At 38.6% G+C, this 57,671-nt stretch carries 53 protein-coding genes and 1 pseudogene (1 of these 54 running past the window's edge); 29 read left to right on the top strand and 25 right to left on the bottom strand.

Annotated features, from left to right (window positions below):
- Together HMPREF9096_RS06805 and HMPREF9096_RS06810 are read right to left on the bottom strand one after the other, a co-directional pair.
- Nucleotides 1-1,663, bottom strand: the 5' portion of a protein-coding gene (locus tag HMPREF9096_RS06805) for an autotransporter outer membrane beta-barrel domain-containing protein (protein WP_009499981.1). 1,196 nt of this gene lie to the left of the window's left edge; only the first 1,663 of its 2,859 coding nucleotides appear in the window; it begins with the start codon at nucleotides 1,661-1,663; its stop codon lies off the left edge, out of view.
- 549 nt (nucleotides 1,664-2,212) lie between these two features.
- Nucleotides 2,213-2,893, bottom strand: coding sequence for a vancomycin high temperature exclusion protein (locus HMPREF9096_RS06810; RefSeq protein WP_032803276.1), 681 nt, complete (start codon nucleotides 2,891-2,893; stop codon nucleotides 2,213-2,215).
- A 157-nt stretch (nucleotides 2,894-3,050) separates the two neighbouring features.
- On the opposite strand from HMPREF9096_RS06810, the gene HMPREF9096_RS06815 reads away from it, so the two are divergent.
- Nucleotides 3,051-4,127, top strand: coding sequence for a homoserine O-acetyltransferase (locus tag HMPREF9096_RS06815; protein ID WP_009499979.1), 1,077 nt, complete (start codon nucleotides 3,051-3,053; stop codon nucleotides 4,125-4,127).
- A gap of 65 nt (nucleotides 4,128-4,192) precedes the next feature.
- Here the strand turns inward: HMPREF9096_RS06815 and gyrA are convergent, their stop codons facing one another.
- The 3 genes from gyrA to HMPREF9096_RS06830 all read right to left on the bottom strand — a co-directional run bounded on the left by gyrA (nucleotide 4,193) and on the right by HMPREF9096_RS06830 (nucleotide 9,539).
- Nucleotides 4,193-6,835 carry a DNA topoisomerase (ATP-hydrolyzing) subunit A gene (gene gyrA, locus HMPREF9096_RS06820; RefSeq protein WP_009499978.1) on the bottom strand — a complete coding sequence of 881 codons (2,643 nt, stop codon included), beginning with the start codon at nucleotides 6,833-6,835 and terminating at the stop codon, nucleotides 4,193-4,195.
- Between the two features lie 327 nt (nucleotides 6,836-7,162).
- Nucleotides 7,163-8,926 (bottom strand): 30S ribosomal protein S12 methylthiotransferase accessory factor YcaO, encoded by a 1,764-nt coding sequence (ycaO, locus tag HMPREF9096_RS06825; RefSeq protein WP_009499975.1) that lies wholly within the window; start codon nucleotides 8,924-8,926, stop codon nucleotides 7,163-7,165.
- Between the two features lie 136 nt (nucleotides 8,927-9,062).
- A complete protein-coding gene (locus tag HMPREF9096_RS06830; protein ID WP_009499973.1) occupies nucleotides 9,063-9,539 on the bottom strand; it encodes a hypothetical protein in 477 nt (158 codons plus the stop codon).
- A 229-nt stretch (nucleotides 9,540-9,768) separates the two neighbouring features.
- Between HMPREF9096_RS06830 and HMPREF9096_RS06835 the strand changes: the two genes are divergently transcribed.
- Nucleotides 9,769-10,575, top strand: coding sequence for a methyltransferase domain-containing protein (locus HMPREF9096_RS06835; RefSeq protein WP_009499972.1), 807 nt, complete (start codon nucleotides 9,769-9,771; stop codon nucleotides 10,573-10,575).
- Here the strand turns inward: HMPREF9096_RS06835 and HMPREF9096_RS06840 are convergent.
- Nucleotides 10,572-11,270, bottom strand: coding sequence for a methyltransferase domain-containing protein (locus tag HMPREF9096_RS06840; protein WP_009499971.1), 699 nt, complete (start codon nucleotides 11,268-11,270; stop codon nucleotides 10,572-10,574). The genes HMPREF9096_RS06835 and HMPREF9096_RS06840 overlap by 4 nt on opposite strands.
- Before the next feature lie 33 nt (nucleotides 11,271-11,303).
- Here HMPREF9096_RS06840 and gloB point away from each other — a divergent pair, with 33 nt between their 5' ends.
- Nucleotides 11,304-12,020 carry a hydroxyacylglutathione hydrolase gene (gene gloB / locus HMPREF9096_RS06845; protein ID WP_032803275.1) on the top strand — a complete coding sequence of 239 codons (717 nt, stop codon included), beginning with the start codon at nucleotides 11,304-11,306 and terminating at the stop codon, nucleotides 12,018-12,020.
- Nucleotides 12,021-12,069: 49 nt separating this feature from the next.
- On the opposite strand, the gene tehB is transcribed toward gloB, so the two are convergent.
- Entirely contained in the window at nucleotides 12,070-12,930 is an 861-nt protein-coding gene (tehB, locus tag HMPREF9096_RS06850) for an SAM-dependent methyltransferase TehB (protein ID WP_009499969.1), read from the bottom strand.
- Between the two features lie 111 nt (nucleotides 12,931-13,041).
- On the bottom strand, nucleotides 13,042-15,090 hold the full coding sequence (gene metG / locus HMPREF9096_RS06855) for a methionine--tRNA ligase (protein ID WP_009499967.1): 2,049 nt from the start codon (nucleotides 15,088-15,090) through the stop codon (nucleotides 13,042-13,044).
- Nucleotides 15,091-15,338: 248 nt separating this feature from the next.
- Between metG and HMPREF9096_RS06860 the strand changes: the two genes are divergently transcribed.
- The 3 genes from HMPREF9096_RS06860 (at nucleotide 15,339) to apbC (ending at nucleotide 17,636) form a co-directional block, all read left to right on the top strand.
- Entirely contained in the window at nucleotides 15,339-15,989 is a 651-nt protein-coding gene (locus HMPREF9096_RS06860) for a tetratricopeptide repeat protein (RefSeq protein WP_009499966.1), read from the top strand.
- A gap of 12 nt (nucleotides 15,990-16,001) precedes the next feature.
- Nucleotides 16,002-16,367: a sel1 repeat family protein gene (locus HMPREF9096_RS06865; RefSeq protein ID WP_009499965.1), complete on the top strand. Its 366-nt coding sequence runs from the start codon at nucleotides 16,002-16,004 to the stop codon at nucleotides 16,365-16,367.
- Nucleotides 16,368-16,523: 156 nt separating this feature from the next.
- Nucleotides 16,524-17,636, top strand: coding sequence for an iron-sulfur cluster carrier protein ApbC (gene apbC, locus HMPREF9096_RS06870; protein WP_032803274.1), 1,113 nt, complete (start codon nucleotides 16,524-16,526; stop codon nucleotides 17,634-17,636).
- Between the two features lie 52 nt (nucleotides 17,637-17,688).
- Here apbC and HMPREF9096_RS06875 read toward each other — a convergent pair whose 3' ends face one another.
- Nucleotides 17,689-18,351: an NAD(P)H-dependent oxidoreductase gene (locus tag HMPREF9096_RS06875; RefSeq protein ID WP_009499962.1), complete on the bottom strand. Its 663-nt coding sequence runs from the start codon at nucleotides 18,349-18,351 to the stop codon at nucleotides 17,689-17,691.
- A gap of 113 nt (nucleotides 18,352-18,464) precedes the next feature.
- Between HMPREF9096_RS06875 and HMPREF9096_RS06880 the strand changes: the two genes are divergently transcribed.
- The 12 genes from HMPREF9096_RS06880 to hycI all read left to right on the top strand — a co-directional run bounded on the left by HMPREF9096_RS06880 (nucleotide 18,465) and on the right by hycI (nucleotide 31,189).
- The gene (locus tag HMPREF9096_RS06880; protein ID WP_009499961.1) at nucleotides 18,465-19,139 is read left to right on the top strand and encodes an N-acylneuraminate cytidylyltransferase; all 675 of its coding nucleotides are present in this window, start codon (nucleotides 18,465-18,467) and stop codon (nucleotides 19,137-19,139) included.
- Nucleotides 19,140-19,574: 435 nt separating this feature from the next.
- Nucleotides 19,575-20,174 carry a 4Fe-4S dicluster domain-containing protein gene (locus HMPREF9096_RS06885; RefSeq protein ID WP_032803273.1) on the top strand — a complete coding sequence of 200 codons (600 nt, stop codon included), beginning with the start codon at nucleotides 19,575-19,577 and terminating at the stop codon, nucleotides 20,172-20,174.
- A gap of 42 nt (nucleotides 20,175-20,216) precedes the next feature.
- Nucleotides 20,217-22,238 carry a hydrogenase 4 subunit B gene (hyfB, locus tag HMPREF9096_RS06890; RefSeq protein ID WP_009499958.1) on the top strand — a complete coding sequence of 674 codons (2,022 nt, stop codon included), beginning with the start codon at nucleotides 20,217-20,219 and terminating at the stop codon, nucleotides 22,236-22,238.
- Between the two features lie 9 nt (nucleotides 22,239-22,247).
- On the top strand, nucleotides 22,248-23,210 hold the full coding sequence (locus tag HMPREF9096_RS06895; protein ID WP_005631964.1) for a respiratory chain complex I subunit 1 family protein: 963 nt from the start codon (nucleotides 22,248-22,250) through the stop codon (nucleotides 23,208-23,210).
- A 9-nt stretch (nucleotides 23,211-23,219) separates the two neighbouring features.
- The gene (locus HMPREF9096_RS06900) at nucleotides 23,220-24,665 is read left to right on the top strand and encodes a hydrogenase 4 subunit D (RefSeq protein WP_009499957.1); all 1,446 of its coding nucleotides are present in this window, start codon (nucleotides 23,220-23,222) and stop codon (nucleotides 24,663-24,665) included.
- 10 nt (nucleotides 24,666-24,675) lie between these two features.
- Nucleotides 24,676-25,314 (top strand): hydrogenase 4 membrane subunit, encoded by a 639-nt coding sequence (gene hyfE, locus HMPREF9096_RS06905; RefSeq protein ID WP_005626080.1) that lies wholly within the window; start codon nucleotides 24,676-24,678, stop codon nucleotides 25,312-25,314.
- A gap of 4 nt (nucleotides 25,315-25,318) precedes the next feature.
- Nucleotides 25,319-26,857, top strand: a complete 1,539-nt coding sequence (locus tag HMPREF9096_RS06910) for a hydrogenase 4 subunit F (protein WP_009499955.1) — start codon at nucleotides 25,319-25,321, stop codon at nucleotides 26,855-26,857.
- Between the two features lie 19 nt (nucleotides 26,858-26,876).
- Nucleotides 26,877-28,607, top strand: coding sequence for an NADH-quinone oxidoreductase subunit C (locus HMPREF9096_RS06915; protein ID WP_009499954.1), 1,731 nt, complete (start codon nucleotides 26,877-26,879; stop codon nucleotides 28,605-28,607).
- A gap of 10 nt (nucleotides 28,608-28,617) precedes the next feature.
- The gene (locus HMPREF9096_RS06920; RefSeq protein ID WP_005626087.1) at nucleotides 28,618-29,193 is read left to right on the top strand and encodes a formate hydrogenlyase complex iron-sulfur subunit; all 576 of its coding nucleotides are present in this window, start codon (nucleotides 28,618-28,620) and stop codon (nucleotides 29,191-29,193) included.
- On the top strand, nucleotides 29,190-29,966 hold the full coding sequence (locus HMPREF9096_RS06925; RefSeq protein ID WP_005626090.1) for an NADH-quinone oxidoreductase subunit B family protein: 777 nt from the start codon (nucleotides 29,190-29,192) through the stop codon (nucleotides 29,964-29,966). Before HMPREF9096_RS06920 ends, HMPREF9096_RS06925 begins: the two co-directional genes overlap by 4 nt.
- Before the next feature lie 364 nt (nucleotides 29,967-30,330).
- On the top strand, nucleotides 30,331-30,738 hold the full coding sequence (locus tag HMPREF9096_RS06930; protein WP_009499952.1) for a formate hydrogenlyase maturation HycH family protein: 408 nt from the start codon (nucleotides 30,331-30,333) through the stop codon (nucleotides 30,736-30,738).
- A complete protein-coding gene (hycI, locus tag HMPREF9096_RS06935; protein WP_009499951.1) occupies nucleotides 30,731-31,189 on the top strand; it encodes a hydrogenase maturation peptidase HycI in 459 nt (152 codons plus the stop codon). Before HMPREF9096_RS06930 ends, hycI begins: the two co-directional genes overlap by 8 nt.
- A gap of 80 nt (nucleotides 31,190-31,269) precedes the next feature.
- Here the strand turns inward: hycI and hypF are convergent, their stop codons facing one another.
- Both hypF and HMPREF9096_RS06945 read right to left on the bottom strand, forming a co-directional pair.
- The gene (hypF, locus tag HMPREF9096_RS06940) at nucleotides 31,270-33,546 is read right to left on the bottom strand and encodes a carbamoyltransferase HypF (RefSeq protein WP_009499949.1); all 2,277 of its coding nucleotides are present in this window, start codon (nucleotides 33,544-33,546) and stop codon (nucleotides 31,270-31,272) included.
- A 99-nt stretch (nucleotides 33,547-33,645) separates the two neighbouring features.
- On the bottom strand, nucleotides 33,646-34,389 hold the full coding sequence (locus HMPREF9096_RS06945; RefSeq protein ID WP_009499948.1) for a YdcF family protein: 744 nt from the start codon (nucleotides 34,387-34,389) through the stop codon (nucleotides 33,646-33,648).
- A gap of 133 nt (nucleotides 34,390-34,522) precedes the next feature.
- On the opposite strand from HMPREF9096_RS06945, the gene lsgA reads away from it, so the two are divergent.
- Genes lsgA through HMPREF9096_RS06975 form a run of 7 tightly spaced genes read left to right on the top strand, consistent with a single transcriptional unit; the run spans nucleotide 34,523 to nucleotide 41,296 of the window.
- Nucleotides 34,523-35,728 (top strand): lipooligosaccharide flippase LsgA, encoded by a 1,206-nt coding sequence (lsgA, locus tag HMPREF9096_RS0108660; RefSeq protein ID WP_032803271.1) that lies wholly within the window; start codon nucleotides 34,523-34,525, stop codon nucleotides 35,726-35,728.
- Nucleotides 35,725-36,639 carry a lipooligosaccharide biosynthesis sialyltransferase LsgB gene (gene lsgB / locus HMPREF9096_RS06950; RefSeq protein WP_009499942.1) on the top strand — a complete coding sequence of 305 codons (915 nt, stop codon included), beginning with the start codon at nucleotides 35,725-35,727 and terminating at the stop codon, nucleotides 36,637-36,639. Before lsgA ends, lsgB begins: the two co-directional genes overlap by 4 nt.
- A 1-nt stretch (nucleotide 36,640) precedes the next feature.
- A complete protein-coding gene (lsgC, locus tag HMPREF9096_RS06955) occupies nucleotides 36,641-37,702 on the top strand; it encodes a lipooligosaccharide biosynthesis family 4 glycosyltransferase LsgC (RefSeq protein WP_009499941.1) in 1,062 nt (353 codons plus the stop codon).
- Between the two features lie 11 nt (nucleotides 37,703-37,713).
- On the top strand, nucleotides 37,714-38,487 hold the full coding sequence (gene lsgD / locus HMPREF9096_RS06960; RefSeq protein WP_032803269.1) for a lipooligosaccharide biosynthesis galactosyltransferase LsgD: 774 nt from the start codon (nucleotides 37,714-37,716) through the stop codon (nucleotides 38,485-38,487).
- An 11-nt stretch (nucleotides 38,488-38,498) separates the two neighbouring features.
- Nucleotides 38,499-39,380 (top strand): lipooligosaccharide biosynthesis N-acetyl-glucosamine transferase LsgE, encoded by an 882-nt coding sequence (gene lsgE, locus HMPREF9096_RS06965; RefSeq protein WP_009499938.1) that lies wholly within the window; start codon nucleotides 38,499-38,501, stop codon nucleotides 39,378-39,380.
- A gap of 9 nt (nucleotides 39,381-39,389) precedes the next feature.
- On the top strand, nucleotides 39,390-40,193 hold the full coding sequence (gene lsgF, locus HMPREF9096_RS06970; protein WP_009499937.1) for a lipooligosaccharide biosynthesis galactosyltransferase LsgF: 804 nt from the start codon (nucleotides 39,390-39,392) through the stop codon (nucleotides 40,191-40,193).
- Between the two features lie 8 nt (nucleotides 40,194-40,201).
- Nucleotides 40,202-41,296 carry a lytic transglycosylase domain-containing protein gene (locus HMPREF9096_RS06975; protein WP_009499936.1) on the top strand — a complete coding sequence of 365 codons (1,095 nt, stop codon included), beginning with the start codon at nucleotides 40,202-40,204 and terminating at the stop codon, nucleotides 41,294-41,296.
- A gap of 37 nt (nucleotides 41,297-41,333) precedes the next feature.
- Here HMPREF9096_RS06975 and HMPREF9096_RS06980 read toward each other — a convergent pair whose 3' ends face one another.
- The 8 genes from HMPREF9096_RS06980 to HMPREF9096_RS07015 form a co-directional block, all read right to left on the bottom strand.
- Nucleotides 41,334-41,648 carry a c-type cytochrome gene (locus HMPREF9096_RS06980; protein ID WP_009499934.1) on the bottom strand — a complete coding sequence of 105 codons (315 nt, stop codon included), beginning with the start codon at nucleotides 41,646-41,648 and terminating at the stop codon, nucleotides 41,334-41,336.
- A gap of 3 nt (nucleotides 41,649-41,651) precedes the next feature.
- A complete protein-coding gene (locus HMPREF9096_RS06985; protein WP_009499933.1) occupies nucleotides 41,652-42,134 on the bottom strand; it encodes a TlpA disulfide reductase family protein in 483 nt (160 codons plus the stop codon).
- Nucleotides 42,121-42,795, bottom strand: coding sequence for an ABC transporter ATP-binding protein (locus HMPREF9096_RS06990; RefSeq protein WP_009499932.1), 675 nt, complete (start codon nucleotides 42,793-42,795; stop codon nucleotides 42,121-42,123). Before HMPREF9096_RS06990 ends, HMPREF9096_RS06985 begins: the two co-directional genes overlap by 14 nt.
- Nucleotides 42,796-42,836: 41 nt before the next feature.
- Entirely contained in the window at nucleotides 42,837-43,991 is a 1,155-nt protein-coding gene (locus HMPREF9096_RS06995; RefSeq protein WP_009499931.1) for an FtsX-like permease family protein, read from the bottom strand.
- Entirely contained in the window at nucleotides 43,978-45,318 is a 1,341-nt protein-coding gene (locus HMPREF9096_RS07000; protein WP_009499929.1) for an ABC transporter permease, read from the bottom strand. Before HMPREF9096_RS07000 ends, HMPREF9096_RS06995 begins: the two co-directional genes overlap by 14 nt.
- A 2-nt stretch (nucleotides 45,319-45,320) precedes the next feature.
- A complete protein-coding gene (locus HMPREF9096_RS07005) occupies nucleotides 45,321-46,736 on the bottom strand; it encodes a Fe-S-containing protein (protein ID WP_009499928.1) in 1,416 nt (471 codons plus the stop codon).
- Between the two features lie 93 nt (nucleotides 46,737-46,829).
- The gene (locus HMPREF9096_RS07010) at nucleotides 46,830-47,351 is read right to left on the bottom strand and encodes an iron transporter (protein ID WP_009499926.1); all 522 of its coding nucleotides are present in this window, start codon (nucleotides 47,349-47,351) and stop codon (nucleotides 46,830-46,832) included.
- Between the two features lie 27 nt (nucleotides 47,352-47,378).
- On the bottom strand, nucleotides 47,379-49,286 hold the full coding sequence (locus HMPREF9096_RS07015; protein ID WP_253269206.1) for an FTR1 family protein: 1,908 nt from the start codon (nucleotides 49,284-49,286) through the stop codon (nucleotides 47,379-47,381).
- A 182-nt stretch (nucleotides 49,287-49,468) separates the two neighbouring features.
- On the opposite strand from HMPREF9096_RS07015, the gene HMPREF9096_RS07020 reads away from it, so the two are divergent.
- The 4 genes from HMPREF9096_RS07020 to qseC all read left to right on the top strand — a co-directional run bounded on the left by HMPREF9096_RS07020 (nucleotide 49,469) and on the right by qseC (nucleotide 52,936).
- Nucleotides 49,469-50,356: a Dyp-type peroxidase gene (locus HMPREF9096_RS07020; protein WP_009499924.1), complete on the top strand. Its 888-nt coding sequence runs from the start codon at nucleotides 49,469-49,471 to the stop codon at nucleotides 50,354-50,356.
- A 131-nt stretch (nucleotides 50,357-50,487) separates the two neighbouring features.
- Nucleotides 50,488-50,853, top strand: coding sequence for a YgiW/YdeI family stress tolerance OB fold protein (locus HMPREF9096_RS07025; protein ID WP_005636761.1), 366 nt, complete (start codon nucleotides 50,488-50,490; stop codon nucleotides 50,851-50,853).
- A 64-nt stretch (nucleotides 50,854-50,917) separates the two neighbouring features.
- A complete protein-coding gene (locus HMPREF9096_RS07030; RefSeq protein ID WP_032803267.1) occupies nucleotides 50,918-51,580 on the top strand; it encodes a response regulator in 663 nt (220 codons plus the stop codon).
- Nucleotides 51,581-52,936: a quorum sensing histidine kinase QseC gene (gene qseC / locus HMPREF9096_RS07035; RefSeq protein WP_009499919.1), complete on the top strand. Its 1,356-nt coding sequence runs from the start codon at nucleotides 51,581-51,583 to the stop codon at nucleotides 52,934-52,936. It begins immediately after the preceding gene.
- Between the two features lie 49 nt (nucleotides 52,937-52,985).
- On the opposite strand, the gene HMPREF9096_RS07040 is transcribed toward qseC, so the two are convergent.
- The 6 genes and pseudogenes from HMPREF9096_RS07040 to HMPREF9096_RS07065 form a co-directional block, all read right to left on the bottom strand.
- On the bottom strand, nucleotides 52,986-54,359 hold the full coding sequence (locus HMPREF9096_RS07040) for a sodium-dependent transporter (protein ID WP_009499918.1): 1,374 nt from the start codon (nucleotides 54,357-54,359) through the stop codon (nucleotides 52,986-52,988).
- Between the two features lie 59 nt (nucleotides 54,360-54,418).
- Nucleotides 54,419-55,054 carry an endonuclease III gene (nth, locus tag HMPREF9096_RS07045; protein ID WP_005626177.1) on the bottom strand — a complete coding sequence of 212 codons (636 nt, stop codon included), beginning with the start codon at nucleotides 55,052-55,054 and terminating at the stop codon, nucleotides 54,419-54,421.
- A gap of 1 nt (nucleotide 55,055) precedes the next feature.
- Nucleotides 55,056-55,754 (bottom strand): electron transport complex subunit E, encoded by a 699-nt coding sequence (locus tag HMPREF9096_RS07050; RefSeq protein WP_009499915.1) that lies wholly within the window; start codon nucleotides 55,752-55,754, stop codon nucleotides 55,056-55,058.
- 1 nt (nucleotide 55,755) lies between these two features.
- On the bottom strand, nucleotides 55,756-56,379 hold the full coding sequence (rsxG, locus tag HMPREF9096_RS07055; protein WP_009499914.1) for an electron transport complex subunit RsxG: 624 nt from the start codon (nucleotides 56,377-56,379) through the stop codon (nucleotides 55,756-55,758).
- Complete coding sequence (gene rsxD, locus HMPREF9096_RS07060; RefSeq protein ID WP_009499913.1) at nucleotides 56,379-57,455, bottom strand: electron transport complex subunit RsxD; 1,077 nt, start codon at nucleotides 57,453-57,455, stop codon at nucleotides 56,379-56,381. The genes rsxG and rsxD overlap by 1 nt, the downstream gene beginning before the upstream one ends.
- Nucleotides 57,448-57,671 (bottom strand): annotated as a pseudogene (locus tag HMPREF9096_RS07065) (electron transport complex subunit RsxC); the annotation flags it as partial. The pseudogene HMPREF9096_RS07065 and the gene rsxD, both read right to left, overlap by 8 nt.

The following is a 57,671-nucleotide window of genomic DNA, read 5'->3' as shown; positions in this document are numbered from 1 at the left end:
CTGTTCCATTGTCTTTGCCTAAAACTTTAATAACAGGGACACTACGTTTGTAGCGATCGGTAAGTTCGCCAATTGTGCCATCAATAACATCTTCAGTACCATCTGTTTTAACGGCTTTGACAGTCGTGTTACCAGAGGCATCACCTGTAATCGTTAATAAATCTGATTCTGAATTTGTTCCAAGATAATCGCCGGTAGTATTCCATTTAGTGTTCACTTTTAACACACCATCTTTACCTTCATAATTCCCTTCAATGGTAAGTTTGTCGGCATAGGATTGATTAGCGAGGGTGATGATACCGTGATCATTGGTGAATGTCCCATCTTTATCAGCGCCATTTGATGATACTTTAACAATGTATTTTTCCGCTGGATGGCTTCCTGCATCTAATACACCACCATTACTAAGCGTGACTGATTTTGCAGTAGAACGTTGTTCAGTTTCATCTTCTTTTTTATTTAAGAACCAAACTGCTTTGTTGTCCACATTCATGGTTAAGGTTGAGCCAATATCTTGATGAACAAGACCTGTTAATTTTGCACCATCGCTAAAAGTGGCGGTAAGTTCTGAATGGGCTTCGGCGGTTTTATTGGCTTCGTCAATTTTTTCTGATTTAGCATACACAGCCCATCCCTTTGACGCAGCAGTGGCGATGGATTTGTCGCCTGAAAGTTTGAATGTTGCATTTTTTACATTAAATGCACCCCAAGTAAAATAGCGTAGTAAAGCGTCTTGTTTACCTAATAGCTTTGCTCCCCACATCAAGTCACCTTCTTTTTTAAAACGGGCATTGGCAAGAATAAGGCTATCGGTTTTCGAGGTGGTGGAAAGTTTGGTATTAACTAAGCTAACCTGATTATTTTTATTATCTTTACCTCTCGCAAGCATTTCGTAAAAAGTAAAAAATTTTTTTACTTCTCCAAGATTCTCATAATCAATAGTATCGAAAACTAAAGCATTTGTACTGGTTCGAATTTCAGAAGCTTCATTCTTATTTTTTTCACCTGTAATAGTGAATTTTGAGCCTTCATCAAATAAACGTACCGCACCTGAACCGCGATAAGTTTTTCCTTTCGCAAGAGTCGTTCCATTAATTGAAGTAGTATCTACGGTTAATTTTCCATTGGCTTCTACCGTCGCATTTTTACCAGCATCTCCGTTGCCAGGTTTCCCGATTTTAATACCTGCAGAGTTAATACCATTTGCTGTGACACTGATATTTGTATCCCCGTCTAAAATAGCCTTAGCATCATTACCTGATACGTAAAGCCCCACCATATAATCTGCAACTTTATTTGCACTCACATCAGAAACTTTAATATCTACTTTTCCTGTAGAATGAAATTCTGGTGTTGAACCTGTTGAACGATATACTCTAATACCAGAATATTGATAGCCAGTTTCAAATTTTCCACCAGGAATAGGAACTCCAGTATAATTCCCTCTTACAGTATCTGCTGTATTATTTACTGTAATATTTGCGTTTTCTACATTAACACGAGCATTACCAGTATTACTCCCCCCATTCCAGTTATACCCTACAGCCAGCCCATAAGCCGCGTCAGAATCAGCTGATTGGCTTGTATTTTTCTCACGATTGGATTTTGTGACATTGATATTAAGGTTTTTGATCTCGGCAGTTGAATTACCACGAACAATCATTCCTTTAGGGCGATTGTTTGTTGCCTTGTCACTAGGGGTGACATTGATATTTAACGTTTCAGCTGTTAGTTTGGAACCTTCTACATATAAGGGAACTATCTCGTCTCCTGTAATTGTTTCATTTATGGTTTCTTCGCCTTTTAATGTTAAATGTGCACCGTTTTCTACAGAAAGCTGTTTATTATCTGGAAGAGAATCTGTTTCACCAGTAAGCGTGGTGTCTGTTGTAATATTTTCTGTTAAAGCTGCGTAGGCTGGAGTTGTACTAAGTGAATAATAGGTAGTAGAAAGGGCAGAAGAGATTAGAATACTAAGAAGTTTTTTTTTACAATTTTGCTTGCTTGCTTGCTTGCTTGCTTGCTTGCTTTTGGGATTCTTGTTTCATAAGTTAACCTAACAAAGTTGTGAGTTCAACGACAATTAAAGTAAATCCTTTATCATAAAACAGGATTTTCCTTATCGGCTAAATTTTAATCGGTTTGTGTTTATTTAACAAGTTTAGATTAGTGTGATTTTAAAAAATAGAAGAAATATGATTTAGATTAATATTTATAATGTGGTGCTGTTTGGCAATGGCTGAGGCTCTCCCAAAAAATAAGGCTCAACTCCTAATATCAAATCCAAAACTGCTTTTATACGCGCAAAAACTTCTCTTATTCGAGTAGATAGATGTAATTCGGGTTGTTTTGCTACAAAACAAATCGCATCAATATCATGTGCTTTGGCTATTAAAAGTGCGCGTTCGCAATGAAATTTTTGGCTGACAATCGTAAATGCTTGTACTTGGAAAATTTTATCTGCTCGGATAACGGAATCTAGCGTACGGAAACCAGCAAAATCACGGAACATAGAGGCTTCAGATACGCCCATTTTTCGTAAATCACGAAACATTGCTCTTGGTTCGTTATATTGGATAGTGCGATTATCGCCACTTAATAAAAGGTAATTGACTTTTTGATGATCGATCAACTCTTTTGCGGCGGCTAAACGATACTCGTAATAAGCATTAGGTTTTCCACCAATAATATATTTCGATGTGCCCAGCACAAGAGCATATGCGCGAGGGGGGAGTTCATCAATATTCGTGAATATCTTATCACGCACATAAAAACTTACGCCTTTATCGACAAGCAAGCAAAGCATAATCAATGCAAAGATTGTATAGAGCGATATACGAAAAAGTGCGGTTAATTTTGATGGTAATTTTTTTATTATCATGTCTGTAAACATAATGAAAAATTCCCCGCACTTCAAGGAGAATTTGATGGATTTTATGAATTGCATTGATGTGTGATAATTTAGCCGTTTAGACGGCTAAAATTTCTTGACAACCTAATCGACTTACTGATAGTTTAAGTGCCATTCTCATTATTACAATAGGTTTCCAATGTCTGTGCAAAATGTAGTGCTTTTTGACACACAGCCTTTAACCATGACGCTTGGTGGCAAGCTTTCCCATATCAATGTTGCGTATCAAACTTATGGTACGCTAAATGCCGAAAAAAATAATGCGGTATTAATTTGTCACGCTTTGACTGGCGATGCTGAGCCTTATTTTGATGACGGTCGCGATGGCTGGTGGCAGAATTTTATGGGAGCAGGTTTAGCATTGGATACGGATCGTTATTTTTTTATTAGCTCGAACGTATTAGGTGGTTGCAAGGGAACAACTGGGCCTTCATCAATTAATCCGCAAACGGGTAAACCTTATGGTAGCCAATTTCCTAATATTGTCGTGCAAGATATTGTCAAAGTACAAAAAGCCTTGCTTGATCATCTTGGCATTAGCCATTTAAAAGCCATTATTGGTGGATCTTTTGGCGGTATGCAAGCGAATCAATGGGCGATTGATTATCCTGATTTTATGGATAATATCGTAAATCTTTGCTCATCCATTTATTTTAGTGCTGAAGCTATAGGCTTTAACCATGTTATGCGTCAAGCGGTAATTAATGACCCTAATTTTAATGGTGGCGATTACTATGATGGTACACCGCCAGATCAAGGGCTATCTATTGCTCGTATGCTAGGTATGTTGACTTACCGTACTGATTTACAGCTTGCAAAAGCCTTTGGACGAGCAACAAAATCAGATGGCAGTTTTTGGGGCGATTACTTTCAAGTTGAATCCTACCTTTCTTATCAAGGTAAAAAATTTTTAGAACGTTTTGATGCCAATAGTTATTTGCATTTGTTACGTGCGTTGGATATGTATGATCCAAGCATTGGGTATGAAAATGTTAAAGAGGCATTGTCACGCATTAAAGCGCGTTATACGCTGGTTTCTGTGACAACGGACCAGCTTTTTAAGCCAGTTGACCTTTATAAAAGTAAACAGCTTTTAGAACAAAGTGGAGTCGATATACATTTTTACGAATTCCCATCAGATTACGGACACGATGCGTTTTTAGTGGATTATGATCAATTTGAAAAACGAATTCGAGATGGTTTGGCGGGTAATTAGATATAAAAAAGTGCGGTGAAATTTCACCGCACTTTTTCTTTTATAATAGGTTCTTTTATAATAGGCTATTCTTCAGAACCGAGTTCTTCCAAAGAATCTTCTTCATCTGCATCACAAACACGTTCTAAACTTACTACATGTTCATCATCTGCGGTACGAATTAAACGAACACCTTGAGTGTTACGGCCTACGATGCTCACTTCGCTTACGCGTGTGCGAACAAGGGTTCCAGCATCGGTAATCAACATAATTTGGTCGGTTTCTTCTACTTGAGTTGCGGCAACTACTTTACCATTGCGTTCACTCACTTTAATTGAAATCACACCTTTTGTATTACGTGATTTAGTTGGGTATTCACTTAATTGTGTGCGTTTTCCGTAGCCGTTTTGCGTTGCAGTTAAAATTGCACCTTCACCTTTTGGCACAACGAGAGAAACCACTTTATCGATATTTAAATCTAATGATGCTTCGGCGTTGTCATCAGAAATTTCTTCAATTTCTACCGCACTTTCATCGTCAGAAATATCGTTTGTTAAAGCGAGTTTGATACCGCGAACCCCAGTTGCTAAACGCCCCATTGCACGAACAGCATTTTCTGCAAAACGTACCACGCGACCTTGTGATGAGAACAACATAATTTCGTTGCTGCCATCAGTAATATCAACACCGATTAATTCATCTTCGTCACGTAAATTCAATGCGATGATACCGTTTGAACGTGGACGACTAAATTCGGTTAAGGCGATTTTCTTCACAATACCGCCAGCAGTTGCCATAACTACGAATTTATCTTCTTCGTAAGCAGAAACTGGCAAGATTGCAGTAATACGTTCGTTTTCTTGTAACGGAAGAATATTCACAATTGGACGACCGCGTGCACCACGGCTTGCTTGTGGAAGTTGATATACTTTCAACCAATATAAACGGCCACGGCTAGAGAAACAGAGGATCGTATCGTGAGTATTTGCCACCAGTAATTTTTCGATGAAATCTTCTTCTTTCATCTTCGTTGCAGATTTACCTTTACCGCCACGGCGTTGTGCTTCATAGTCGGTCAGTGGTTGGTACTTCACATAACCTTCGTGAGAAAGTGTCACAACCACATCTTCTTGTGCGATTAAATCTTCTAAATCAATATCGCCAGAAGCTGCGGTAATTTCAGTTAAACGATCATCACCGAATTGTGCTTTCACTTCTTCCAATTCTTCACGAATCACTTCCATTAAACGTTCTGCGCTACTTAAAATATGAAGAAGATCCGCAATTTTAACTAATAATTCCTCATATTCTTTTACAACTTCTTCAAACGCAATGCCAGTTAAACGATGTAAGCGAAGTTCTAAAATTGCGTTTACTTGCGCTGGCGATAAGTAATATTGTTCACCTTGAATACCTAAATTTTCTTCTAAATCATCAGGACGAGCAGAAACATCAAGAAGATTAATAATATCGCTATGTAACGTCCAAGAGCGTGAACTGATTGCTGCTGCAGCCTCTTCACGGTTTTTAGAGTTACGAATGATCGCAATCATTTCATCGATATTAGAACGAGCAACCGCTAAACCTTCCAAAATGTGCGTGCGTTCACGCGCTTTCCGAAGTTCAAAGATAGAACGACGTGTAACGACTTCACGGCGGTGTAAAACGAACGATTCAATGATTTCTTTAAGATTAAATAAACGTGGCTGACCGTGATCCAATGCCACCATATTGATACCAAAGGTCACTTGCATTTGGGTTAGCGAGTAAAGATGGTTTAATACCACTTCCCCTACTGCATCACGTTTAATATCAATTTCAATACGGATCCCTTCTTTGTTTGAAAGGTCAGTAATATTGCTGATACCTTCGATTTTTTTCTCGCGAATTAATTCGGCGATTTTCTCGACTAATTTTGCTTTATTTACTTGGTATGGCAATTCAGACACGATAATTTGCTCGCGTCCTTTTTCGTTGGTTTCTACTGTTGCACGAGCACGAACATACACTTTACCACGACCAGTGCGATAGGCCTCTTCAATTCCTTTACGACCATTAATTAATGCCGCGGTTGGGAAGTCTGGGCCCGGAATATGTTGCATTAATTCATCAATGGTAATTTCATTGTTGTCGATATAAGCCAAACAACCATTTAATACTTCATTTAAGTTGTGAGGAGGAATGTTAGTTGCCATCCCCACTGCAATACCTGAAGAACCATTTGCTAAAAGTGCAGGAATACGAGTCGGCAATACATCTGGAATCATTAATTCGCCATCATAGTTTGGCGAGAAATTGACGGTTTCTTTATCCAAATCCGTGAGCAATGCTTGCGTGATTTTTTGCATACGTACTTCGGTATAACGCATCGCAGCGGGCGCATCACCATCAATTGAACCAAAGTTACCTTGCCCATCAACCAACATATAGCGAAGTGAGAATGGTTGTGCCATACGAACGATTGTATCGTACACAGCTGAGTCACCATGCGGGTGATATTTACCGATTACATCACCTACAACACGCGCTGATTTTACGTATTTTTTATTGGCGGTATTGCCTTCGCGATCCATTGAGAATAGTACTCGGCGGTGAACAGGTTTTAAACCATCTCGAACGTCAGGTAATGCACGCCCAACGATAACCGACATCGCGTAGTCAAGGTAGGAAGATTTGAGTTCTTCTTCGATATTGACAGGGGTGATAGATGATTGGATTGAATCCGTCATTGGTATTCCTTTTTTGATCAAAAATTGTGGCGGATTATAGCATAAAATTGTGGATATGTGGTTTTTGATATCAGGATTTCACCTGATGGCGACCTACTTTTTCTTTGCTTTTCCAAAGAAAAAGTAGGCAAAAAGAAAGGCAACCCTGCTTTTCCTTATTTCCTTTGTTCCATTGAATTTGCTTAACGGAAATTTTCTGAACTCGCTGCGCTCAAACAGACGAAAATTTCCTACAAATTCAATTACACAAAGGCGGAAAAGAAGGGAGGGATTTCTTTTACACGAGTAAAAGAAAGTTGGTCGTCGTCAGGCGAAATCCTAACCTAATTATTTCCAATTATCACGCTTCGCTTTCTGCAACTTCCCATAAGCCCCTAGCAATGCCTGATGTTCCTTAAAGTTTTCCAAATGTTCATCACTTGCTGGAAGATTGTAGAATGGATTACCCCCTTCAGAGACAGCTGCCCAAGCTTGTTTAACTGCATCTTTGCCATACATTTTTTCAAACACTGCACGATATTGTGCTGGGTCGCGATTTTGATCCAAATGTAATTCAATGATGGAAATTAATGCACGGTAATAATTCACACGTTCTACAGTAAATACAGAACTGTTCATATTCAGCGTCCAGTTTGCCCAATCTAATGCCTGTTCTAATTCGCCTAATGCAAGATGGAGCATTGATTTTAATTCGCCCACGCGTAAGGTTGTCCAGCCGGTATTTTTAGGTGCAACGATACCAATAAATTCACGCACGCGAGTTGCATCGTCAATATCTTGGCCATCTAATTCTTCTAATAACTCTTGATAGGTTTCCGCATCGTGATGCCAGTTTGGTAAATCGAGTAAAATTTCGCGCCAATCCATTCCCATATTGTTGTTGGCGTAAATTAAATCGTCTGCAGGATAAATATCAGACATGCCTGGCACAATAATGCGGCACGCATAGACATCCAAATGGTTGTAATCCATCACGTAAACTTCTTTTTCATCCGCACGGAAAATTGTCATTAAATTATTGTATTCTTCTTGCGTTGTACCACTGAAATCCCAATCAGCAAAGTCATAATCAGGCGTTTCTTTGAATAAATCCCAAGAAATTAAACCGCTCGAATCAATAAAGTGGGTTTCTAAATTAGCATGTTCAGCCACATCATCGTTATTAAAAGATGGCGGAGAGAACACATCTAAATCTTTCAAACTGCGACCTTGTAAAAGTTCAGTCACCGTACGTTCTAAGGCCACTTGGAAATTTGGATGTGCACCAAAAGAGGCAAAGCAAGTGCCGTTATTCGGATTTAATAATACGACGCAAATAACAGGGTATTTTCCGCCAAGTGAAGCATCAAACGCATAAATTGGGAAGCCTTCTTCCTCTAATTTTGCAATGGAAGCCTGAATAGATGGATAGCGATCCATCACCGATTTTGGAATTTCTGGCAGACTGATCGCTTCGGCGATAATTTTATTTTTCACATAACGCTCAAATACTTCTGACAAGCCTTGCACACGTGCTTCAAATTTTGTATTGCCCGCAGACATACCATTTGAGACATAAAGGTTGGCAATAATACTTTGTGGAATGTAAACGGTTTGTTCGTCCGATTGACGAACATAAGGCATCGCCACGATCCCGCGATCATAATTGCCAGATTGTAAATCTACCAATAATTCAGGAGTAAGCTCGGCGTTAGGATCAAAATAATCCAATAAATAATCATCTAAAATACTATTAGGCAGTAAGGCATCATCTTCAATCGGGAACCATTGTTCATTGGGATAATGCACAAAATCGCCGTTTGCGATTTCTTGCCCTAAATAGAAATCAGCAAAGAAATAATTAGTAGAAAGACGCTCAAAATATTCGCCAAGGGCAGAAGCTAACGCCGCTTTTTTGCTTGCCCCTTTACCATTGGAAAAACACTGTGGGCAGTCTTTATCGCGAATATGCACAGACCACACATTTGGCACTGGATTTAGCCAAGATGCCTCTTCAATATTAAAACCAAGTGCGGTCAATTTTTGTTGAAATTTTGCAATACTATCTTCCAATGCGGCATCTTTGCCAGGGATAAACGTTTGTTCTGTCATTTTTGTTCCTAAATAAGAAAAAAGTGCGGTGAATAATAGGGGAGTTTTAATAGCGGGGCAAGATTTTTTCGGCAAAAATAAACCCCGAAAAAATTCGGGGTTTTCTACCGCACTTTTAACGTATATTTGATTGGCGTTAAAGTAGAGTTGGATTGAACCGCACTTTCAAAGCAATCGTAATGGTGGCGAAAATTTTCTCATCGTTAAGAGGAAAGTTTTCGCGTAAAGTGCGGTGGGAATCGGTAATGTTTATTTGAGCTTGTGATAATTCATTTAATAAAAGTGGGAGAGAAAGATTGAGTTGTTCAGCGATTTGTTGAATAGAAAAATGTTCGAAAGTCATTATCAAACGATCTAAATTGCAATAAGAGGGCATGAGATTATGCGTAATAAGATCGGTAAATTGAGTGTTGATTTTTACCCATTTCTTCTTGCGGCTATATAAATGCAGCAACAAACCAAATACGGCAAATCCAGCAAAGAAAAGATGGATGTCTAAGGCTTGAGTAAAAGGAAAGCCCAACCACATTGAAATACCACTTGCAACAACGAAAAGCAAACTTAAGGCTAATCCCCACACTAAGAAAAATTTATAAATCACTTCAAATTTCATTGAATTATCCTTTTCTACAAAAAACTATAAGAAAATATAGAACATCTAATATTATAGAATTCTTTTATCTTATTTTGCTACGTTATATTTGAATTAATATATCGATGCTGTAGAATTCGTTGTAATGTCTCGTTTTTAAAAAGTTAAAATGAAAAAACGCTTACCATTTTAACCGCACTTCGCCCGAACTTTTACATCAACATTTGAATAACTACATTGAAAAATCACTATGACTATTTACGACATCAATTTTGCTGAACTTTATCAACAACACTTAATCGCTTGTAATCATTACAACTTGCCTTCGACAAAATGGGATAAAAAAGCCGTGAAAATGGCAGAAAATTTGGTCGGCAAGCCTTCGGCATATAATCAGCAATTATTGCAAGCAATGAATGTGCAAACCGATGAAACTGTGTTGGATATTGGTTGTGGCCCCGGTACTTTTGCTGTGCCACTCGCACAACAAGGTTCAGCGGTATATGCCTTAGATTATAGCAATGGAATGTTAGATTGCTTGGCGCAGTTCAAACAGAAATTTGGTTTGCATAATCTGACTACATTTCATAAATCTTGGGCGGATAATTGGGATGATGTGCCGCAAGCTGATGTGGTATTGGCATCTCGTTCAACGTTGGTGGACGATTTGGACGATATGATCGAAAAACTCTGTGCCAAAGCGAAGAAACGTGTGTTTTTGACTTCTGTCACGCAACGTCATTTTTTAGATGAGGGCGTATTTGAGGCGATTGGGCGTGAAGATATTGGTTTTCCCACTTATATTTATTTACTCAATCGGTTGTATCAAAAAGGCATTCAGGCAAATTTGAATTTTATTGAAACAGAATCGGGTTGTTTTCAAGGTGAAAGCTACGAGGATTTATTAGCCTCGGTGGAATTTTCTTTAGGCGAACTTTCCGAAAAAGAAAAACAAGGTTTGAAAGCCTTTTACGATCGTAAACAAGCCAACAAAGAACCCATTTCTCACGGACAGAAAAAATGGGCGTTGATTTGGTGGAATGTGGAACGTACCTAACTTTTCAGCTTGAATACATTTACCGGTTCTAAAAATACCGGTATTTTTGACCGCACTTTTTCTAGGTTAAGCATCAGTGGATAGGTACGTTTTTGCGCAATGATTAACGTGAGTGGCGAAAAGATTGTTACGCGTTTATTCTTGGTTGCGATAGGGCATTTTTCAATCACTTCAAAATTGAGCAATGAAAGCCAATCAATCACACGCCAAGCAGGGTAGTGACGCAGCGGATAATCGCCCATTTTTCTTTTGAAAATCAGCGGACTTAATGGATTAAATAAAGCAATAAAAATCCAGCCATCATCAGCTAGTACACGATGAGATTCACGCAGAATTTGATGCGGATCTTGCGCAAAATTAAGCGTATTCATTAAAAACATGGCATGGATTTCTTTTTGAATAAACGGCAATTCGGTGAGGCTAGCTTGAATTAAGCTAACTTTAGCATTACAAAGTGCGGTGAGATTTGGTGTGATTTTTTCGCTCAAAATAATCTGGTGGTGCATAGGTAAATTCGTTGTAACTTCACCACTTAACCCACCAATTTTCAAAACCTGATGACCTAAAATTTTGGGCATCCAAGGCATTAATATTTGGCGTAAGGGTTGGCAATAATCATCCCCCTTTGGCAAATTTTGCCAACTTTCAGGCTGAATGAAAGGCTTGGTCGCTTTGGCATTCCAGTTTACAATCATTTTATTCCTCCATCACAAATGAAAAGGACGATTATGTTATTTGCTTTGCCTGCGCTGAATGATAACTACATTTGGCTTTATCAACGAGAAAATCTGCCTCTTATTATTGTCGATTTACCTGAAACGGACAAGCTGTTTGCGTGGCTAGATAAGCAAAACTCAACGGTTGAGGTGGTGTTGCTTACCCACGAACATGAGGATCATACACAAGGTGTGTCGGCATTTAAAAAACGTTATCCAACAGTGCCGATTTATGGGCCACAAGAATGTGAGAAAAAAGGCGCAACTCAAATTGTGAACGAAGGGAAGATCCTTACCGAACATTATCAAATTGATGTCATTCCGACGGGGGGACACACTAAACAGCACGTGAGTTTTTTAGTAGATAATCATTTATTTTGTGGCGATGCGTTATTTTCTGCTGGTTGCGGACGTGTTTTCACAGGTAATTATGCGCAGATGTTTGAAGGTTTACAGCGTTTGAATACATTGCCCGACGAGACGATTATTTGTCCTGCTCATGAATACACCTTGGGGAATTTAGCGTTTGCAGAAACCGTGCTGGTGGATAAAGGTGCGGTAGAAAAAAGTGCGATAGAAAAACAACGTATTTTTGTTGAAACACAACGGGCTGAAAATAAACCAAGTTTGCCGACAACATTAAAACTTGAGCGAGAAATTAATCCGTTTTTACAAGCAAAAACACTTGAAGAATTTACCGCACTTCGCAAAGCAAAAGATATGTTCTAAGTGAGCTTTTTTATTGAGGCAAAGTGCGGTGACTTTTTAAATTAGCAGATTATTTCTTTCTCGCTAACATTGTGGCAAATTTCATTTTAATGCGATTGCCGTTTTCATCGGTTTTGTGTAATTCGCCCATATTTTCGTTATATTCTAAGAATTCCCAATCTTTGTAATATTCTTTTAATTCATTTTCAGCAAAAGTGAAAGAGAACGGAAGCGGGCAAGGCACATCATCTGTGGACATAGCCGCAACGATTAAGTTATACCCGCCAACATTGGTGTGTTCTTGCATATTTTTAATGATTGACGGTACACGTTCACGATTTAAGAACATAAACACCACTGTTGAAACAATAAAATCGTAGTTTTCTTGAATGTTGGCAGAGTTAATATCGTAAAGTGCGGTAGAAATATTAAGGTTTTCTTTCTCTTTGGTTTCATTTAAAAAGGCAATGCTGTTTTCATTGTGATCCCAAGAGGTCACATCATAGCCTAATAAACTTAAATAAAGTGAATTACGCCCTTGGCCGCAACCTAAATCTAACACTTTACAAGGCGAGATAATTTTTGCGGCATCCACCACATCGCCGTGAGTGGCAGTCATGTTGTATTTTTTACTGAAATAATCTTCTTTTTTGCAATAGAAACCTAGGGTACATTCTAAATCATCAGAAAGCGCTTCAACACGATGCCAAGCTTGAGGTTCAACAAAAGGAATCTCGCTTTCTGGGGTGAAAATATGCTCGGCAACAACATCGCCATTTTCTGTTAGCTCATAAAATTTGAGTTTGCCTTTTAATACGGTTAATTTTCCCCAAGTGCCGACTTTTGTGTTGTGCTTTTCTTGGAACATTTGTGGCAATTTGTCTTTTGTCCACACTGGCATTTGTTTATAGCAAATTAATTCGTTTTTCATAATATTCTCCAAACAGATAAATAGTTGAGTGTTATAGTAGGTTATAAGTCGCCTATTTTCAACTAGAAAATAAAAGGGCAACGTAATGTTGCCCTTATTTAGATTGAATTGTTATTTGACTTGCATGCCTGCGGTGACACCGCTATCAGCAGAAAGTAAGAATAAGTCACTTCCGCCCGTGCCTGCGGATAGAATCATTCCCTCAGACACGCCGAATTTCATTTTACGTGGTGCAAGGTTTGCCACCATAATCACAAAACGACCTTCTAATTCTTCAGGCTTATTGTAAGCCGCTTTAATGCCAGAGAAGACTTGGCGAGTATGATCGCCAAGATCCAATTCAAAACGTAAAAGTTTATTGGATTCTGGCACCGCTTCGCATTTCAATACTTTTGCTACACGCATATCAAGTTTAGCGAAATCATCAATAGTGATGGTTTCAGCAATAGGTTCAACGGCAGAAAGTGCGGTTGGTTTTGCTTCAGTTTTTTCTGTTGCTTTATTGGCTGCGGCAAATAAGGCTTTGGTTTCTTCCACAACGGCATCAATTTGTTTTTTCTCTAAACGAGAGAATAAGGCTTTGAATGGTGCAAGGGTATGACTAAGCAATGGTTGATGAATATTATCCCAACGTAATTCAGCTTGTAAGAAGGCTTCTGCACGTTCTGCCAATTTTGGTAGAACAGGTTTTAAGTAAGACATCAACACGTGGAAAAGCTCAATCCCCATTGAACATACGGCTTGTAATTCAGCCTCTTTGCCTTCTTCTTTTGCAATCACCCAAGGGGCTTTTTCATCAATATATTTATTGGCTTTATCGGTTAATGCCATAATTTCACGAATGGCTTTATTGTATTCACGGCTTTCGTAATAAGCTGCGATTTGCTCGGCTTGGGCGGTAAATTCTGCAAATAATGTTTCATCTTCCAGTTTATCCGCAAGTTTGCCTTCAAAGCGTTTCGCAATAAAGCCTGCATTGCGTGAAGCCAAATTCACTAATTTATTTACGATATCTGTATTTACACGTTGTACGAAATCTTCAAGATTAAAGTCTAAATCTTCAATGCGATCATTTAATTTTGCCGCATAGTAATAACGCAAACATTCAGGATCGATATGATTCAAATAAGTGCTGGCTTGAATGAAAGTCCCGCGAGATTTTGACATTTTTGCCCCATCCACCGTGACATAGCCATGAGTGAACACATTAGTCGGTTTACGATAGCCACTGCCTTCAAGCATTGCTGGCCAGAATAGACTGTGGAAATAAACGATGTCTTTACCGATGAAATGATAAAGTTCTGCATCACTGCCTTCAGCCCAAAATTCGTTGAAATCAATGCCTTCACGATTGCATAGATTTTTGAATGAAGCCATATAGCCGATTGGCGCATCTAACCAAACATAGAAGAATTTATCTTTTGCACCCGGAATTTCAAAACCGAAATAAGGCGCATCGCGTGAAATATCCCATTGCTGTAAACCACTCTCAAACCATTCTTGCATTTTGTTCGCAATTTCTGATTGAAGTGAGCCAGAACGAGTCCATTCTTTTAACATCCCTTCAAATGCAGGTAAGTCAAAGAAAAAGTGTTCAGATTCTTTTACAACAGGTGTTGCGCCAGAAACGGCTGAACGAGGATTAATTAAATCCATTGGGCTATAAGTTGAAGCACAAACTTCGCAGTTATCGCCATATTGATCTTCTGCTTTACATTTCGGGCAAGTGCCTTTTACAAAACGATCAGGCAAGAACATATTTTTTTCAGGGTCGAATAACTGAGAAATAACTTTACTCTTAATAAAGCCATTGGCTTTGAGTTTATTGTAAATTTCTGCGGTGAGCTGTTTGTTTTCCTCGCTGTGAGTGGAATGATAGTTATCAAAACTAATATTGAAACCTGCAAAATCACGCACGTGATCGGCTTTTGCTTTAGCAATTAATTCTTCAGGTGTAATACCAAGTTTATCAGCATTCAACATAATCGGCGTGCCGTGTGCATCGTCCGCACAGACAAAATGGATTTTATTGCCACGCATACGTTGAAAACGCACCCAAATATCCGCTTGGATATGTTCTAACATATGGCCTAAATGAATTGCCCCATTGGCATAAGGCAAGGCGCAAGTGACTAAAATTTTACGGGGTTGAGTTGTCATTTATTATTCTCTTTTTAGCATACAAAAATTGTGCTTATCTTACTTTAAATAGGGGATTTTTTCTAGTTTGAAAATGGAAGGAAAATCCACTGCACTTTATTTAAAATTACCTATTTTAAAAGCTTAAAATTTAATCATTTTGCACCCAGTATACTGGGTGTTAGTTTCTCTTTACAGAGAAACTAACAAAACATATTGCCAAACAAAAAATTTGGTATTTTTTATAAATCAACTTAAGAGATTATTATATGAAATTAACAAAAATACTGCTTACCAGCGCATTGTTAGGTGCCTCTATTCTTTCTTTTCATTCAACTGTGGAAGCTAGAGATATCGGAACAGAAGTGGGTATAGATGCTTATAGAAAGAATAATTTCGCACAGGCTGCAGAACAGTTTAAAGATGCAGGTATGGTGAGAGGAGATTCTACGGCGCAATTATTTTTAGGAGTAATGTATTATAATGGGGAATTTTTTAAGCAAGATTATGTTGAGGCAGCAAAGTGGTATCGCAAAGCTGCAGATCAGGGGGAGGAGTTTGCCTTACTTTTCTTAGGTGAGATGTATGAAGAGGGAAAAGGTGTAGAAAAAGATTATGCTGAAGCAGTAAAGTTGTATAGAAAGGCTGCAGAGCAGGGGAGTGCCTCAGGTCAAACGGCCTTAGGTTCAATGTATAGATTTGGAAAAGGCGTAGAAGAAGATTATGCTGAAGCACTAAAATGGTATAACAAGGCTGCAGAGCAAGGACATAACCAGGCACAATTTTACTTAGGTGAGATGTATGCTAATGGAGTAGGCGTTAAACAAAATCAAGTGAAAGCCAAAGAATTATTTAATAAATCTTGTAAACAAGGTTACAAGACAGCTTGTAAAGTTTTAAAAAGCTACAATAAGAAATAGGGGAAAAATATTATGAAAAAACAATTGATTGTTATGGTTTCTTTGGTTGGAACACTTTCTGTATTATCTGCTTGTACTTCTAATGAAGATATTACCTTTCCTGCAATGATTTCGCCTTTGGCATTAGATGTTGAAACTTGTTCATCACAAGCTAAATCTGATTTTCAATTAGGTGTGGCAGCTTATAAAGATAAGAAATACGCTCAATCTTTTGAGTTATTTACTAAGGCGAGTGAGAAAAATTGTGCAAATGCTGATTTCTATCTTGCAGAGCAATATTATAACGGACAACATCTCTCAAAAAACCTTGAGGTGGCAAAAGAAAAATTTAAACAGGCTTGTCATAAAGGGCTAAAAACAGCTTGTATAATGGAATAATTTGAGTTTAGTCCATTATTTGAGTAAATACCTGTTTCTGAAATCGGTTATCAGAAACAGGTTTTTTATTCGGTTTGAAAAACTTTAACTTAACATACCGCACTTTCCGTGATTAAATATGCCCGACAAATTTACTCTACTAAACAGGAAGTTATTATGGCAACTTACTTTTCTGATAATTTGACTGCTGAACAGCAAAATCAAGTTCAGCAGATTATCCAACAATTTCAGCATCCAACCCTGCAAAAGGATCTGATTGCGCTTAATACTTTGAAAAAAGTGGAAAAGGGCGGCGATACTTTACGCATTGAATTGAAATTACCTTTTGCATGGAATTCTGGTGCAGAACAGTTAAAACAAGCGGTCTCAGACGCGTTATTGAACGCGACAGATTGCAAAGCAATTAAATGGGCGATCTCGTATCAAATCGCTACACTTAAACGTGCAAATAATCAACCTGCTGTAAAAGGTGTGAAAAATATTATTGCGGTAAGCTCTGGCAAAGGCGGCGTAGGGAAATCATCGGTTTCTGTTAATTTAGCTTTAGCATTACAAGCGCAAGGTGCACGTGTTGGGATTTTAGATGCGGATATTTATGGTCCTTCTATTCCACATATGTTAGGCGCAGCGGATCAACGTCCAACTTCGCCAGATAATCAACACATCACTCCAATTAAAGCACATGGTTTATCTGCAAATTCCATTGGCTTTTTGATGAATGAAGATAGCGCAACAATTTGGCGCGGCCCGATGGCGAGTAGCGCATTAAGTCAATTATTAAATGAAACCCTATGGGATAGTTTAGATTATCTTGTTATCGATATGCCTCCCGGCACTGGCGATATTCAACTTACCTTATCACAACAAATACCTGTGACTGGTGCAGTGGTAGTGACAACTCCGCAAGATATTGCTCTGCTTGATGCGGTGAAAGGTATTTCAATGTTTGAGCGAGTCTCCGTACCAGTGTTGGGTATTGTGGAAAATATGTCAATGCATATTTGTAGCGAGTGCGGTCACCACGAAGCGATTTTTGGTACAGGCGGTGCAGAGAAAATGGCTGAAAAATACAATGTAAAAGTATTAGCTCAACTTCCTTTACACATTCGTATCCGTGAAGATTTAGATGCGGGCAACCCAACTGTTGTGCGAGTGCCTGAAAATGAAATTTCACAAGCATTCCTACAACTTGCAGAAAAAGTCTCCACAGAACTTTACTGGCAAGGTTCCGTAATCCCAAGTGAGATTTTATTTAAAGAAGTGAAATAATCGAAAAAAAGATAGGGCTGCATGTGCAGCCCCTTTTTAATGGGATTTATTTTTATCTCACCCATTTCACCACTTCATCCAACCCTTTACGGGATTTTTTCGCAATATCGCGTGAGCGGTAGCCAAAGGTTGCGGCGACAGAAACCGCATATTCTTGAGGATCGAATAATCCTTCTTCGGCGAGGCATTCATTCATTTTATCGTAATGAAAACCTTCAATTGGGCAAGAGTCGATGCCAAGGGCGGCAGCGCCAGTAAGCATATTGGCAAGGGCGATATAAGTTTGTTTACTGCACCAATCAAATAAAGTGCGGTCGCTTTCGAGCAATTTCATATCTTCTTCTTGCAAGGCTTTGTATTTCGCAAGGGCAGCTTGTTGTTGCTCTGCATTCAAGCCTTTGCGCGACATCACATCCACAAAAAATGGGTTGTCATAACGGGCATTTTTCTTTGCTAAAATCACCACAAGGTGACTACAATTATCAAGCTGATTCATCATTCCCCAGCTAAAAGGTTTCATTTTTTCGCGTAAGGTTTTATTTTGGATCACTAAAAATTTCCAAGGCTCAGAGCCTACAGAACTCGGCGATAATCGACCGCACTCTAAAATACATTCAAAATCTTCATCGCTGATTTTTTTTTCGGGATCGTAATAACGTGTTGAGCTGCGTTGATGAAAGAGTTCAAGAACTTGTTCTCGAGTAAGTTGAGTCATTTTATTTCCTCTTTTTTAAACAAAAATGTGGTGCCATATTAAAGATTAGTTTTTGCTAAAACAAGGGAAAGATTCTAGAATAGTCAGCACTTTTATCACAGAGGGTGAAAATTATGACAAGAATTGCAATTATTCCTGCGAGAGCGGGTTCTAAAGGCATTAAAGACAAAAATTTACAGCTTGTTGGTGGCATTTCTTTGGTGGGGCGTGCGATTTTGGCGGCGCAAGAATCGGGTATGTTTGATCAAATTGTGGTGACATCAGACGGTGAAAATATTTTAAAAGAAGCTACAAAATACGGCGCAAAACCAGTGGCACGCCCTGAAAGTTTGGCGCAAAGTGATACACGCACAATTGATGCTATTTTGCATTGCTTAGAAACACTGAATATTTCACAAGGCACCGCCGCACTTTTGCAACCAACCAGCCCATTGCGTAATGCTTTGGATATTCGTAATGCGATGGAAATTTTCCTTGGTGGCAAATATAAATCCGTGGTTTCCGCTTGTGAATGTGAGCACCATCCTTATAAATCCTTCACTTTAGAAGGCACCGAAGTTCAGCCTATTCACGAATTAACGGATTTTGAAGCCCCTCGCCAAAAATTACCGAAATCTTATCGTGCAAATGGTGCAATTTATATTAATGACATCGAAAGTCTCTTTGAAGAAAAACGCTTTTTTATTGCGCCAATGCGTTTTTATTTAATGCCAACTTATCGTTCCATTGATATTGATTCCACACTTGATTTGCAATTAGCAGAAAGTTTAATTTCAAAAGAATTCTAAAAAAATTGGCCGCACTTTGCGGCCTTTTTTATGCCTATTCTGTTTATTCCCATTTAGAAAAGAGGATTTTTATGATGAAAATCCACTTCAAAGCAGTCTCCAAAACTTGTGGGAAATCTACAGCACTTCTGTGCAAAATGAGAAAATACCAACAGGATTTTAACATTACATTAGCAATTATTTTTCAATAATTAGTCTAATAGTTTCAATCACTTACAATCTTAACAAATTGAATTGAGAGTCAATCTCAATACGAAAATTTCCCTTCGATAAAAATAAAAAAATTTATGATCTCAGTCAATAAAACAATCGTTTTACTCTAGTCTGGGTAACTCTGAAGGAGTATCCTTATTTCCAGAGTGGTTATTGTGATGTATTGGCGTAATGCCTTCCACCTACTTTCTGTTTCTATCTATACATACTTTGGGGGAAAATATGAACCGTTTTGTTATAGGTGATCCGAAAGATTGCATTGGATGCAATACCTGTATGGCTGCTTGCAGCGAAGTACACAAAGCTTTTGGATTACAATCCTTTCCGCGGTTACAAGTAATGCGTAACGACGATATTACTGTGCCGATCTTATGTCGTCATTGTGATGATTCACCTTGTGCTACGGTATGTCCTGTGCATGCAATTAAGCACGAAAATGACACTATTCAATTAAACGAAGGTTTGTGTATTGGCTGTAAACTTTGCGCCATTGCTTGTCCATTTGGGGCGATTACTCAACATGGTAGTGCGCCATTAGACGCACCAAACCACTACGACAGTTTCTCTTTCACTGATGCGGTAAAACGTGATATTCGCACTGCACCGAATAATACCGATGTTCATAATATGCTTGCATGGGAACCAGGTGTAAAAGCCATTGCGGTGAAATGCGACCTTTGCTATTTCCGTGAAGAAGGTCCTGCTTGTATGCAAACTTGCCCAACAAAAACTTTATTCTTAATTAGTGATGAGAGTATCGAACAAGCAAATCGCAAAAAACGCGAAATGGCAATGATGGGTTCTCCTGTAGTGCCAAGATAAAAATTTATTGTTTGTTTACTCGTTAATCAATGGAGTGAAATTATGAGTTCTTCAATCAGTTTACTCATCACGTCCTTGTTGATTTATGTCGTTGGTGCGTTTATTTCTCTCGCTGTGCGAAAAAATGAACAACTTTCAATCAATATATCCGGCGTGACCGGTGTACTTGGTGGCTTGTTAGGCATTGTTGCCTGCATTCCCGTGCTTATCAGCAACGATACGGTCGTTGATGTGTTTTCAACCCCTTTTGACTTCGCCCAATTTTCAATCCGCATTGACGGATTAGCTGCGTTTATGATGTGTGTAATTTCTTTAATGGTTATTATCACCGCACTTTATTCCTTTTCCTATGTGAAAGAATACATTGGCAAAGGCGCTGGCACGATGGGTTTCTTTATGAATTTGTTCATCGCCTCAATGGTTGCTTTAGTCACCAGCGATAACGCTTTCTACTTTTTAGTGTTCTTTGAAATGATGTCTTTGGCATCTTACTTCTTAGTACTAACCGAACAAGATGACAACGCAACCAATGCGGGCTTGTTGTATTTCTTCATTGCTCACGCTGGTTCTGTGTTGATTATGATCGCTTTCTTTATTTTCTACTGCTACGCAGGTAGCTTTGAATTTGAAGCCTTCCGCCACACCGAGCTTTCAATGCCTTTAGCCTTTACGGTATTTATCTTGGCATTTCTTGGTTTCGGCGCAAAAGCAGGGATGATTCCATTACATAGCTGGCTACCAAAAGCTCACCCTGCTGCACCTTCTCATGCTTCTGCAATGATGTCTGGTGTGATGGTTAAAATTGGTATTTTCGGAATTATCAAAGTTGGTATTGATCTACTTGGCGCACACAATATGTGGTTTGGTGTGATTGTGCTTGCTTTTGGCGTAGTATCTTCTGTACTTGGCGTACTTTATGCCTTAGCAGAACATGACATCAAAAAACTTTTGGCGTATCACACCGTAGAAAACATCGGGATTATTATGATGGGTGTAGGTGTCGGTATGATTGGTATGGCCATTCATAATCCTGTACTTGCTATTGTCGGTTTACTTGGTGGTTTATATCACTTACTTAACCATGCGGTATTCAAAGGCTTATTGTTCTTGGGTGCTGGTTCTGTGATGTACCGTTTACACTCAAAAGATATGGATTTAATGGGCGGACTTGGCAAATTAATGCCATTTACTGCTTTCTGTTTCTTGATAGGTACCATGGCAATTTCTGCATTACCACCGTTTAACGGTTTTGTGAGTGAATGGTTTACTTATCAATCTTTATTCAGCCTAAGCCAACACAATGATGTGGTATTACGCATTGCTGGCCCTATTGCAATCATTATGCTTGCCTTAACAGGTGCACTTGCCGCACTTTGTTTCGTGAAAGTGTATGGTATTAGCTTTGGTGGTGCGCCACGCAGCGAAAAAGCAGCACATGCACGCGAAGTGCCGAAACCAATGGTGATTGCAATGGCAATCTTGGCATTATTCTGTGTACTTTTAGGAGTGGGTGCTTCTGTGGTAACCCCAATAATTGCCAATATTGCAACCGCACTTTCTCATAATGAGATGCTTAATTTAGCGGAAAATGGTGTAGTGGTAGCAAGCAATACACCGAATACGGCGCTTTCTACACCAATGGTGAGCATTATGTTGATTGCATTCTTTGTGTTGCCGTTTATGTATTACGCTTACACCAAAGGCAATCGTATGGCAGATCGTGCAAAAGGCAATCCTTGGGCTTGTGGTTATGCTTACGAAATGGATATGGCAGCCTCTGCGGGTAGTTTTACTCGTCCGCTTCGTATTATCTTCAAACCACTTTATACCTTGCGTCAAGTGCTTGATCCTGCGCCTGCTGGTGCAAAAGGTATCAATGCATTAATTTCAGGTGCGACCAAAACAGAACCTTTCTGGGAAGAAAAAGTAACAATGCCGATTGCGCATTTTATCCCATGGTTAGGTCGTAAAATTCAATGGCTACAACAAGGCGACTTCCGCGTTTATTGCGTGTACTTCGTGATTGCCTTGGTTGTGTTATTACTTTCCATTGCGTTGATGTAGGAGGAAATTATGATTTCATTACCTTCAGAAATTTCCACTTCCGCTGGAATGTTCCTTTTAGCCATTGTGCAAGCGTTAATTCTTCTTGCTTTGGCACCGCTCTTTTCAGGCATTTCACGGATGATTCGGGCTCGTATTCAATCTCGTCGTGGCCCGGGCTTGTTACAAGATTATCGCGACATTGCCAAATTAATGACGCGTCAAAATATTTGGCCAGATAATGCGGGTTGGGTATCTCGTGTTATGCCTTATGTGTTAATTAGCACGGTCATGGTGGTCGCGATGAGTTTACCCATGTTTACTCATCACTCACCGTTTGGGGCAGGCAGTGATTTAATCACCGTTATTTATTTGTTCGCGTTGTTCCGCTTTTTCTTCTCAATTGCGGGTTTGGATTCCAACAGTACGTTCTCAAGTTTAGGTGCAAGCCGTGAAGTGACGTTAGGCGTACTTGTTGAACCAATCTTAATGTTGGCATTCATTGTGATTGCTTTAATTGCAGGTTCTACAAATTTTGCAGTGATTAGCACCGCACTTTCTAGCCAACCTTGGCAATATCCCGTTGCAACGGTGATTGCCTTAGTTGCCGCTGCTTTTGCGATCTTTATTGAAATGGGCAAAATTCCATTTGACTTAGCTGAAGCAGAACAAGAACTTCAAGAAGGCCCACTTACTGAATATTCAGGCCCGTCTTTCGCCTTATTGAAAGTTGGTTTGAGTTTAAAATCAATGGTGGTTGCCTCTATCTTTGTGAGCGTGCTTTTCCCATTCGGTGCAGCACAAGAGTTCACAGTAAGTGCGGTCATTTTAGGTATCGTTTCTTTCTTTGTGAAATTACTCGTGGTATTTATCGCCGCATGTGTATTTGAAAACACATTGGCACGTACCCGCTTTATGCTAACAGGACGTTTAACTGTGGTCGGTTTCGGCATTTCAGTGTTGGCGTTTGTGTTTTACTTCACAGGATTGTAAGGAGGAAATATGGAACGTTTAGCACTAATTACAATCATTTTGCCATTTGTCGGTGCGTTTATTGTGGGGTTGAACAAACAATCTTTTCCAAAAATCGCCACAATTTTTGCCGCACTTGCTACCCTTGGCACACTTGCTGTGGCGGGGCAGTGGTATGCAAATGGCGCACAATCTGTCACCTATGATTTAGTTAAATTTGGTGATACCGCAATCTTCGGCGTGACCTTAGATGCAGTGAGTACATTAATTGCCTTTGCCGTTGTGGGTTTAGGTTTCTTAATTTGCTTATATTCTTGTGGTTATTTAACCGATAAAAACCGTGAACATCCGCATAACGGATTACCTCGTTTTTATGCTTTCTTATTGATTTTCATTGGTGCAATGGCAGGCTTGGTGTATTCATCAACTTTAGCGGGTCAGTTGCTTTTCTTTGAAATCACTGGGGGATGTTCTTGGGCATTAATCAGCTATTATCAAAGCCAAAAAGCAATGGCGGCTGCGATGAAAGCGTTGATTATCACTCACGTAGGTTCATTAGGTTTATATCTTGCTGCGGCTTATTTATTTAGCCAATCTGGCACATTCTCTATCACAGCGTTAGAACATCTTACGCCAGAAGCGAAAACTATCGTGTTATTTGGCGTGATGTTTGCCGCATGGGGTAAATCAGCACAACTTCCAATGCAAATTTGGTTACCAAATGCGATGGAAGCACCAACACCGGTCAGTGCGTATTTGCACGCGGCATCAATGGTAAAAGTGGGCGTCTATATTTTCGCTCGTTCCGTGATGTCTGCTGGTGAAATTCCTCACATTGTGGGTGAAGTGGGAATTGTGATGGCAATGATTACATTGATTTATGGTTTCTTAATGTACTTGCCACAAGCAGATTTAAAACGCTTACTTGCGTATTCAACTATTACTCAACTTTCTTACATTTTCATCGGGCTTTCTCTTGCAGCATTAGGTTCTAAATTAGCCTTTGTTGCAGCGATTGCTTATATCTTTAACCACGCCTTTGCGAAAAGTTTATTCTTCTTAGTTGCAGGTTCATTGAGTTATGCCACAGGCACACGTTCAATGCCTCGTTTACAAGGGATTATGCGTACCATGCCTGTGGTTGGTACAGGATTTGGTATTGCCGCATTGGCTATTGCTGGTGTGCCACCGTTTAATGGTTTCTTCAGCAAATTCCCATTGTTTGCCGCTGGTTTCGACCTCGGGCAAGAATATTCATGGGTAACTTGGTTAATGGTGATTGCGTTGATTGAATCTACGGCAACATTTGTTTGGTTGCTTTATAAATTTGGTCAATGCGTTATCGGTAAACCATCTGAAGACGTGCAAAATGCACAACCATTGCCATTCTCTATGACATTTGTTTTAGTGATTTTAATGGTGATGTCTGTGTGTTCTAGCTTTATCGCTGCCTATTGGTTAGGTCTTGCGGGTTAAGGAGAGAATTATGTTAATGATCAATGTATTAGCGAGTTTACTCATCATTACATCGCTTTGTGTCATTATGGCAAAAACCGCAAAAAAATCCGCGTTGTGCTATGGCTTACAGTCTCTTGTATTGGTGGTGTTATTCGTTTATTTGGCATTTGAAATGCAAGCTCACGAACTTTATATGTGGTCCATTAGTGCATTCATCACGAAAGTATTATTAGTGCCAGGAATTTTAATCTTTTCTTTACGAAAAATTGATGAAAGTCAAACTCCTGCAGGAATGAATGTCGCTTGGTTGATCCCGATCACATCTATCATCGTTTGCTTATGTTACTTTGTTGTCATTCCAGTGAACTTACCGTTAGTTGAACATTTAAAACCAGCGTTGTCAGTATCACTTAGCCACTTCCTTTTAGGTTTAGTGTGTATTGTGAGCCAACGCAATATTGTGAAACAAGTTTTCGGTTATTGTTTAATGGAAAACGGTGCGCATTTAACTTTGGCTTTACTTGCCAATAATGCGCCAGAATTAGTTGAAATCGGCATTGCCACCGATGCGATTTTTGCGGTCATCATTATGGTTGTGTTGGTGAATAAAATTTACCGCACTTTCAACACTGTTGATGCCAAACAACTTATGAGTTTGAAGGGGTAACGCTATGTATGAACAATGGATAATTGCGTTATTAGTCGCACCTTTAGTCATCGCTTTTGAAAGCTTTGCACTACGCGGAACAAAAAATCGGACAGTTTGTACCGCATTCCATATTACTGGGTTAATTTTGATGTTGTTCTTTTCTGTACAGGTCATTTCTGGCGTGTTGGAAAAAGGCAGTATCAGTGCATTTAACAACTGGGTGTATGTTGATAGTCTTTCTGCCATTTTCTTAGGTTTAATTGCTGTCGTGGGTTCACTTGCTGGTGTGTATTCCATCGGTTATATGAACACAGAATTGGAAGAAGGGCATATTGATTTTAAAACCTATGCACATTACCACGGTTTCTTACACTTATTCTTCTTTACGATGATTGTGTCAGTTATCACCAATAACTTGATTTTAATGTGGGTTGCAATTGAAGCGACAACATTAAGCTCTGCGTTTTTGGTCGGTACTTACAAACAAAAAACATCCCTTGAAGCCGCGTGGAAATACATCATCATCTGTTCTGTGGGCGTCGCTTTCGGTTTATACGGCACACTTTTAACCTTTGCTAATGCAAATGGCGTGCTTGCCGATCCAAGCCAAGCGATTTTCTGGTCAGCCGTAAATCAACAGGCTACTGGTTTAAACCCAATGTTGATGTATATCGCATTCGCTTTCGTATTGATTGGTTTTGGCACGAAGTGCGGTCTATTTCCAATGCATACTTGGTTATCAGACGCACACAGTGAAGCACCAAGCCCAGTGAGTGCAATTTTATCAGCGGTGTTATTAAACTGTGCAATGCTTGTGGTGTTGCGTTACTACACATTAGTTTCAAAAGCAGTTGGCGCAGAATTTCCACAAACTTTAATGTTGATCTTTGGTTTACTTTCAGTGCTTGTGGCGGCGTTATTTATCATCGTGCAATTTGATATTAAACGTATGCTTGCTTACTCAAGTATCGAAAATATGGGCTTAATCAGCTTCGCTTTCGGTCTTGGTGGCCCAATTGGAGTATTTGCAGGTTTACTTCACACCATCAACCACAGCCTTGCGAAAACTTTATTATTCTGTGCATCGGGTAATATTCTATTGAAATATAAAACCCGTGATATGAATCAAGTGAGTGGATTATGGCGTGTTGCACCAGTGAGTGCAGTGCTTTTTGCCGGTGGTGCGCTGGCATTGGGCGGTATCCCTCCATTTAACGTATTTGTGAGTGAATTTAGTGTTGTGGTCGCAGGGATTACAGCTGGTAAAACTTGGTTAGTTATTTTATGCTTAATTTTACTCACTATTGTGCTTGCAGGACTTGCCTTAATGCTATTAAAAACAGTGCTTGGCAAACAACCTGACAATGTTGAAGCAGGCGAAGTCAGTAAAGTCTCTTTGGCGGCAATGGCCATACTATTGTTGTTAATGTTTGTAATGGGTATCCATATTGCAGAGCCAATCTTGCAGTTACTAAAAAGTGCGGTAGGAATTGTGCTTGGATCTGAACATGTGTCCTTTGGCGATATGCTAGTTTTACCTTGGCAAAGTTTAGCGAAATGATCGACAACTGGGGGAAAAAATGGAATTAACTAAAAATACATCGGTCGATCCGGTAAAAATGCTCGGCAAAAATTATATTGAAGCCGTTAATGCAAAATTTCCGAATACAATTTTAGATGAGGAGTGGTCTACACCGAATCAAGTAACTTTAACGGTGAAAACGAATATGTTACCTGATGTGGTGGAATATCTTTACTATCAACATGAAGGATGGTTGCCATTAGTTTTTGGTAACGATGAACGCTCAATTCATGGTCATTATGCCGTTTATTACGTGCTTTCTATGGAAGGTGTCGTCAAAACTTTTGTGACGATTAAAGCACTCGTGGATCCTGTTACACTGGAATTTCCTTCCGTGACACCGAAAGTCAAAGCGGCGGTGTGGGGCGAACGTGAATTATTCGATATGTACGGTTTAAAAGCCGTCGGTCTTCCCGATCAACGTCGTTTAGTGTTACCAGATGACTGGCCAGATGATCTTTACCCATTACGTAAAGATTCGATGGACTACCGTTTGCGTCCAGATCCAACTACGGCAACGGAAACCTATGAGTTTATTAACGAAAAAGGCGAAGCGCGTATTGTGCCTATCGGTCCTCTCCATATTACATCTGATGAACCGGGACACTTCCGTTTGTTTGTCGATGGGGAAGATATTATTGATGCGGACTACCGCTTATTCTATGTACACCGTGGTATGGAAAAATTGGCAGAAACCCGAATGGATTACGATCAAGTCAATTTCTTGGCTGACCGTGTGTGCGGTATCTGCGGCTTTACCCATAGTGTTGCTTATGCTAACTCAGTCGAAAATGCGTTAGGTATTCAAATTCCTGAACGTGCACAATGGATTCGTGCAATTTTGTTGGAAGTTGAACGCTTGCACAGTCATTTATTGAACTTAGGTTTATCTAGCCACTTTACTGGTTTTGATACTGGCTTTATGCAATTCTTCCGTGTTCGTGAAAAATCGATGACACTTGCGGAGGTGCTTACTGGTGCGCGTAAAACCTATGGTATTAACTTAATCGGCGGTGTACGCCGCGATATGTTGAAACACCAACGTGAACAATGCATTAAGCTTATTGCAGAAATGCGTGAAGAGCTTAAAACTTTGGTAGATATTTTACTCAATACGCCAAATATGGAACAACGTACTGTGGGCGTAGGAGTGCTTGATCGTCAAGTTGCGCGTGATTTCAGTCCAGTCGGACCGATGATTCGAGGTTCCGGCTTCGCACGTGATGTGCGTAAAATTCACCCCTTCTCTGGCTATGGCGATGTACCATTCAATATGTTCACCGAACAAGGTGGCGATGTCATTTCTCGTGTGAAAGTGCGGGTAAATGAAGTATTTGAATCCATGAATATCATTGATTATATGGTAGATAACTTGCCTACTGGTGCGATTATCACTGAAGGTTTCAATTACACCCCTGGACGTTTTGCGTTAGGTATCACGGAAGCACCGCGTGGTGAAGATATTCACTGGTCAATGCTTGGCGATAACCAAAAATTATATCGCTGGCGTTGTCGTGCAGCGACTTATGCAAACTGGCCTGCTTTACGTTATATGTTGCGTGGCAATACAGTATCAGATGCGCCACTTATCATTGGTAGCCTTGACCCTTGCTATTCTTGTACTGACCGTGTGACAGTGGTGGATGTACGTAAACGCAAAGCTCAAACGGTTTCTTACAAAGAAATCGAACGCTACGGCATTGAACGTAAAAATTCACCATTAAAATAGGGGGCGCACAATGTTTAAATTACTTAAAACCGTATTAAATGCGGGGGATGTTACCACTAAATATCCGTTTAAACCCTATGAAGTTGATCCTGATTTCCGTGGTAAACCAGAACTGAATTCTGATCAATGTATTGTTTGTGCAGCCTGTACAATGGCATGTCCAGCTAATGCGCTTACCATGCGTACCGATCCAGAAACAGGCGAACGTACTTGGTCATTATTTTTAGGCCGCTGCATTTTCTGTGGCCGTTGTGAAGAAGTTTGCCCGACAAAAGCCATTCGTTTAAGCCAAGATTTTGAATTATCAGTCAGCAATAAACAGGATCTTTATCAAGAAACAACCTTTACTACAACGATTTGTCATCAATGTGGTCAACCTTTTGTTTCTCATAAAGAACTCAATTATGCAGTGGATTTATTCAAACAAACGTTGGATAACGATGAACTGGTAAAACATAAATTAGCGGTGCTCAACACTTGCCCAACCTGTAAACGCCAAAACAGTTTGGAAAAAACCGCCGATATGGAATCCAATATGCGCGTGAAATTGGCGTTATTTGATCACGTTAGGGAGATTGCAAGATGAACACACAAATCCCAATGCCCGTGAATGGTATTTCAACGCCATTTAGTGTGGATGAAAACATTGCGAAAATGAAACAAACTTTGTTGAAAAATATTCAACGTTCCGCTTATGTTTACCGTGTTGACTGTGGCGGTTGTAATGGTTGTGAAATTGAAATTTTTAGTACCATTACACCAACCTTTGACGCAGAACGTTTTGGGATTAAGGTTGTTGCATCACCTCGCCATGCGGATATTTTATTATTTACTGGTGCGGTAACTCGTGCAATGCGTACACCGGCAATGCGTGCTTATCAAGCTGCACCCGATCCAAAAATCTGTATTTCTTATGGAGCGTGCGGTTGTGGTGGCGGTATTTTCCATGACTTGTACTGCGTGTGGGGCGGTAGCGATCAAATTGTGCCAATTGATGTGTATATTCCTGGTTGTCCTCCAACCCCAGCCGCGACTATTTATGGTTTTGCAATGGCACTTGGTTTACTTGATCAAAAACTCAAAGGTAAACAAGAAATTGCTGATCCTAATGCTGAGGCTAAATTACGTTTCCCAAATATTCCATTAGATTTACGCGTGGAATTAGAACGTGAAGCACGTCGTTTGGCGGGTTATCGACAAGGTGGAGACATTGCTAATCAATTTATGAGTATGATGTCTGAAAAAGATCAGGTTCCATTTGGTGTTCGTCTTGGCGAATTTTTGGAACGTGAAGCGGATCCTCGTTTGAGTGAAATCGTAAACCGATTACATGCAATTAGTATGCCGTTTTCGGGATAGTCTAACGATTGCTAAATAAACTAATAGCTCCGTTTTGATTTCTGCCAAATCTCCCCTTCCCCCTCTTTGCTAAAGAGGGGAATAAGAGCGGTCAGTTTCAATCAAGTTTTCTGCATTAACAACAGAAAATTAAAATGAGATAGAAGATACTTTCTTGCTAAAGAAGAATCCCCTCTTTAGCAAAGAGAGGAATAAGAACAGTTGATTTCAATCTAGTTTTCTGCGTTAACAACAGAAAACTAAAATGAGAGAGAAGTTTTTTATTGCTAAAGAGAAATCCCCCTCTTTAGCAAAGAGGGGTAAGGGGAGATTTGGCAGTATTGATTAGCGAAGAAATTACTTTACAAGTTTTATAGGACGTACCATGACAACCCAAGTTTTTTTCTATTTACTCAATGAGCGTTTTGTTGAAAACGATGAACAAGTTCCAGAGCAAGCCAAGCAAGTGATGTATTATTCCCTTGCGATTGGTCACCACGTTGGAGTAATTGACTGCTTTAAAAAATTGCTAATTTGTGATTATGAAGATTACCAACGTTTTGTAGATACCTTCCCTGAAGGAGATGCAAAACGTAAGTTTGCGGGCTTAATGAAATTTGGCGAAATTGTGATTGATTCAAGTCATGTGAATTTATTGGCTAAAGCACTTGATGAAAATAGAGCCAATTTTTCACCTGAACATCAAAAATGGGTCGATATTTTAATGGACACGCTTGCTTCCATCCAGCGTGAACCTGTGATGTATATTATGGTGAAACGTCGTGATGAATGAAAATGTAATCCTAACTGTTGGTAACACAATGATGGGCGATGATGGTGCAGGCCCTTATCTTGCTCAGCTTTGTAGTGAAAATCCGTTGCCAAATTGGACCGCACTTGATGGCGGTTCAGCACCAGAAAATCTTGTGCATCAGATCCGAGCCATGAAACCAAAGCGTTTAATTATCTTTGATGCAACAGAAATGGAACTGCCCATTGGCAAAATTCGTATTATCGACAAAGAACTTATCGCCGAAATGTTCTTCGTCAGCACACATAATTTGCCACTTAATTTTTTAATCGAGCAATTAGAGGAAGATATTCCTGAGGTTATTTTTATTGGTATCCAACCCGATCTTGTTTCTTTTGGTTTTCCGATGAGTGAAGCTGTAAAAGGTGCGGTGGAGTTTTTCTATGAATTTTTGAAGGATGGGGGCGATTTAGGCGAAATTACTCGATTGTAATTGCCTTCATTCATAAAAAGCGATCGCTTAACTTGCGATCGTTTTTTTATATGCGAATAAGAGCATTTGCTTAAATGAATTTAGTATTCGTTAGACAATCTCGCTGCGATCATCGCTTGCCCTAGACTTAATCCGCCATCTCCCATTGGATATTGATGTGCACTTAACATATTAAATTCCACAAGCTCTTGTTTCAACAAACGACGTAATAATTGGTTATGCATTACACCGCCTGAAAGTACAATGGTTTTGCAATTGTGGCGTTTTGCTTGCTGACGAGCTAACTCAGCAAAACCTTTTGCCAGCGCATAATGGAAAATAAATGCTTTGTTTTCTTTGGAATCATCGTAAGCCAACCAACTTTGCCAAAATGTGGCTAAATCCAATTGGTTATTTTTGATTGGCATTTTAACCTGAATATTGACCGCACTTTTTTCATCTTTGATAAAGTCAGATTTTGTGGCTAGTGCTTCTAAATAACAAGCAGCCTCTCCCTCCCAGGAGAGTTTGTCACCCACAATACCTAACCTATAAGCTACGGCATCAAATAGTCGGCCAGCCGATGAAATAAGGGGAGAATTAAGATTACGTTCAATGGCATTGGAAAGAGGCTCCCAAGGTAATTCGGAACAAGTTTTAGCCGCGATGTCACGCCAATTGGGTACAAATTTTTGAAGATGAGCAAGCCAATTGCGCCAAGGTTGAGTTGCCGCAAGATCGCCACCAGGCAAAGCAACGGTAGGCAATCCCCCTAAATGTTGAGATTGTTCGCCATCCACTAATAAACATTCACCGCCCCAAAGTTGCCCGTTAGCCCCCATTCCAATACCATCTAAAGCTAGACCAATCACTTTTTCATGACAATGATGTTCTGCTAATACAGCAGCAATATGTGAGTGATGATGTAAAACTTCCACATAAGGCACCGATAATTTTTTTGCGAGGTTTTTCCCCGTTTTTGATGAAAAGTAACCTGAGTGTGCATCAACTGCAATTAAATCTGGTTTGAATTGATAAATTTGGCAAAATAAGTCGATATTATTTTCTAATTGTTGTTGCACAAGCTCATTGGCGGTATCACCAATATGTTGGCTAACAACGGCTTTATCGTGTTTCAGTAGGCAAAATGTATTTTTAAGATCAGAACCCAACGCTAAGATATTTTTTGTATTTTCCGTTTTCAATAGCATTTCATCAGGAACATAGCCACGTGCTCGGCGTAGCGTTTCCACACCATCAAAAGAGGCTCTCACTAAGCTATCATCAGCGCGTTGCAAAATATCGCGATTATGGCAAAGATAGAAATCTGCCAAATTACTCAATTTTTTCACCGCACTTTCGTTGTCTAAAACAGGTGGCTCACCACTAGGATTGGCAGATGTCATGACGAGCGGTTGATTGATTTCACGTAAGAGTAAATGCTGCAATGGATTACTCGGTAACATCACACCAATTTCATTTAGATTTGGGGCGATATTTTCTGCGAGATTAGACACTTTATTTTTTTGTAACAAAACGATTGGTGCAGCTGTGCTAGTGAGTAGTTTGATTTCGGTTTCCGTTAAATTTTGTAAAAAATCTAAACTTGGCACCATTATGGCAAGAGGCTTGCTCGGACGATGTTTACGATCTCGCAGTAATTGAACTGCATCGAAATTTTGTGCATCACAAGCCAAATGAAAACCGCCGATCCCTTTGATTGCCAAAATTTTCCCTTCTTTTAGAAAAAGTGCGGTTTGTTTTAAGGCTGTTTGATGTGTTGCAAGTTGATGTTCGGTATCTTGTAACCAAATATGCGGGCCACAAACTGGGCAGGCATTAGGTTGGGCATGAAATCGGCGATCTGCTGGATTTTTATATTCATGCTCACAATCTGGGCAGAAAGGAAAATCCGACATAGATGTATTTTTACGATCATAAGGAATTTTTTTGATAATCGTAAAACGAGGCCCGCAATGGGTGCAATTAGTGAAAGGGTAGTGATAACGACGATTTTCAGGATTAAATAAATCTTCTACGCAAGCGGGACAAGTGGCTGCATCAGGCACAATTTGTGTGTCCATTGCATTGTTTTCGCTTTCTCGAATAACAAATTCAGCAAAGTGCGGTAGATTTTCCCAGTGTTTTTCACATTGTTGAATATCTGTGATTAGTGCTAAAGGCGGTAGTTTTTCCTGTAAATCTTTTAAAAAATGTGTAAGCGCATCTTTTTCTGGAGTTACAAATCGAATTAACACGCCTTGTCCATCATTATTTACATCACCCTTTAGGCCATATTCATTTGCTAACAACCACACAAAAGGGCGAAATCCCACACCTTGCACTTTGCCTTTAATGCGTAATTCGATTCCGTTCATAACTTATTCTCTACATCAAATTGAGTGATTTTTATGGTAACCGAAAATATATGTGCAAGCTGTGATTTTCATCAAAGAAGATTCGTTTTTATAAGCAAATTATTGTGCGTAATGGGCTTTCCAATAACCAATCCACTCTTTTAGTAAAACCATATTGCTATTCAACGCACCTAAGTCAGGAACAAAAGATTTTGCAGATAGATTTCCTTTGCTCCCATAGCTTGCCGCTGCAGCAGGAAGTACATCGAATCCTTGTTTTTCAAAAAGGTATTTGGCTCTTTTCATATGCCATTGATTTGTTACTAAAATAATTTTTTGAATATGATCTTTAACTAAAATAGTTTTAGTGAAACTGGCATTTTCTTCTGTATTACGGGCTTTATTTTCGATCCATTTCGTTGTCACATTAAAGAATTGGTTAAGTTCTTTTGCCATTAAGTCGCCTTCAGAAATGCCTATCAAAGAATAGCCCGTGGTTAAAACAGGTAAGCCCGTTTCTTTTTGTAAAAATGCCGCATAACGTAAACGTTCTAGTTGCGGTGCACCAGAAGCCGTTTCTGCATATAGTTCTTTGGTTGGGTAAGATCCACCTCCTAATATGACGATGGCTTGAGCTTGTTTATAGTCATCTAGGGTAAGGGCTGGAGTGTCATCATTATCTGTTAGCAATAAACCAGTAAAAGGCGCACTCATGACATAAAGCCAAGTGAAACTGATAAGCGCAATAAATTTGGCTAATTTTTTAAAATGAACACGATAAAGAATCGCTGCAATAATCAGTAATACAAAGGTATTGAGAGGTGGTGCGATAAGTGCGGTAAGAAGTTTTCCTAATTCTAACATAGATAAGATCCTTGATATAGTGCGGTTTCATTATAATGATTAGTCATAGCTTGTCCATGTTGATTTTGTTAAAATAAGCCCCTTATTTTTTGATAAACAAACGCTCGAATTCATCAAAAGTGCGGTTATATTTATGAAAGTTTTTAAAGACAGTGTCATTTACCTTGTTGGGGAATTATCGTCAAAGTTAGTTCCTTTTTTACTTTTGCCTTATTTATCGCGTAAATTGGGCGTAGAAGGGTATGGCTCACTTTCTTATTATCAAACTTTTTTAAGTTTATTTTTAATTGTGGTTTCTTTAACTCAAGAGGGCGCAATTTCCCGTTATTTTTATTTTTACGGAAAACGTTCATTAAATTTAGTGGTGAATACTGGCTATGCTTATACCACGATAATTGGCAGTATTATTTTAATGGGGTGTTGGATTGCTCAGTCTGAAATATTATTTTACGCTGCACTTTCCTCAATTTTCCAATCTTTCTTAAATGTTCAGTTAAGTGTAAGACAATGCCAGAAAAAGGCTTGGTCCTATGCTTTTATTCAATTTTCACTCACTGTTACTGGTGCGGTATTTACCGTCGCATTGCTTGAGTATTATCAAAATGATCTTGTTGAAAAAAGAATTTTGGCAATTTTATTGAGCAATTTAGTCGTTTGGTTTTTTTCTTATTTTCTTTACAGAAAGACTGCAACATCTAAAAAATATCAATTTAAACATTATCAATCTGCATTATTTTATATTTTAGGGTTTGGATTACCGCTTGTTTTACATTATGCAAGTTTTTTCTTAAAAGGGCAGTTGGACCGTATTTTTATTTATCATAAATTCAGTGAAACAGATTTAGGGCTTTATGCAATGGGCGCTCAACTTGCTTTGGTGGTTTCTATTGCTATTCAAGCACTTAATAAAGCGATCATTCCCTATTTTTATGAAGCCTTAAAACAAAAAAAATTAGTGATTCAACAGTTACATAAATGGGCGTTATTTTCGTTTTTTCTGATACCTATCCCTGCTTTAGTCATGTGGATTATTCCTGAAGATGTGTTAGTTTGGATTTTAGGTGGCCAATTTGTGGGAACGAAATATTATTTTATTTTATTTTTAATTTCGACCACATTAAGTATTCCTTATTTGATTTTAGTTAATTATCTTTTCTATTATGGAAAAAATAAACTTATTTCCCAATGTTCGGTTTTATCTACAATCATTTATGTAGCGAGCCTTGTGGCTTTAACTTTTACAGAAATTAAATATATCCCTTATGCTGGAATTATTGGTTCGCTTTCCATTATTCCTATTCTTTATTTTATGACATCTAAAGTGAGTAAAACCCTATGAATCTCATTCTTTGTTGCACACCATTGCAAGTATTAATTGCTAGAAAAATCATTGAATTACATCCTAACGAGCAATTCTTTGGCGTCATGTTTGGTGGTGTATGGGATAAAAAAAGAACCTTGTACGCGAGTAAATTAGCCGAGGTTTGTAGTGATTCGATGAACATTGATACGGGAAAAGATCTAAAAGGTTTTGATTCTCTCAAGTTAATGCGTCAGCTTAAGAATAAAATTACGCACAAAGGTTTTGATAAGGTTTTTCTCGCCAATCTTAATTCATTATGGCTACAAACTTATCTTAGCCATGTTTCATTTAAAGAGCTTTACACCTTTGATGATGGCTCAGATAATATTTTCCCTCACCCCAATTTATTGAGAGAGCCTGATACATTTAAATATAAACTGATTAAAGCCTTTATTGGCGATAAATATAATGTGCATAAATTATTTAAAAAAATAAAAAAACATTATACGGTTTATCCTAATTACAAAAATATTGTTTCCAATATTGAACCTATTTCCTTATGGGATAATAAAGTAGATTGCGATATAGATGGAGAGGTCTCATTTTTTATTGGGCAGCCCTTGTTAAATACAAAAGAGGAAAACATCTCATTAATAAAAAAATTAAAAGATCAGATTTCTTTCGACTATTATTTCCCTCATCCAGCAGAAGATTACCGAGTGGATGGGGTAAATTATGTTGAATCAGAACTCATTTTTGAAGATTACGTATTTAAGAATTTATCGAATAAAAAGGTGATTATTTACACGTTTTTCAGTTCTGTTGCTTTTAATTTATTAAGTCATCCTAATGTAGAAATTCGTTTTATTAGAACCAGTATTCCAAGATGGCAATTCTGTTACGATTCATTCCCAGAGCTTGGATTAACGATTTATAAGGAAATTTAAGATGAAAAAAATTGGTTTCTTTATTATGAATATCGAAAGTGCGGGTGGAACGGAGCGCGTTTCTATTAATGTTGCCAATGCTCTCGCTAAACAGGGATATGATGTTTCTTTTATTAGCATTGGCGGTAATAAGCCTTTTTTCCAAGTCGATGAAAAAATTAATATTTACGCAATGAATAAATTGCCCTATTCATTGAAAAAAGATTATTTTTCTATTACAAAAAAATTAAGAAAATTGGTTAAAGAATTGCAGCTGGATACCTTAATTGTGGTTGATGGTGCGATTATGCTCTTTTCTGCTTTGGCGTTAGTCAATTTACATGTAAAGCATATTTTATGGGAGCATTATTCTTTTAACTTTACTGGCAATCGTCTAGTTCGCACTCTCGGTAAATATTTAGCTTCAACAAGATGCGATAAAGTCGTCACATTAACCGAGCCAGAAAAAACGCTGTGGCAAGAAAAATTTAAAACGAACAATATAATCAGTATTGCTAATCCAAATACGCTTTTGCCAAAGAATAAATTAGCAAAATGGGAAAATAAAACTATTTTATCTGTAGGGCATTTATTTTCTTATAAAGGTTTTGATTATTTATTAAAAGCCTGGCAAGTTTTAGCAAAAAATCACCCAGATTGGAATTTAAAAATAGTGGGATCTGGTGAGGAAGAACAGAATTTAAAAAATCTTGCTAAAGCGTTAGGTATTGAAGATTCACTTAATTTTATTCCTCGTACCAATGATGTCGCTTTTTATTATGAAAGCAGTTCAATTTATTGTTTACCTTCACAAACAGAAGGCTTGCCTTTAGTTGTTATTGAAGCGATGGCATTTGGTTTGCCTATTGTTGCCTTTAATTGTTCTCCGGGTGTAAAGCAATTAGTGGAGCATAAAGAAAATGGTTTTCTTTGTGAAAAAAATAATATTGAAGAAATGGTTAATGGTTTAGATTTATTAATGAATAATCCTGAACTTTATCAACAGATGTCAGACAAATCTCGTTTAATGAGTGAAAATTATGGCATTGAGAAAATTATTGAAGAATGGAAAGCGATTTTATAAGGAATAATTTTATGTTAAAAAAATATTTGATCTCTTTAGACAAAGATATTCAGCGTCGGGAATTATTCTTTTCTCAAAAAAATACTGAGGATTTCCAAATTTTTTCTGCTATTAATACCATGCAAAAAGATTGGGATGAATTAGTCTCTATTTTTAATATTGAACAATTTAAAGCACATTATGGCCGTAATGTTACTAAGGGCGAAATCGGCTGTACATTAAGTCATCTTTCTGTGTACCAAAAAATTGTTGAAGACAATGGCATCGCTGAAGATAGTTATGCGTTAGTTTGCGAAGATGACGCTTTATTCCACCAAGATTTTCAGAAAAATTTAACCGCACTTTTATCAGAAAAACTTGAGTCTGAAATTGTATTAGTTGGGCAGTCAAAAATTAATGATTTCAATGATGCTGATTTAGAAATTAATTATCCGACAACTTTTTCTTTTTTATGCAAAAAAACAGGCAATGTAAATTACGCTTTCCCTTATAAAAGTTATTTTGCCGGCACAGTGGGCTATCTTATTAAAAAATCAGCTGCAAGAAGATTTATTCAGCAAATTTCTCAAAACAAACCATTTTGGTTAGCGGATGATTTTTTACTATTTGAACAGAATTTTAATATAAGAAATAAAGTGGTTCGCCCTCTCATGGTCATTGAAAATCCTGTATTGATAAGCAATTTAGAAAGTATTCGTGGATCTTTATCTAATAATTTGTTTAAAAAATTAATGAAATATCCATTGAAAAAAATCTTTGCGATTAAGAAAAATTTGGCTAATTAAAGGAAGGAATTATGTTAAGCATTATTGTGCCTTCTTATAATCGAAAAGCAGAAGTGCCTGCTTTATTAGAAAGTTTAACTCAACAAACATCGACTCATTTTGAAGTGATTATTGTGGATGATTGCTCAAAAGAAAAAGTCGTCGTTGAGCAACGCTATTCTTTCCCAGTTACAGTGATTCGTAATGAAACGAATCAAGGTGCAGCGGAAAGTCGTAATATTGGTGCGCGTGCATCAAAGGGAGATTGGTTGCTGTTTCTCGATGATGATGATCGTTTTATGCCGGAAAAATGTGAAAAAGTATTACAAATTATTGAGCAAAATCCAGGCATTAATTTTATTTATCATCCAGCTAAGTGTGAAATGGTCAATGAAGGGTTTACTTATGTGACTCAACCGATTGAGCCCCAAGAAATCTCGACAGAACGTATTTTGTTAGCCAATAAGATTGGTGGCATGCCAATGGTTGTGATTAAAAAAGAGATGTTTTTAAAAATAGGCGGATTATCCACCGCACTTCGTTCTTTGGAAGACTATGATTTCTTGTTAAAACTGCTACAAGAGCCGAGTTTTAAACCTTATAAAATTAACGAACCACTGACTTATTGTACTTTCCATACTAAACGTTCAAGTGTGTCTACGGATACTACCAACACGCAAAAAGCCATTGATTATATTCGCGAATATTATGTGAAAACAGTAGAGCAAGCTCGTAATTTTGATATTAATGCGAGCTATATTTTGGCTTATCCCCATATTATGAATTTATCGCGTAAAGCGGCAAAATATTATTTTGATATTTTTAAGAAAACAAAAAGCATTAAGCAATTTATTATTACGTTGGTTATTTTAATTTCGCCAAAACTAGCCATTAATTTAAAACGGTTTATGTAGGAAAATAAAATGAAATTTTCAGTCCTAATGTCCTTATATATTAAGGAAAATCCTCAATTCTTGCGGGAGTGTTTTGAAAGTCTTGTGGCACAAACTCGTCAAGCAGATGAAATTGTATTGGTTTTTGATGGCGCAGTAACGCCAGAATTAGAATCTGTTGTGACGGAGTTTGAAACAAAACTGCCATTAAAATTAGTTAAATTGCCGCAAAATCGAGGATTAGGCAAAGCCTTAAACGAAGGTTTATTGCATTGTGATTATGACTGGGTTTTCCGTATGGATACCGATGATATTTGCGTGCCTGATCGTTTTGAAAAACAGGTGGCGTTTATTGAACGACATCCTGAAATCATTATCTTTGGCGGACAAATTGCTGAATTTGGTGAAAATATAAATGATATTGTGGCATATCGTAATGTGCCAACGTCTGCTCAAGAAATTATCAAATTCACGCAAAAACGTTGTCCGTTTAATCACATGACGGTGGCATATCAAAAAAGTGCGGTCATTAATTGTGGTGGATATGAAGATCTTCAAGAAGATTATTATTTGTGGATCAAACTTGTCGCACAAGGTTTATATGTGGCGAATTTGCCAGATATTTTAGTTTATGCGCGAGTAGGAAATGGCATGGTGAGTCGTCGCCGTGGTGTCAATCAAGCCAAAGCCGAATGGCGTTTGTTCAAATTAAAATATCGTTTGGGAATTCAGGGGTTGTTATCTGGATTATTTGCTTTTGCATTGCGCTTTGGTTCTCGTTTATTGCCAACCTCGTTATTGAAAAACCTTTATCAAATTTTTTTACGTAAATAGGAAATACGATGAAATTAAATATTTTATTTAAAATTTCTGCATTATCCACCGCACTTTTTTTAGTTGGCTGTTCTAGTTCGCCTGATATTAAGCCAGTGGTCAATAACACCAGTTATACTAAGCAAAGAACGCCAGAAAATTTTAATGATTATGTTCAATTTTTAAAAGGTAAAGCCGCCGCTGAAGGCGTGTCATTATCGGTATTAAATGCTCAAAATAATATTCTCTATATGCAAAAGGCAGTCGATTTAGATCGTGAACAAGCGGGTAAAATTCGTAAAAGAGATCCTAATTCACCTCCAGTGGCTAATCCTAATGGCACGAGCAATTATCTCAATAGAGTGCTAACTCAAAATAAAGTGAATGTCGCGGGTGAGCGTTATTGGGAAGTGCAAGCGCCATTGCAAAAAGCAAGCCAAAAATATGGTGTTCAGCAGGAGTATTTGCTTGCGTTATGGGGAATGGAAAGTAGCTTCGGGCATTATCAAGGCAAATATGATGTACTTTCTGCAGTGGCAACGTTGGCTTTTGAAGGTCGTAGAGAAAAATTATTTACGAAAGAATTTATCTCTGCCATGAAAATGCTTGAAAAAGATCATATTCAACGTGAACGTATGTTAGGCTCGTGGGCCGGCGCGATGGGACAAACTCAGTTTATGCCAAGCACTTTCTTACGTTATGCAGCTGATGGAAATAATGATGGCGTAAAAGATATTTGGAAAAACCAGTTTGATACTTTTGCTTCTATTGCAAATTATTTGCATACAGTAGGCTGGGATAATAGTTTGCCTTGGGGCGTAGAGGTGATGCTTACGCAACCTATTGATTTGAGTTATTCTGGTACAGAAAGCAATAAAGCTCGCTCTTTAAAAGATTGGCAAGCTATGGGGCTAATATTAAAAAGCGCCAATCCACAGGAGCAAGCCAAGTTAAGTACACTTGAAAATGCTCAGCTTTGGTTAGTTCGCCCTGATCGTGAAGCGGGCAGAGCATTTTTAGTTTCAAATAATTTCCGTACTATTTTGGATTGGAATAAATCTAACTATTTTGCGTTGAGCATCGGTATCTTTGCTGAGCGGATTAAAGATAATGTTGGATTGTGATAAAAATGCGGTCAATATTGACCGCATTTTTGTTTACTTATTTTTTCAATGTCGGCACAAACTCAGACAGCATTTTTATCTCTTCTTCACTCAATCTGCTTTTTACCATGTTACCTGCACCTTGTATTTTTCCACTTTTACGATCGGAAAGTGCGGTGTAAATTTCCTCTGAATTTAGCGTGTTGATAATTTGGGATTGTCCCAATGCTGACTTTTCAGCGGATTTTCCATGGCAAGTAGCACAGGTTCGTTTATAAAAATTTTCAGCTTGTTCCGTATTCACATCAGCTAATACAAGTTGGCTAGCAGTAAGTAAACTTAAAGAGAGTAGAGTAGTGTAAATTCTTTTCATAGGTTATCCTTTAAATAATTTAGTTAAATCGTCTTCGGGAATTTTGCCTTCATATTTAGCTTGAATGTTTCCTTCAGGGCTAATGACAAATGAAGTTGGCGTGCCGATAAGTTGATAACGTTCAGCTGTAATTTTCATTTGATCTTTAATTACAGGCAAATGGAGTTCACGTTTAGCCACGATGGCTTTGGTGTCCATTTTATCGCTATCCACATTAATCGCAATAAGTGAAACTTTTCCAGGATTCTCTTCTGCGAGTTTTTCAAATTCTTTTAACTCTGCGATACAACGTCCACAAGTTTCTGACCAAAAAATAAGTAAGCGTGTGCCTTTCCAATTCTCAAGGTTTGCAGGATTGCCTTGGAGATCATAGGCAGCAATATCAGGTGCTTTTTGCCCTACTGAGGCAACTTCATCTTTACAAGAAACGGCGCCAAAAATAACCGCACTTATGGCAAATAATTTCAATAGTTTATTTGTTCGCATGATTTTCTTCCTTTACAAATTTTCCGTGATGTAAATAAATAACACGATCGGTGAGTTCACCTAACTCTGGATTATGTGTCACCATTACAATGGTACGCCCTTGTTGATTAAGTTTCGTGAGCAAATCCAAAACCAACGATTCGTTTTGCTCATCTAAATTTCCTGTTGGTTCATCGGCAAAGATAACGGGCGGTTGATTAACTAATGCACGAGCAATGCAAACACGTTGTTGTTCACCACCTGAAAGTTGGCTTGGCCGGTGGTCAATGCGATGGCCTAAGCCTACTTGTTCCAATACCGCTTTGGCGGATGCTTCATCAATCACGCTGTGATAATGTTGTGCCAACATCACGTTTTCAAGTGCGGTCAAATAAGGGATTAAATGGAATTGTTGAAACACTAAGCCAATTTTTTCCGCGCGGAAACGTTGACGACCGACTTTATCTAATTGGGCGGCATCCACGCCATCTAAGATGACTTTACCTTCGCTAGCGGTATCTAAGCCCGTTAAAATATTCATCAACGTGGTTTTACCAGAGCCTGAAGCCCCCATAATCGCCACAAATTCCCCTTGTTTGATTTGAATATTAATGTCTTCCAGCGCGGTAACTTGCCCGAAGCGTTTGTATAAATGTTGGGTTTCTATTACAAAATTGGTCATGGTTTTTCTCTTTTATTATTTAATTTATAAGCACTTCACTTTTACTCACCCTTCAACACATTCGCTACATTAATACTCAATGCTCGGCGTGTTGGAATAATAACAGCCACAAATGCCACTAATAACGAAAGTACAACCGTAATTGGTAACACTGGTAATCGCATATCAATATAAGATTTGAATACAGTTATTCCCAATACTTGGGCTAATAAATACCCCAAGCCAAGTCCGATAATAATGGCACAAAACGCGATAATTAAAATTTCAGTGCTGATTTGGCGAATGATGTCAAATTTTTTTGCACCCAGTGATTTTTGTAAGGCAAATTCTTTGGATCGTTCGCCGACAATGGCAATTAATGTGGTGTTCACACATAAGGTTGCAAGCACCAAAATCACAAGGGAAATTAAGCCCATTAAGCCTTTAATTTTTTCTAAAATTTGTCCTTCTGAAGCGGAAACTTTACGGATTGGGCGAGCGGTTAAATCAGAATATTGTTGCATGATTTTTTCGGCAAATTGATCCACTGTACTGACGCCTTGCTCATTTTGTACATTGAGTAATGCGTTGTTTACTACGCCTTCTTTATCCAACCAATTTTGTGCAAATTCAACATTTACAATAAGCATATTGTCAGTTGCATCACCGGCTTCTACAATTCCTTTAATGTTGAAACTGTGTTTTTCTACGGCATTTTTAGACAGTTGTAGGCTGTCTCCCACTTTAACATGTAATCGTTCAGCAAGGGTTTTCCCGATCATCGCATTGCGATCATCAAAGTTTACATTGATTGCTGATCCTGTAATTTGCCAGTAAGGGGCGAGGATGCGCATGGCATCAAAATTTACGCCCATCAGAACAATTTTTTCCAAATCACTGCGTGCGACGCCATAAAGGTAAGGACTGGCAGCCGTGATAAAACCATCGGGTGCTTTTTGCAAAATTGCGTTTAATTCTGCTTGATTCATCATTCCACCATCGGCTGAACCAATGTAGAAATTTGCTCCGAAAGTACGCAGTTCTTGGCTCATTTTGGTGTTGATGTCGAAGTAAACCGCTGCCATAGCAGTGACGATACTTGCCCCCACTGTAAGTGCGGTGAAAATAATGAATACTCGTTGGAGGCGTAATCGCAACGCGCGGAAAATTAATCGCCAGAACATGCTTTGAGTTTTTGCGCTTTTATGCTCTGCCATAAAGCACCTCGACAGGGTAAAGTTTAGTGATTTTATGTGCAGGGAACCAAGTGCCAATCACAGCAATAAGAATGGAGAGTACGAGAACACAAGGTACGACGATCCAAGCAAAATCAAGAGGTGCGCCGAATAATGCGGCACCGATAAATTTGGCTAATCCCCATCCGGCTAAACAGCCAAATATTCCGCCTACTAATGCACTTAACACCGCTTCACAGTAGAACAGTAAGGTAATTTGCCATTGATAAGCGCCCAGTGCTTTCATTAAGCCAATTTCTTTTGAGCGTTCGATAATTCCTGCGCTCATTAAGGAAGCTATACCCATTGCCGCAGCGATTAATGCCGCGAAGGTAACTACCGCCAATAAGAGTTGGATTTTGCCAATGACTACACCTTCAGATGCAGCGACTTGCCAAATTGGGCGAACCATTGCGCCAGAAATGGCTTCTTCTAATTGATGAGAAATTGAAGAAACATAAGCGGTGCAATACCAACGGTCGTAGGCTTCCGCATCTAAGGCATCCGTATTGGCGCGCGCTTTACGGGAAAGATCATTTTCAGGCACGGTGAGGGCAGATACACGAACGGATTGCACTTTGCCTTCTAAACCCAGCAAATTTTGTACCGCACTTAGGGGCATCACAAGCTGATTATCTTCTGTTCCACCCGTACTTAAAATGCCTTTAATTTCTACCGCACTTTGTTGGCTTTCGCCGTTATCGTTTGTGTAGCTTAAGCTAAGTTTATCGCCAATTTTCCAAGCATTACTTTTGACTAGTTGTTCGCCAGCAAGTGCAGGGACGATCTCGCTAAAGTTATTGTTTAAATCATCAACCCATTCCCCTTCAACTTTCCAATAAGGGCTAATGATTCGTTGCCCAGTGTGGTAATCTTCTTCATCGGGTACGGCAATATTATGATCAAAGAAGGTACCAAGCATATTAATCGTTTTTGGGGCTGAAAGTGAGGTGGAATTTTGTGAAGATTTTGTCACTTGCACATTTGCTGAAAGCAACGGGGCAAACCCCACGATATTGTTTCGCCAGAAAATATCTTTGATGTTGGGAAGCTCTTTTTCATCTAAAAAATCTTGGCTAGATAATGACGCGCTATGGCTGAGTTCATCAGGCAATGCCGCATTGCTGGCTGGCTCTACCAAAATATTGGCACCGTAAGATTTCAGCTCTTTCGCCATTTTGTCACCAATATCAATGGAAACAGCAAGCAGCGCAGAGACTAAACCAGCGGCTAAGAAAATAGTGATAATGGCGAGTAATTTACGTTTGATACCAAATCGCCAAGATTGAAATAACATTCTAGCAAGCATTGTTATTCCCCTTTTGGATTTTCGTTTTTGTTAATACCGAGATAGTTATCGGGATTATCGCGGAATAAATCGAGATTTTTTTCGTTCTCAAAGAAATAAGTATGCCCTTCGTGGCTATATTTATATTCAGTTTTAGTGTTTTTGAGTTTGGCGCCACTAATCGGATCTTGCACTTCAATTTCCACAATCGTACTGAATAGATTTAAGCCATCTTCAAGGCTTTTACGAGAAATCACGATTTCATTGTCAGTTTGTTGCCAATTTTCAATCGGTACAGGGTTGCAACCGCCCGGTTTACCGATAGATGGAATAAAGAGATGCACGCCACAACCAACACAGACCACTTGATTGCCTTGCATGACATAGCCTTGATCGCCGCAGAGTAGGCAAGCATCGAATACTGCCGCCATACTGACTTTATTCGGTTGGCGATTGATAATGAAAAAGCGTACGGCTTTGCCATCATCTGCAATCCAAACAAAACGGTGAAGTTTACCGTCTTTAAGTGGCTCTAGTGCTAAATGCACTTCATTTTTGTCATTCAGTTGTACAGGAACTGCTTCAGAAAGTTGTGGCGGTTGAGAGGCAACTTTTTCCCAATAAAGTTGGCTTGCAGCAACAAATAAAATACCCAATATGCCCCAGTAAATGGTGCGTTTTGATGTTTGTACGAAAGCCAATTTTTTGCGTTTTTCAATCAGATCTTTTTCGGCTTTTGCTTCTCTGAAACGTTTTGAATGTGTTTGAATGGTAAAAATACATAAAACAACTAGCATTAACACAACACAAATGATATTGAGCCAAGCGGTGATTTCCCCTGATTTTGCCACAAAACTTAACCGCACTTTGGTGAGTTCAATGAGTTGTAACTTCATTAAGGTGAGCAGTAGTTCTGCTACAAGCGGAAGAATTAACACGATAAAAAGTAAAAAGCTGAGTGCAAAAAGTGCGGTGGATTTCCCTTGTGTTTTTTGTTGCTGTTTAAGTAAGAAATAGAGCCATGCACTTGAGGCCAAACTAAAAATTACGCCAAAAATGACCGCACTTATATTTAAAATAAAATCAGTGTTGATGACATCTGTGTTGGTGAGTGCGGTGATGTTTGGATCCTTCGCCCAAGTTGCTCCCGCGATAAGCATTAATGCAAATTGCCAGAATGCGGCAAGATTTGATGATTTGCTCCATTGGCTGATTGCAAAAAGTAAGAAGATAATTAAGAAACCGATGGTTAGAATAAGATTGCTGGTTTGTCCATTAGGAATATTGAGTCGTAGGACAACACCCAAAGCTAAGCCAATAAGGCTTAGCCAAATAAGCATTTTAGGCGAAATATTGCCTTTTTTAATTGCCCAAGATGCACCGAGTAAAAGCAAAATTGGCAAAAGAGATTGCAGAACAAAAATGAAAAAATAAGTCATAGAAAGAGGATTTTTAAATGGTAGGGTGGGTTTTAGCCCACCGTTTTTTCATGTCTGATTGTTAATTGGTGGGCAGAAGCCCACCCTTAGTTATTATTTTAAACCAGTAAATTTAAATTCATAATTTACATCAAATGGTTTCCACCAACGACCCACACCAGTTTCTTCATCAGTATGGCGGTGCATACCTGCTTTTGGTGGCGGATCGATATGGTAAGTTAATTTATAGTTACCCACGCCCATCATTTTGATGTTTGCGCCATAGTGTGGGCCATCGCCAGCAACCATTGGCATGAAGGTACCTTCTTGTTTAGCACCAGTATCGGTATTGACTAAGGTATAGTTGATGGTTAAATAAGGCATCCATTCACCTTCACCAAAACCGTTCTTGTTACCTTTCACCGCGTGAATATCTGCTTCTAAGTGAATGTCCGATTTTGCTGCAGGTAAGCCCATGCCGCGAGGTTCCATATCTACTGGTTTTAAGTAAACCGCTGCAATTTCCATGTCATTCATGGTAACCGATTCACCGATTGGATATTCTTGGAATGCGTAAGCAGAAGTTGCTGCAAACATTCCTGCTAATAAACTTGCGCTAAGAAGTGCTTTTTTCATAGTTTCTCTCCTGAGATGAGTTTTGAGTTAATTTGAAACCGCTCTTTTGCTTTGATATTTCATAACAAACAAAGCAAAAATAGCAGCAAGAATTAAGATTGCTTGTGGCACAAGGGTTTCCACATAAGGATAAACACCTAACCACGAAATTTCTGGTACACCGTTAATTAATGTTGGTTCAAACAGTTTACCTTCAATAAGTTCAAGTACAGATTTGCCAGCGAATACAAATGCCATTAAATACATAAACGAACCGGTAAACATAAAGAATGGTTTTAATGGCAATTTAACCACGGTGTAACGCATTATAAAGTAGCAAATCGCCAGTAAAATCACCCCGCAAATAAAGCCAGCAAAAAGATAGGCTAAACTAACCGCACTTTTTGCATCGCCAACTAGGGCATAATAGAACAATACGGTTTCTGCACCCTCACGATATACTGCGAGGAAACTGGTCAGCCATAAGCCGAATAGAGAGCCTGCTGTTAATGCCGTTGAAAGTTTGCCTTCGAGGTAGCGTTTCCAGTTTTGTGCTTCGACTTTAGAAAGCAACCAGTAACTCATGCTAAACAGCATAAAGACCGCAATAATCATTGTGAAACCTTCAAGCAATTCGCGGTTTTGCCCTGAGTTTTCAAAAATAAGTTGGAAGATGAATGCGGTAACGACGCTTGCCCCTAACGCCACATAAACGGATTGGCGAATAACTGGCAATTTGTTGTGATGATTATTTTTCACCATATAAGCCACAATAGCAGCAACGATTAATAACGCTTCTAAGCCTTCACGTAAAATAATAAGCAAGCTATATAAGAACATGGACCAATCACTTTGTTCGCCACCTTGCAATATTTGAACGGCTTTCGCTAAGTTTTGGCTTAAACCTGCAGCTTGTTCTTGTAATTTGTCGCCATTTCCCGCTTTCATCAGACTGACTAAACGAGTGAAATAACCTTCTAATTCCGCTTTAAAATTGCTATCGCGAGAGCCAACTTTGTTTTCCATGCCAGAACTTTCAAATATATCAAAATAAGTGTCTTGCACCGCAAGCATGGCTTTTTTCGCATCGCCTTGTTCATAAAGGGTAATAGCTTGTTGAATACGTTGGTTGATTTCAGTCGTAATTTTTGCCCAATCTTGCTCTGCAACGTTATCTGAAGTTTGCGCTTGTGATTGTGTCGCTTGAGCGTTTTGTTCATCGCGAGTAGTTGGCAAATTAGGAAGTTGTTCTTCAATATCTTGTAAGAGTTGTGTGCTTTGGTAAGCAATCTCTGTCATTTGATCAGGTTGTTCGCTCAAACGAATCAAATTATAGAATTGTTGATTGATTGCTGCTGAAATTTCAGAAGAGCGGTTAGTTCTAACCGACATTTCCATTTCAGAGTTTTTGTAGCCGTCGTATTGGGCTTGTTGGAATGCTTTTTTAGCATTGGCAAAATCACCGCTTTCATAAGCACTAATGGCTTGAGCAATAAAATCATCAATGGTTTTGAAACTTTGTTGCCAATAAGGTTTGATGGCTTGATTATCATAAACGCCATGCTGACTATCAGCATTGAGTTGATGTCCTTCAACAAGAGAAGGTAAAACTTGCTGTAATTCATTTTTTAAACCGTTGATTTTGGCCTGAACCTCATTCATTGGTTTACCTTCGCCAATCATTTTGCGAATTTCACCAAAAGTAGCTTCCATTTGGTAGCTTTTTTGCGCTGAAAAATTAATGCGAATCGGCCCTTCTAAATTTTCAAATATTTCAAAATAGGCCATTTGTACTTCGGTTTTGGCATCATCAATTTTGTTTTCTTTAAGAAGTTGTTCGGTGTGATTCAAGCGTTGAGTGATGTCATCAACCCATTTTTGATAGTTATCGGCAAAGACTGTTTGAGAAAATAAAAATAGTAAAGATATGCTGATATAGCGTAAAAGGTACGGCATAGAACTAACAACCTTATAAATGAAATCCATTCGTATTTGAAAGATATATCTAATGAGAAAAAATCTCAACAATAAATTTGAATTTTTGCTACTTAGATCAAGTTTTATTTGAATATTTAAGATTTTTTAATGGCTGCATGTATAATGCAAGCGTTTTCCAATTGCCCTTTTAGGAGATTTTTATGACAGCACAAACTGGTATTTTGCTTGATGGTTGCAAAGCAGGCGTATTTTTAGAAGCAAATATCTCAGATTATTCTCAGATTCCAGCGGCGGCTCGCCAATTCCTTACTCGCTTAGAACAGCTTCAACAAACTTATCCCGATGCACGTTTGGGGGCGGTAGTTGCTTTCGGTGATAAAGCTTGGAAAACCCTTGGTAGGCAGGACGCACCAGAGCTTAAACCTTTTGTCACGTTAGGAAAAGGTGATTTAACTGCGCCTAGTACACAAACTGATCTTTTAGTGCATATTCAATCATTACGCCCTGATGTTAATTTTTCTGTGGCACAAGCTGCAGTGAATGCTTTTGCTCAAGCTATTGACGTTCAGCAAGAAATTCATGGTTTCCGTTGGGTGGAGGAACGAGATCTCACAGGTTTTATTGATGGAACTGAAAATCCTAAAGATGCACAACGAGCAGAAGTGGCCTTAATTTCAAATGGCAATGATAAAGATGGGAGTTATGTGTTTACTCAACGTTATGAACATAATCTCTCTAAATGGGAAAAATTAAATACAGCAAAACAAGAAAATGTGTTTGGACGCACTAAAACGGATAGCGTAGAAATGGAAGATAAGGCGGATACTTCTCATGTTGGTCGTACAGATTTAAAAGAGAATGGCAAGGGATTAAAAATCTTACGTCAAAGCTTGCCTTATGGCACTGCCAGCGGTACGCACGGATTATTCTTTATTGCTTACTGTGCAACGCTTTATAACATTGAACAACAGTTACTTAATATGTTTGGTGAAAAAGATGGAAAAACTGACCGCATTTTAGGTTTCACTAAGGCTGTAACGGGCGCTTATTATTACGCACCATCTATTGAGCAGTTGAATAAACTTTAATTTATGAAAAACCTAAATTAAAAAAATTTAGGTTTTTTTATGTTTCTTAACTTTTTCTTAAGATTTATTTGTTTTAATACACACATCCAAGCAATGGTGCTTGAAATTAACTGACTTAAAAAGGAAACATTATGAAAAAATTTGCATTAGCAACAATCTTCGCATTAGCAACCACTTCTGCATTTGCAGGTTTTAACGGCGGAAATACTCAAGGCGGTTTTCAACAAGCAACCCCTTCAGCAATTAGCGTAAAACAAGCTTTATCTGCAGCAGATAATTCAATGATCACTTTAGTGGGTAATATCACACAACAAATTGATGACGATGAATTCTGGTTTAGCGATGGTACAGGTCAAATCAAAGTGGAAATTGAACGCCACGTTTGGAATGGTTTAAATGTAGATCCAAGTGATAAAGTGAAAGTTTACGGTAAATTAGATAACGAAGCATTCGAGAAAGCAGATCTTGAAGTATTACGTATCGAAAAAGTAAAATAATCATTCTTTGAAAATGGCGAGCATTAGCTCGCTGTTTTTGTTTATAAAGAGCGGTCAATTTTTTATGAGAATTTTATTGATAGAAGATGATAATCTAATCGGCAATGGTTTACAGATTGGTTTAACCAAACTTGGTTTCGCCGTAGATTGGTTTACGGATGGAAAAACAGGAATGGATGCCTTAACCTCTGCGCCTTATGATGCGGTTGTGTTAGATTTAACTTTACCGAAGCTCGATGGATTAGATGTATTACAACAATGGCGTTCTAAGAATCAAGATGTACCAGTATTGATTTTGACTGCCCGTGATACTTTAGATGAACGTGTCAAAGGTTTACAAAGTGGTGCAGATGATTACCTTTGTAAGCCTTTTGCTTTAGCTGAAGTTGCAGCGCGCTTGCAAGCACTTATTCGTCGTCGTTATGGTCATCATCATTCGGTGATTGAGCATGCTGGCGTTAAACTCGATCCTAATCAACGTTCTGTTTGGCTGAATAATCAACCTATTTCTTTAACAAGCCGTGAATACAAATTACTTGAATTATTTATGCTGAATAAAGATCGCGTACTGTCTCGCTCATCTATTGAAGAAAAATTATCAAGCTGGGATGAAGAAATTAGCAGCGGAGCGTTAGACGTGCATATTTATAATTTGCGTCAGAAATTAGGTAAGCAATTTATTCGAACAGTTCACGGAGTTGGATATGCGTTGGGAGTAACCCAATAAATGAAAAACAAACGTTTAAGTTTTCGTCTTATTTCTGTTCTTTCTTTCACCGCACTTTTTGTGTGGGGCGTATCTACTGCTGTCGCATGGTGGCAGGTGCGCAGTGAAGTGAATGATGTTTTCGATGCTCAACAAATCCTTTTTGCTGAACGCCTTGCCAATTCAGATCTTAGTCATATTCTATTAGAGCATGTGGAAGATATTAATAAAATCCAGCCACATTCGTTCAAAAAAAACTATGATGATGACGCATTAGCTTTTGCTATTTTTTCTAAAGATGGCAAACGTTTATTAACAGATGGGCGTAATGGCGATAATTTTGTGTTTGATAATGAAATTGGGTTTGCGAAAGGCTATATGCTGAATGATGACGATGAATGGCGTATTTTCTGGCAGCCTGTAGCGAATGGAAATTTGATTATTGCCGTTGGGCAAGAGCTTGATTATCGAGAAGATCTAATTGAGGAAATGATCTTTGGGCAAATGTGGATTTGGTTTGCGAGTTTGCCTATTTTGATCATCGTTTTAGGATGGTTTATTCATAAAGAACTTCGACCGATTAAACGTTTAAGCCAAGAAGTTCAAACGAGAAAATCTGGTGATGTGTCATTGCTAAATACTGAGGGGCTACCCGTTGAGATTTTACCCTTAGTAAAAAATTTAAATCAATTTTTTGACCGCACTTCGGCTATGCTACAACGCGAACGCCGTTTTACCTCTGATGCCGCCCATGAATTGCGTAGTCCATTGGCGGCATTGCGTATTCAAACTGAAGTAGCTCAACTGGCGGGTGATGATAGGGAATTACGAGAACAAGCGCTTTTGCATTTAACACAAGGGATTGATCGTGCATCGCAGTTAATTGAGCAACTTTTGACCCTTTCAAAACTGGATAATTTACAAGAATTGGAAGAATTACAGCCTATTGATTGGGAAGGCATCATTCAGTCGCTGATTGCTGAGCGTTATTTTGTGGCTGAAAAGCGTAAAATTACCTTGGCTTTTGAGAAAGAATCTGAACCCAAGCAGAAACAAGGGCAACCAATTTTAGTTTCATTGATGCTTAGAAATTTACTCGATAATGCCATTAAATATTGCCCAGAAGAAACAACCGTTTCAGTGAAAATCGCATCTTCTCAGATTATTGTAGAAGATAATGGTGGTGGCGTTGACTCGGAAGATTTGAAAAAACTTGGTCAGCGTTTTTATCGTCCAGCTGGACAAAATGAAAAGGGAAGTGGTCTAGGGCTTTCTATTGTCATGCGAATTGCAGAATTACACGGATTCAAAGTGCGGTTAGAAAATGTTCTAAAAGAAGGACAACGAATTGGCTTAAAGGCTCAAATATTTTTATAAACATTTCCTTTAAAAAAAGAAAACCGAGTAAAGACTCGGTTTTTCTTTTTTAGAATAGGTTGCTAATAAAGATGACTAAAATAATTACTGGCACAACAAATTTCACATAGTTAAACCAGATTTTAGTGAATGTTGAGTCAGGTGTCGGAGAAAGTTCTTTTTTCGCCTCATCTTTTAATACGAAACCAACGAAAATAGCACAACCAAGTGCGGTCAGCATAAAGAGAATATTTCCACTGACATAATCATAGAAATCAAAAATGCTTTTGCCGAAAATGGTGACATCTTTCCATACATTATCCCCTAAAATTGCTGGAATATTACCTAAGACAAAAATTCCACCAAGGGTTAAGACAATCGCTTTGCCACGGCGCATTCTGAGCTTTTCTTGTAATGCGGTGATGATCACTTCATAAATTGTGATAGACGTAGTTAGTGCAGCAATTAATAATAAGCCGAAGAAAATAATTGCAAAGAATTTACCCGCCCATAAGTGAGAGAATACGATAGGTAAACTTTGGAATACTAAAGTTGGACCTGCGTTGGGTTCAATCCCAAAGGTGAAAAGAGATGGGAAGATCATAAAGCCCGCAAGTACAGCAATAATTGTGTTGGTAAAACCTGTAATAACTGCAGTATGGATTAAGTTTTCTTCTTTATTTAAGTAACTGGAAAGCGTAATTAACACACCAAAACCAAGGCTTAATGCGAAGAATACCTGACCTAAAACGAAGATAAATAATTGTGGCGTAATTTTGCTGAAATCAGGTTTCAAATAGAATGTAATGCCTTCCATTGCGCCAGGTAATGTTACGTTGCGAATAACCATTCCAATGAGGAAGATGAATAGCAATGGCATTAAATATTTTACAGAGCGCTCAATCCCACCAATGATCCCTTTAGCTAAAATAATGTAATTCACCACAACAAATAAGAAGGTGTATAGCATAATTTCATAAGGGCTATTGCCGATATGAAGTTCGTAGAAATCTTTGGCGACATCTTTAGTAATAGGTGTTGAGATATCTAAGGTACCGCTGATTAGGCTAATGATATAAGAAATAACCCAGCCACCAAGCACCATATAATACGCCATGATACCGAATGAACCGAGTAAGCCCATATAGCCAAGGATTTTCCAATATTTTGAAATGCCTTTTCCTTTATCTAGAATTTTATCGCCAAAAGCATCAATGGAGTTTACACGTAAGCGACGGCCGATCACGTTTTCAACGAGAATCATCGGAATACCGATTACGATCATTGCGATACAGAAAAGTAGAACGTAGGCTCCGCCACCATTTTCTCCCACAAGGTAAGGGAAGCGCCAAGTAGCGCCGAAACCGACAGTTGCGCCTGCGACAGTCATGACATAAGTGAGTCGGCTAGACCAAGTTTGTCGCTGTTTATTATTTGTTGTCATTTGTTTTCCTATTTTTAATAAAAAGTGCGGTAAATAATTAGAGTGTTTTATCGCAAAAATTAAAACTCAATTTTTTCTTTATATTCACACAGATCTTCAATAATGCACGAGCCACAACGAGGTTTACGTGCGATACAAGTGTATCGACCGTGTAAAATTAACCAATGATGAACATCTACTTTAAATTCATCAGGTACGACTTTAAGCAGTTTTTCTTCTACTTTTACAACATCTTTACCTGGTGCAAAATTAGTTCGATTGCATACACGGAAAATATGGGTATCCACCGCAATGGTTGGATGACCAAATGCCGTATTTAGTACAACATTGGCTGTTTTTCTGCCTACACCTGCTAATGCCTCTAAGGCTTCGCGATTTTCAGGCACTTCACCGTTGTGCTTTTCAATTAAATCACGGCAGGTTTTGATAATATTTTCTGCTTTGCTATTAAAAAGCCCGATAGTTTTAATATAGCTTTTTAAACCATCTAATCCTAAATCTAAAATTGCTTGTGGCGTGTTTGCAACAGGAAATAGTTTTTCTGTTGCTTTATTCACGCCTTTATCGGTTGCTTGTGCCGATAGAATTACCGCAATTAATAATTCGAAGGGCGAATTATACTGTAATTCTGTGGTCGGATGGGGATTTTGATCTCTTAATCGGGTTAATATTTCGATTCTTTTTAATTTATTCATCTTATTTATCAATTCTATTTTTTATTGCAAGGAGCAAGCCTAATCCTATAAATGCGCCTGGAGGTAAAATGAAAAGTAAAAAACTACTGTCTGTATGGTAAATATGGAGAGTTAAAAATTTCGCTTGTTCGCCGAATAGATTTTCGATGCCATCAAAAATCGTACCTTGTCCAATGATTTCACGCAATGCGCCAAGTACTGTCAAGCTAAGCGCCATCCCTAATCCCATTGAGAAACCATCCCAAACTGAATGGAGTAAGCTGTTTTTTGAGGCGAACGCTTCTGCTCGACCAATCACAATACAGTTGGTAACGATGAGTGGAATAAAAATCCCAAGTGATTGGTAAAGCGTATAGGTATAAGCATTCATTAAAAGCTGAACGACAGTTACTGTCGTCGCAATGATCATCACATAGATTGGAATGCGGATTTCATTCGGAATATATTTACGGAAAAGTGAAATGACCGTATTTGTGCAAGTGAGCACAAGCATTGTCGCTAAACCTAAACCCAGTGCATTGGTGGCTGTGCTAGATACCGCTAAAAGCGGACAAAGCCCGAGAAGTTGGACAACCGCAGGATTATTTTTCCAAATTCCTTGAGCAAAGATTTCTTTCCACATGGACTTTTGTTGATTTTCAACCGTACTTTCTATCTGTTCTTCTTCAAGTGCGGTATTTTTTTCAGTTAAATCTGTCATATTATTTCACTTGTGTTGAAAGCTGTTGTAACAAGGCTTGATTATTTAGCATGATTAATGCTGAACGTTTAGTTTGATTCACCACTGCGCGAGGTGTAATGGTTGCACCAGAAAATTGATCAAATTTTCCACCATCTTTTTTTACTGCCCATTCGCTCAAATTATGCTCATTAATCGATTGATGAGTGAAATTTAAAATCCAGTTGGAAATACGGAGTTCAATTTTATCGCCTAAGCCTGGGGTTTCATGGTGTTCAATAACTCGTACGCCTAACACTTCACCTTTCGGATCTAATCCCACAAGCAAGCGAATATCGCCAGAATACCCATCAGGTGCAGTGGTTTCATAGGCATAGGCAGAAAGATTTCCATCTTTTTTCGCAAAATAAATTTTCTGAATGCCCACCAAATTTTTATCTTGAGGAATAACCGCACTTTCTAACAGATTATTATTGAAAGAATCTTGTGGAATGACCTGTAAAAGCAATTCTCGTTGTTGTGCCGCCATCACTGCGTCAATTTTATCTTTTGTTAGGAAAAAAATACCCGCAGAAATTGCAGTGCAGAGTAGGGCAATAAAGCCTAACAATATGCCGTAACGCGATGTGATTTTTACTGTGCCCATTATTTTTTTCCTTTTGTTGGATAACCAGATACTCGTGGACGCGTGTAATGATCGATAAGTGGGACGCAAATATTACTTAATAAAATTGCGAATGCTACACCATCTGGAAAGTTTCCGTGATAGCGAATGAGATAGACAAATAACCCCACTAATGCGCCAAAAATAATTTTTCCTCGTGGTGTGATGGAAGCTGTGACAGGATCTGTCGCAATAAAAAATGCGCCAAACATCATTGCGCCACTAACGAGTTGGCTAATCGCACTTAAATGTGTGAAACCAGTAAAAGCGGTCACTGTGGCTAAACAGAAAAAGGTAACAAGCATCGCCACTGGAATTTGCCAGTGAACAACACGTTTTAAAATAAGGAAAGTTCCGCCCGCTAAGAAAGCCACGTTGACTTGCCACCATCCTTGAGCAAAGTCGGTTCCATTACCCATAAAAATCGGCAGTTTAATTAATTCATAAAAATCATTTAATTGAGTGTGACTTTTATAGAAAATTTTTGCGCTATCCAAAGGCGTTGCTTGGGTGATGCCATCAATGTTATGCGTAAGTTGTGAAAGCGTGAATCCATCAGTGGTTAAACCTGAAAATATTAATGAAAACGCATCTGAAAAAGTCGGTGGTTCCTGTAATAAATTAATTGGAGGCATCCAAGTTGTCATTTGTAATGGGAATGAAATTAAAAGAATTACATAGCCAATCATCGCAGGATTGAATGGGTTTTGTCCTAAGCCACCATAAACCTGTTTACCTAATAAAACTGCACAGAGTGTTCCAATGATGATGACCCAATAAGGTGCATAAGGTGGAATAGCCATAGCCAAAATTAAAGCAGTCAGGGATACGCTGAAATCTGAAAGATAATTTAGCGGTTTTTTACCACGTAATTTTATTGCAATAAATTCTGCAATGATTGCTGTACCAATGGCTAATGCAGATTGAAGCACCACGCCAAATCCAAAATAATAAATTTGCGTGAAAAAAGCTGGCATCATTGCCAACATGACCCAAAGCATAATACGCGCTGTGAGTTTCCCCGAATGAGTATGAGGAGAGCTAACCATTTTAAACATTATTTAATTCCTGATTATTTTCTAATGTTGCTTGTGTTTTTGCCAATTTCTTTGCTTTTGCTCGAGCAATGGCTGCAGCTACCGCTGCTTTTTTCAGATCGAGTGCGGTTGAATTTTCTTCTGTTTTTTCTACCGCACTTTCTATAGGTTGAGTGCTTGGAACTGATTCTGTTGTTCCATTCGCTTGAGCAAGTTTTTTTGCTTTTGCTCGAGCAA

The sequence above is a fragment of the Haemophilus sp. oral taxon 851 str. F0397 genome, from assembly GCF_000242295.1.
In the GTDB taxonomy this organism is placed as follows: Bacteria; Pseudomonadota; Gammaproteobacteria; order Enterobacterales; family Pasteurellaceae; genus Haemophilus.
Note: the sequence above shows the minus strand (reverse complement) of the source record. Positions and strands in the feature narration are given on the sequence as shown.

Excerpts from the sequence above, each read along its gene's own strand:
- HMPREF9096_RS06810 (WP_032803276.1), bottom strand. The coding sequence starts at position 2,893 with ATGTTTACAGACATGATAATAAAAAAATTACCATCAAAATTAACCGCA.
- HMPREF9096_RS06815 (WP_009499979.1), top strand. The coding sequence starts at position 3,051 with ATGTCTGTGCAAAATGTAGTGCTTTTTGACACACAGCCTTTAACCATG.
- gyrA (WP_009499978.1), bottom strand. The coding sequence starts at position 6,835 with ATGACGGATTCAATCCAATCATCTATCACCCCTGTCAATATCGAAGAA.
- ycaO (WP_009499975.1), bottom strand. The coding sequence starts at position 8,926 with ATGACAGAACAAACGTTTATCCCTGGCAAAGATGCCGCATTGGAAGAT.
- HMPREF9096_RS06830 (WP_009499973.1), bottom strand. The coding sequence starts at position 9,539 with ATGAAATTTGAAGTGATTTATAAATTTTTCTTAGTGTGGGGATTAGCC.
- HMPREF9096_RS06835 (WP_009499972.1), top strand. The coding sequence starts at position 9,769 with ATGACTATTTACGACATCAATTTTGCTGAACTTTATCAACAACACTTA.
- HMPREF9096_RS06840 (WP_009499971.1), bottom strand. The coding sequence starts at position 11,270 with ATGATTGTAAACTGGAATGCCAAAGCGACCAAGCCTTTCATTCAGCCT.
- gloB (WP_032803275.1), top strand. The coding sequence starts at position 11,304 with ATGTTATTTGCTTTGCCTGCGCTGAATGATAACTACATTTGGCTTTAT.
- tehB (WP_009499969.1), bottom strand. The coding sequence starts at position 12,930 with ATGAAAAACGAATTAATTTGCTATAAACAAATGCCAGTGTGGACAAAA.
- metG (WP_009499967.1), bottom strand. The coding sequence starts at position 15,090 with ATGACAACTCAACCCCGTAAAATTTTAGTCACTTGCGCCTTGCCTTAT.
- HMPREF9096_RS06860 (WP_009499966.1), top strand. The coding sequence starts at position 15,339 with ATGAAATTAACAAAAATACTGCTTACCAGCGCATTGTTAGGTGCCTCT.
- HMPREF9096_RS06865 (WP_009499965.1), top strand. The coding sequence starts at position 16,002 with ATGAAAAAACAATTGATTGTTATGGTTTCTTTGGTTGGAACACTTTCT.
- apbC (WP_032803274.1), top strand. The coding sequence starts at position 16,524 with ATGGCAACTTACTTTTCTGATAATTTGACTGCTGAACAGCAAAATCAA.
- HMPREF9096_RS06875 (WP_009499962.1), bottom strand. The coding sequence starts at position 18,351 with ATGACTCAACTTACTCGAGAACAAGTTCTTGAACTCTTTCATCAACGC.
- HMPREF9096_RS06880 (WP_009499961.1), top strand. The coding sequence starts at position 18,465 with ATGACAAGAATTGCAATTATTCCTGCGAGAGCGGGTTCTAAAGGCATT.
- HMPREF9096_RS06885 (WP_032803273.1), top strand. The coding sequence starts at position 19,575 with ATGAACCGTTTTGTTATAGGTGATCCGAAAGATTGCATTGGATGCAAT.
- hyfB (WP_009499958.1), top strand. The coding sequence starts at position 20,217 with ATGAGTTCTTCAATCAGTTTACTCATCACGTCCTTGTTGATTTATGTC.
- HMPREF9096_RS06895 (WP_005631964.1), top strand. The coding sequence starts at position 22,248 with ATGATTTCATTACCTTCAGAAATTTCCACTTCCGCTGGAATGTTCCTT.
- HMPREF9096_RS06900 (WP_009499957.1), top strand. The coding sequence starts at position 23,220 with ATGGAACGTTTAGCACTAATTACAATCATTTTGCCATTTGTCGGTGCG.
- hyfE (WP_005626080.1), top strand. The coding sequence starts at position 24,676 with ATGTTAATGATCAATGTATTAGCGAGTTTACTCATCATTACATCGCTT.
- HMPREF9096_RS06910 (WP_009499955.1), top strand. The coding sequence starts at position 25,319 with ATGTATGAACAATGGATAATTGCGTTATTAGTCGCACCTTTAGTCATC.
- HMPREF9096_RS06915 (WP_009499954.1), top strand. The coding sequence starts at position 26,877 with ATGGAATTAACTAAAAATACATCGGTCGATCCGGTAAAAATGCTCGGC.
- HMPREF9096_RS06920 (WP_005626087.1), top strand. The coding sequence starts at position 28,618 with ATGTTTAAATTACTTAAAACCGTATTAAATGCGGGGGATGTTACCACT.
- HMPREF9096_RS06925 (WP_005626090.1), top strand. The coding sequence starts at position 29,190 with ATGAACACACAAATCCCAATGCCCGTGAATGGTATTTCAACGCCATTT.
- HMPREF9096_RS06930 (WP_009499952.1), top strand. The coding sequence starts at position 30,331 with ATGACAACCCAAGTTTTTTTCTATTTACTCAATGAGCGTTTTGTTGAA.
- hycI (WP_009499951.1), top strand. The coding sequence starts at position 30,731 with ATGAATGAAAATGTAATCCTAACTGTTGGTAACACAATGATGGGCGAT.
- hypF (WP_009499949.1), bottom strand. The coding sequence starts at position 33,546 with ATGAACGGAATCGAATTACGCATTAAAGGCAAAGTGCAAGGTGTGGGA.
- HMPREF9096_RS06945 (WP_009499948.1), bottom strand. The coding sequence starts at position 34,389 with ATGTTAGAATTAGGAAAACTTCTTACCGCACTTATCGCACCACCTCTC.
- lsgA (WP_032803271.1), top strand. The coding sequence starts at position 34,523 with ATGAAAGTTTTTAAAGACAGTGTCATTTACCTTGTTGGGGAATTATCG.
- lsgB (WP_009499942.1), top strand. The coding sequence starts at position 35,725 with ATGAATCTCATTCTTTGTTGCACACCATTGCAAGTATTAATTGCTAGA.
- lsgC (WP_009499941.1), top strand. The coding sequence starts at position 36,641 with ATGAAAAAAATTGGTTTCTTTATTATGAATATCGAAAGTGCGGGTGGA.
- lsgD (WP_032803269.1), top strand. The coding sequence starts at position 37,714 with ATGTTAAAAAAATATTTGATCTCTTTAGACAAAGATATTCAGCGTCGG.
- lsgE (WP_009499938.1), top strand. The coding sequence starts at position 38,499 with ATGTTAAGCATTATTGTGCCTTCTTATAATCGAAAAGCAGAAGTGCCT.
- lsgF (WP_009499937.1), top strand. The coding sequence starts at position 39,390 with ATGAAATTTTCAGTCCTAATGTCCTTATATATTAAGGAAAATCCTCAA.
- HMPREF9096_RS06975 (WP_009499936.1), top strand. The coding sequence starts at position 40,202 with ATGAAATTAAATATTTTATTTAAAATTTCTGCATTATCCACCGCACTT.
- HMPREF9096_RS06980 (WP_009499934.1), bottom strand. The coding sequence starts at position 41,648 with ATGAAAAGAATTTACACTACTCTACTCTCTTTAAGTTTACTTACTGCT.
- HMPREF9096_RS06985 (WP_009499933.1), bottom strand. The coding sequence starts at position 42,134 with ATGCGAACAAATAAACTATTGAAATTATTTGCCATAAGTGCGGTTATT.
- HMPREF9096_RS06990 (WP_009499932.1), bottom strand. The coding sequence starts at position 42,795 with ATGACCAATTTTGTAATAGAAACCCAACATTTATACAAACGCTTCGGG.
- HMPREF9096_RS06995 (WP_009499931.1), bottom strand. The coding sequence starts at position 43,991 with ATGGCAGAGCATAAAAGCGCAAAAACTCAAAGCATGTTCTGGCGATTA.
- HMPREF9096_RS07000 (WP_009499929.1), bottom strand. The coding sequence starts at position 45,318 with ATGCTTGCTAGAATGTTATTTCAATCTTGGCGATTTGGTATCAAACGT.
- HMPREF9096_RS07005 (WP_009499928.1), bottom strand. The coding sequence starts at position 46,736 with ATGACTTATTTTTTCATTTTTGTTCTGCAATCTCTTTTGCCAATTTTG.
- HMPREF9096_RS07010 (WP_009499926.1), bottom strand. The coding sequence starts at position 47,351 with ATGAAAAAAGCACTTCTTAGCGCAAGTTTATTAGCAGGAATGTTTGCA.
- HMPREF9096_RS07015 (WP_253269206.1), bottom strand. The coding sequence starts at position 49,286 with ATGCCGTACCTTTTACGCTATATCAGCATATCTTTACTATTTTTATTT.
- HMPREF9096_RS07020 (WP_009499924.1), top strand. The coding sequence starts at position 49,469 with ATGACAGCACAAACTGGTATTTTGCTTGATGGTTGCAAAGCAGGCGTA.
- HMPREF9096_RS07025 (WP_005636761.1), top strand. The coding sequence starts at position 50,488 with ATGAAAAAATTTGCATTAGCAACAATCTTCGCATTAGCAACCACTTCT.
- HMPREF9096_RS07030 (WP_032803267.1), top strand. The coding sequence starts at position 50,918 with ATGAGAATTTTATTGATAGAAGATGATAATCTAATCGGCAATGGTTTA.
- qseC (WP_009499919.1), top strand. The coding sequence starts at position 51,581 with ATGAAAAACAAACGTTTAAGTTTTCGTCTTATTTCTGTTCTTTCTTTC.
- HMPREF9096_RS07040 (WP_009499918.1), bottom strand. The coding sequence starts at position 54,359 with ATGACAACAAATAATAAACAGCGACAAACTTGGTCTAGCCGACTCACT.
- nth (WP_005626177.1), bottom strand. The coding sequence starts at position 55,054 with ATGAATAAATTAAAAAGAATCGAAATATTAACCCGATTAAGAGATCAA.
- HMPREF9096_RS07050 (WP_009499915.1), bottom strand. The coding sequence starts at position 55,754 with ATGACAGATTTAACTGAAAAAAATACCGCACTTGAAGAAGAACAGATA.
- rsxG (WP_009499914.1), bottom strand. The coding sequence starts at position 56,379 with ATGGGCACAGTAAAAATCACATCGCGTTACGGCATATTGTTAGGCTTT.
- rsxD (WP_009499913.1), bottom strand. The coding sequence starts at position 57,455 with ATGTTTAAAATGGTTAGCTCTCCTCATACTCATTCGGGGAAACTCACA.